Consider the following 57,671-nt stretch of genomic DNA (forward strand, 5'->3'; position numbering starts at 1 on the left):
AAATTGAGAACAGATACGATAGAATGAGTAATGGACATAGTGAGATTTCCTTTCTGTAATTTGTGGTGATTTTATTGTAACGGAAATTCTTACCTATGTCTCTTTTTTTATGCTCAAGAAAAAAAGGCTTTGGTTTCCACCAACACCAAAATTTATAGAACCTTTTTTTCTTTCTTTTCTTGAAATAAAAGTGAAAATTAAATGAAAGGGATTTCAAGAGGAATTGATAAAGTGACAACCTTGTGATAAAATAAAGTTGTCACATAGATGGAGAAAGAAATGAGGAGGGATAAAGATGATTGAGATAAAGAACATCGTAAAACAATATAATGGCGTACCCGTAATCAATAACTTGAATCTGACGGTTAACGATGGAGAATTCGTCGTTTTAATCGGACCTTCTGGCTGCGGAAAGACAACAACTCTGAAAATGATCAACCGATTAATCGAAGCAGATTCCGGGGATATTCTGATCAATGGAAAAAGCATACATGAACTGAACGGTGAAAAGCTGCGGCGGAATATCGGATATGTCATTCAACAAATCGGTTTGTTTCCCAACATGACTGTAGAAGAAAATATTTGCGTTGTTCCTAAACTGCTGAAATGGTCAAAAGAGGAGATGAGCCAGCGGACTCACGAATTGCTTGAGCTGGTGCACATGCCTTATGAAGAAAATGCCAAGAAATATCCCAATGAGCTCAGCGGTGGTCAGCAGCAGCGAATCGGCGTACTTCGGGCTCTTGCGGCAAAACCACCGGTAATCCTGATGGATGAACCGTTTGGAGCCTTGGATCCGATCACCCGCGATACGCTGCAGGATGAAGTTAAAGCGCTGCAGAAAAGTTTGGGCATCACAATTATCTTTGTTACTCACGATATGGATGAAGCGATTAAAATGGGCGACCGGATCATTTTCATGGATAAAGGCGTGATCCAGCAGGATGCCGCTCCTGAAGAAATGCTGCGGCACCCGGCCAATGAAATTGTCCGGAATTTCATGGGCAAACACAGCGCGGCTTACCGCAGCCAGGGAGAAGATATGACCTGCGAAAGCTTGATGAAAAAGCGTGTCTACACGACAACTGAAAACCGCAAGACATTGGAATGTATTGAAATGATGAGCCACCGCGAAGTTGATTCTCTTGTCATTACCGACGAATCCCATCACTTCAAAGGCGTCGTCACGATTGACATGCTGAAAAGCGAAGGCGTCGCCGGCGAATCTGTTGGCAAGGTTATGCGTACGGACTATCCGACGGTTCATCTGCAGGATGAAGCCCGCAAGGCCTTTGACTGGCTGACAAAAACCAATTTGCCGTATGTTCTGGTCGTCGATAATGAAAATGTAGTGAAAGGTATCATCACCAAGACGAGCATGTCAAAAGCGCTGGCGAGTGTAGTTTGGGGTGATCAGGGATGATGGAATGGGCGAACCGGTATGGCGCGGATCTGATTCAAGCCATAATCACACATCTCTATTACGTTTTGATTCCGGTTGCGCTCGGCTTTGTGATCGCCGTAATTCTCGGTGTCCTGCTGAGCCGGGTTCCTAAGATTTCAGGTTATATTCTGCCAGTTCTGTCCGTATTCCAGACGATCCCGGGAATTGTCTTCGTCGGTATTTTGTTCCTTTATGTAGGGATGGTACCGGCGACGGTCTTGATCGCGCTGACAATTTACGCGGTCTTTCCGATTCTGAAGAACACCTATGTCGGTCTGCTGAACGTCGATGAAAAAGTGAAAGAAGCCGCCCGCGGCTGCGGGATGTCGCCGCTGCAGATTTTGATCAAGATTGAATTGCCGCTGGCAATGCCGAATATCTTTGTCGGGCTTCGGCTGTCAACGATTTATACTGTCAGCTGGGCGGTGCTGGCCGCGATGATCGGTTTGGGCGGCCTGGGTGATTTTATCTACCGGGGCGTAGGAACCAATAACAACATGCTGATTTTGACAGGCGCCATTCCGGCGGCAATTCTGGCGCTGAGTCTGGGCGCGTTGGTGGATTGGATTCAAAAACGGCTGACGCCGCGAGGGTTAGGAGGGAAGCGCGGATGAGTATAAATGTCATTGTGGATCATCTCAGCGTCGTTGTGGCGGCCATCTGCCTGACCTTGGTGTTTGGCCTGCCGTGCGGAATTTTGGCTTATTTTAACAAGACCTTCAAAGTCGTGATCTTTAAAATCACGGATGTGCTGCAGACGATTCCGTCGTTGGCGCTGTTAGGCATCATTATGATTTTCTTAGGCGGCAATAAGCTGACGGTCGTCGTCGGGTTGTTCCTCTATTCCCTGCTTCCGGTCGTTCGCAACACGTATACCGGATTGTCCGGCATCGATCCGGCGGTGAAGGAAGCGGCCAAAGGGATGGGGATGGGCAAGCTGTATCAGCTGATTCATGTAGAACTGCCGATCGCCTTCCCGGTCATCTTTACCGGGATCCGCATCGCGGTGATCAATCAGATCAGCGCGGCGGTTTTCGGAACCTTTGTCGGCGGCGGCGGTCTGGGGACAGTGATCTACCGCGGCATGGCCAATATGAATATGAAACTGATTTTGTTCGGAACCGTTTCACTGATGATCATGGCGGTCTTCTTCGACACGCTGATGGGCTTCATTGAGAAACGGCTTTATGCAAGAACCCGATAAGAAAGGAAGGGAAGATGATGAAAAAAGGACTAGCCTTATTGTTGACGCTCTGCCTGCTGCTGATCCCGGGCTGCAGTTCCAAAAAAGAAAATGTAATCAAGATTGTCGACGGCCGCGTTACGGAACAGAAGCTGGTGCATCGAATGATCAAGATGTTGGTGGAGGACCGTACGGATCTGACCGTCAGTATCGGCGAGGAGATGACCGCGGTCAACGCTTACAATGAAATGAAAAAACGGGTCTATGACGTGTATATGAGCTATGACGGCACGGTGCTGACGACATTCCTGCACCGGGATCCGTCGGAAGTGCCGGCCGGTTCCACCTTGTTTGATTATACAAACGAGTTGTTTCAGGAACAGGATAAACTTGTCATGGTGAATAAGCTGGGGCTGGACAATACCTATGCCGTCGCAGTTCCGAAAGAAATTCAATCCAAGTACAATCTAAAAACAATTACCGATCTGGTTGCCGTCGCTCCGGAATTGGTCTTCAGCGCAGAACATGAATTTTTTGACGATGAAGGCACAATGAAATTTGATCCGTTTACTACTTTTTACGGCCTGACGTTTAAAAACACGCGGCCGGTTGATCTGAGCCTTAAATATTCGACAATGGAAAGCGGCAATGCGGATGTTACCGTCGCGTATGCCACCGATGGCCGGAATAAAAAAGTTCAGCTGCAGATTCTGGAAGATGATCAGCATTTCTTCCCGGAATATAACGGCGTCATCGTTGTGCAGGAAGATTTGTTCGAGCGTGTAAAAGCGATTGCACCGGATCTGGAAGCGACACTGCACTTGTTGGATAATATCTTTACGAATGAATCGATGACTGATTTGAGCTATCAGGTTGACATTGAAGAAAAGAATCCCGACGATGTTGCGCGGCAGTTCCTGATCGATCAAGGGTTATTAAAATAACGAGACTTGAGCAGGTCGCAAAGATGGACAGAAAACGACAGATAACTATTCCGGGATCATTAAAAGTTACATGTGCGAATGTATAATCCAATTTAACGGGAAAGAGTCAATTTGCTTCTGATTCAATCAGAAACGATGGATAACCAAGAAAAGCACGGATTTCAAGATGGCCTCCGGGTCACCGCGATTTCCGTGCTTTTTTATGGACTTCATGCGTTTTAATCAGATGAATTGCCGCAGCTGAACAATCAAGGCGTCCCGCTGATCCTGCAATGCTGGATTCTCCGGTTGCTGGCGCAGCGCTTCTTCCAGAGAAATCAGCCGCATCTGCAGGATTGTTTTTTCCAAAGGCGGCTTCGAAGTTCGGGTCGTTGACCAATCCTCCACCGCCAGGGAGATCAGCTTCTGATTTTCAAAGCGCAGCAGCTGTGTGCAGGTTTGACGAATGAGAGCCGGATCATGAGAAATAAGAATCACACATTGTCCCGCCGTCTGAAGCAGCTGAGTCAGTGCCTGAATCGAGGGCAGATCGAGGTAATGCGTCGGTTCGTCCAGAATTAACATGTTGCATGCCGAACAAAACAGGCAGACCAGGGCCAGCCGGACCCGCTCGCCACTGCTGAGAACGGCCGCTTTTTTGTTTAAAGTATCCTGCGGAAATAACATCCGGCTTAAAACGGTGCGGATCACTTCTTCTTTCTGAACACTGAGCCGCAGCGCGTTCTGCAGGATCGTTTCGTCAGGATTTAATAAATCCAGCTGTTGATCATGACTGACCAGAATGAAACTGTCCAGCGTTGCCAGCTGAGCTTCGAACGTCTGCCGGCTGGGCAAATCCAGATGAGTAGTCGGCTCATCCAGAAACGCCAGAGCGGCGGGTTGTGTAAAAAAAGCTTGCAGCCGGGCCGCGGTTTGCTGGTCCTGACTCATTATGGAAAGGGAAGGCGTGATTTCCTCAGGCAGCGGCTGCTGATGAAAGAAACGGATCGGTACAGGATTGATGATCACGCCCTGATCGGGTTCGCATTCCCGGGCCAAGAGTTTGAGCAATGTTGTTTTTCCGCAGCCATTTGCCCCGATCAACCCAATTTTATCGCCGGTATGAATCTCAAACTGATCAAGTTGGAATAGAATTTCGCCGCGAAAACGCTGGACGAGATGAGCGACTGAACAAAGCAACATAAGATTTCCTCCTTATTTTCAAAGGAGCGGACATCGTTGAAAAAACCTTCCCCTGATTCGATTTTTTTTTCTTTCCAAGAATCGCCTGTAACGATGAAATCGGATCCCAATGAATTTTAAAAAGCAGCCTGATGAAAAATGCAGAAATGAAAGGAAGCGCCGTCCGACACACCGCGAATCATGTAAGCTTTGACTTGTATCTTATGATCAGACGGATTAGAAACGCGTCTCAGATTTCTGACCGCACGGGAATTCCCCGGGATCAGAATGAAATGAATAAGAATGAATCGCACCACTCCAAACAACAAAGCGTGGGTTCAGGCAATATGAAAAATAGGAATCAAATTCATCAGAATGATCTGAAATTACAGTGGGAATGACCCGCAAACTGGAACTGGAAGCGCATGAAAAAAGAATTCGATGGTCCGCTCAGGCATGGCAAAACAGCCGGTGCCGAATGATATGGTTTTCAGGGGACTATCGAATTCTCATGATGGTTTTTCCTTTTCTCTTTCGTTAATTTCATTATAGGAAGCAGGGAGATGAAAGTCAACGGACATTCGCTGCGAGATCGGCAGAACGTTATGGTATAATAATTCCAGAAAGAGAAAGAATGGAGGGAGTTTTAATGCAGAGAAAATCAATCGTCCTGACGGGCAAGGCTCAGGCTGAATGCCAATGTGAGGATTTCCAGTTTGACGCTGCCGAGCTTAAAACCAATGAAGCCGTTATTGAAACGTCAATGTCCTTAATCAGCGCGGGAACAGAGCTGTCGCGGGTCTATGCGATCAAACAGGGGTTCAGTTATCCGGTGTATCCGGGATATTCGGCGATCGGAACCGTTTTGGCGAAGGGGAAGGGCCTGACGTCGCTGAATGTCGGCGACCGGGTTTTCTATTCTGGTCCGCATGCTTCGGTCAACCGCTTTTCCCATGTCGGAACGACGCAGGGCGATAAAATTATGAAGATCGACGATCGGCTGAGCGACAAACAGGCTTGTATCATTCCGCTGGGACTGATTGCGATGAATGTGATCACGGCGTGCGAGGGAAAGCTGACCGATACCGCCGCGGTGTACGGATTGGGAACGATCGGCATTTTGACCGCACTGCTTCTGAAGCAGGCGGGACTTCGTGTTTTAGCGCTGGATCCGGTGGCTTCCCGCTGTGAGGAAGCCCGCGCCTTGGGATTAGAGGAAGTGTTCAGCTGTTCCCCGCAGGAACAGGTCGAACAGATCAGGCAGCTGACGCAGGGCCGAGGCAGCGATATCAGCGTGGACGCGAGCGGGATTTCCGGGGCGATCGTCAACGCCGTTCTCGGCTCGGCGAAGCATGGACAGGTGATTCTGTTAGGTTCGCCGCGGGCTTCCTATACCTGCGATATCACGCCGGTGCTCAATGCGATCCACATGAAAATGCTGAATGTCAAGGGAGCGTTCAATGAGCTGAATCCCTTCCCGGTAACCGATGGTTTGCGGCGGAATGTGCTGCGGGATTTTGAGACGGTTCAGCGGTTGATTTTAAACGGTGTTTTTGACGCGGAGAAGCTGATCAGCCATGTGATCAAACCGGATCAGATCATGGAAGCTTACCATGGCTTGATGTTTGAAAAGGAAACGTGGCATTGCGTTGCGATTGATTGGAAAGCGGATTGAATTTTATCGCTGCGTTATAATTCAAACCAGTTAAGAAACGGTATTCAAGGTGAGACTGAGAACAACCAAAGCGGATTGTGATCCTCGCGCAAAGAGGAGAGAAGCGTGAAATTAAGGGGAATGAAGGAATGAAAACAGCGTTTTTAGATCGTGACGGGACGATCAACCGGGACTACCCGGACGTGGAATGGAAAGGCAAAACGGAGCCGGAGCTGATCGACGGGGCAATGGAAGGGCTGCGCTTTTTACAGGATCAGGGATATGCTTTGATCATGATCACCAACCAATATCTGATTGACGAAGGAATCATCACGTTCGCCGATTATCAGAATTTCACCGACCGCTTAGTTTGGCGATTAGCGCAGCAGGGGATTCATCTGCAGGATATTTTCTTCTGCCCGCACCGCCGCGATGCCGGCTGCCGTTGTTGTAAGCCGAAACCGGGGATGATTGAACAGGCGCTGGCAAAATATCCGGAGATTGATTTGAAGCAGTCAATTTTAATCGGGGATTCAGCCGGAGACCGCGAGTTAGCCCGGTCGCTGGCGATTACATTTTATGAAATTGCGGATGAAGGGCGGCATCCAAGGAAGAATTGGAAGGCAGTTTATGCGCTGGGCCGATGAAGCGCTGGATCAGGCGATCCAAGAACGGAGAGCCCGCTGGCTTTCTGCGTTTGCGATTCAGGCGCAGCCGCTGCGGTAGGAGATTTTATTAGCGATCGACGAATGTGATCCGGCAGCCTGGAAGCAGAAACGAATTCTGCGGCTGAGCTGGGCAGAAGGAAAGACCCGAATTATGAAAATCACGCAGGAAGCGCAGGTGACTCCGGATCAGATTGAAGCTCGCTGCGCCTTCTGCGAAGCGCTTCATCAAGGCGGCGTGCGGACAATCCGCTATCTGAAAACAAAATCCGGATATTGTCTTGAGGATGAGGGCTACTTGATTACGCTGGAGGAAGACGCCGGTCCGGCTTTGAAAAAAATCAGTCTTGCTCTCGCTGCGAAAATTGGTGCACTGACAGCGCAGATGCACAAAACAGCGCTGGCGATGGAGCTGCATCTGCCCTATTCGACAATCTTTGAACCGATGGGACGGAATGAAGTCAATGCTCTGCCGCTGTTTTCACAATGGATTCAGCAGGGAAGGCTGGATTGCTGGATTAACCTTGTCCGGCAGAGCGTCCGGGAGAGAATCCGCACGGAAGCGGCGCTGGATTGGGTATGGGATTCGCTGCCTCACGCTGCGTGTCAGGGCGATTTATCCCTTGGCAATCTGGGGTGTACGGCAGAGGGAGATTTAATTATATTTGATTATAATATTGCCGGAGAAGCGGTCATGGTTTCCGATATGATTCTGGAAGGGTTATTGATCTTCCGCGAATATGAAACGGAAGATCAAGCGTCGGCTGAAGCTTGCTTCCAAAACTATGTCCGCGCTTATTGCAAGGTTAGGCCGCTGACGGAAAAGGAGCGCATTGCGGCGGAACTGCTTTATTCGCTGAATTCGGCCTTCTGGTTTACCTGGATCGCCTATCGTGAAACTTTGCTGGAAAAAGCGCTGGCACAGAATGCGGCGGAGGCAGTCGAAAAGCATCTTCATCGAATTCTGGCAGAGCTCACAGCCAGGAACTTTTCAACCTTCTTGGAAGAATCAGAAAGAACTTAAGATAACGGAAGAGAAAAACGGAGATAGGAAAAAAAGATCACAACGGGTCAAGGATCTGGCGGTGCTCTTTTTTATGGCCAAATGGCAAGCACTTGTCATTTGAGATTACTGGTAAAAGCTTTGGGAAAAGAAGTAAATTGGATTTCTGATCAAAACCTGTATATGTTATGAAAGTCTTGGAAAAGTAAGTGAGGAAGAAGGATTTATTTCCTTGATGATGAAGGTCTCTTTGATTTTATCTGACAAGTGATGAAGCCCTGAGGACTGAAACCGGCAGTGGAAAAACTCGACGCCTTGATTGATCATCGCCGCTGAAGGATCAAGAACGGCAGTTCTGCATCTTTCTATCGAGAAATATTGGCTTTATAAAAATCTGTTGAATTTGATCAATCAGGTTAATCAGGTTTTAACTGCGGACAGGGATTAAAAGATTCTCTCTTGCCTTTTTAAGTATGCGCTGAGGTCTGGATGATTTGAGCAGCACAAGATCAAAGTTCAGGAAGAAAAACAAGTGCTTTGGAAGTTGCTTGCCGGATTTTGCTTTCATTGCAGGGACAAGCGCAGTCTGATCATGAACATGAATGCGTAGCGCATCGTTTATCTGTGAAAATTCAGAAATAAAAAATGGAAGATTTTGCGGAGGCTGCCGAAAAAGCAGGATCTTTTTAAGAGTTTGAAAATTATATTTTCTCATACTTCTGCAACGTTTCTATATTCAGGCAAATAAATGGATCTAATCACCGCTTTTTATGCGAATTTAACCAAAAAAATAGGAAGCCGTTTTCGAAACATTCCCATTTTTAACTTTTTGTATTTTTTTATCAGTTTCCAGCAAGGCAGACTGTTTTTATGCGTTTTCGTACTTTTCCTGCAACTGATCCCAGAACGGAAAGGTGAGACCCAGCTCCTGCTCCAACGCATGCAGGCGGGGGATTTCCCGCCGGATCAGCATCTTATAATTGAACACATGATCCAAGACGTCCGCGTCTTTCAGCACTTCGTCAAGGGGCGTCTGGATGTGTTCCTTGTCGCTGTGGCGCTGAACAGCCAATGCGATCTGTTCCTGCTGCTGAGGTGTGCCCAGCTGCAGATCGCTTAAAATCCGTAAGGTGAGCGCCGCGCCTTTGCGGGCGTGATCCTCATGCTCGCCGGTAAGATAGGTTGAAATATCATGAAGCAACCCCGCCAGTTCCGCCGCTTCGCTGTCTACGCTTCGTTTCATCGCTAACATCGCTGCGAAATGAGCGGTTCCCAATAGATGCGTGTAAACCGCGCGGCGCTGCTGAAATAAAAACGGATCGGGAATTGCCGCTTCGATCCATTGTTGAAGAATTTCTGACTTTTCCATGGTGTTCCTCCTGGTTTGATAAATTGTAAAAATCTGGTTTCACTGCGATTCTCGGCGAAGTTCGCAATGCTTGCCGGCTGTTGCAATGAAAATAATAATAGGCGATGTATGTCACGTCAACCCCCGCGTTTGCCTTTTTTGAATTGCCGCGTGAAGTTATCCCGCGCAGTCAAAGCACCTGCGGATTTTCGTCGATAAAGCAATAACCCTTGCCCCACACGCTTTGCAGCAGCTGCGGATCGGCGGGATCCTGCTCGATCTTCTTGCGCAGATTGTGAATGTGAACGACAACGGTCCGGTGATCGCCATAGCTGGATTTGCCCCAGATATGATTGTAAAGCTCACTGGCTTTAAAGCACTGTCCGGCATGCTGCATCAGAAACGCCAGAATCTTAAATTCCATCGGGACTAACGGATAGCACGTTCCGTCCGTTTTCGTCAGCTTATGGGTTTGAGCGTTGAGCGTGAACGAAGCGCAGCGCAGCTCGTTGACGGTCTTCTTTTGTTGGCGGTCATTCCGCCAGCGGCGCAGATTTGCCTGAATCCGGGCGTGGAGAATCTCGTTGTCAAACGGCTTCACGATGTAATCATCCCCGCCCTGCTGCAAAGCTGATATAATAGTGTTATTGTCATCCAGGCAGCTGATAAACAGAATCGGGCAGTCGTGCCATTGCCGCAGCTGCGCGCAGAGGTCGATCCCGCTCTGATCCGGAAGCCCGACGTCCAGCAGAATAATATCGTAGGCGTCGCGCGCTAAAAACAGCGCTTCCTCAGCACTGGCGGCGCTGACGACTTCGTACAGGTTGTCCTGGCTGAGATAATAACGGATGATGCGGGCGATTTCTTTATCGTCCTCTACGATCAATACACGATCCATGATGATCACCTGAACTCATTATAAAGGAGCGATGCCGGATGTTCAAACGATTTAGGGTACTTGTGTTGTTTTTCGCCTTACTGCTGCTGCCGCTGGGGCTTTTTCTGCACATCAACCATAACACCGCGGCTCTGGCGGAACAGGATGAAATTCCGATTTCGATTGAAACCCGGCCAATGCGGCTTGTCAGCGGAATGAGTGCGGATCAGCAGCGCTGTTCGATCACGCTGAAAGTGCCGGCAGCGGTGCAGCCGTTGACCTTGATTCTGGATAATGCGGGACCGGTTCAGGTCTGGGTTAACGATCAGTTAATCTATCTTTCCTCGAGTCAGGATCCTTATCAGCGGATTCAATTTGTCAGACTGCCGCAGGCAGAGGGTACGCTGACCCTTTCGCTGGCTCCCAGCGAGCTGCAGCGCAACGACGCGGTGTCGACATCGCAGCCCTATTCCCCGCCGGGTATGCTGCTGGCAGGGCCGCAGGCGGCGCTTTCCGCTTCGCATGTCGCCTTCGGCATCACGATGTTTTATGCCGGCTTTTATTTGCTGCTGATGATGTCCTCGCTGACGTTGTTCCAAAAGAAAAAGGAAGAAACATATCTGCTGTTGTTGGCTGCGGCTTCGCTGGTTTCGCTGCTGCGGGTGCTCGTTTTGTCTGCTTTCCCCTTGTTTCCATTGAGTTATGCGCAGTGTTCTTTGATCATGCCGGGAATCTTTTTGATGACGACCTTGTGCCAGCTGCTGATCATCATGATGCTGCTGAAGCCGGCGATTCCCGCGCGGCTGCAGGTAGTGTTTACGCCGCGTATTCTGACGGCAGGTTTTGTTATGTTGATGCTGCTTCAATATATCACCCCGGAAGGGGTGGAAACGTTGATTCGGATTCTGGCTGTGATTCCCCTTCTGATTCTGTTTGTCCGCGCTGATCAACGCCATCTTCCGGGAACCTTTCCGCTGGTATGCGGATATGCAGTGTGGGAAAGCATACTTTTCTTTTATTATTTAATCTATAACCGCGGGGCGATGCAGGCGGGCGAGCTGATGATCGTCTACATGCTGCCGCAGTTTGGCTTTTTGTTCTTTATGATGATGGCGGCATTGGTGATCAATCGTAAATTTGCCGCAAAATTTGATGAATCAGAATCGCTGAACCGGGAACTGGAACAGATGAACACGAATCTGGATCGTCTTGTGGATGAAAGGACGCAGCAGCTGCAGAAGGAACAGGCGCAGAAGCAGCGGATGATCATGAAGGTGCTGCATGATGTGCGCTCCCCGATCTTTGTTCTAAAAGGCTGTCTTCAGCAGATGGAGGCGAAGGATGAGGGACAGCAGCGGAACTTGTCGACGATGCGCCAGCGCTTAGAGGTGCTGGAAGGTCTGAGCGACGATTTGTTTTTAAGCGTCAAGCTGGAAAATCATGAGCTGGCATTCGTCTTTGACGAGGTATGTTTGAACGACTTGCTGACACATCTGACGGAAGCCCATCAGGTCAGCGCCCGGCAGAAACAGATCCGGATGAATCTGATTTTGCCGAAGCAAGCTGTTTGGGTGTGGGCGGATGATCTGCGGCTGCAGCGGGTGTTTGATAATCTGCTGCGCAACGCTCTCGCGCATACGCCTGGAGGCGGGCAGATCGACTGTGTCTGCTCGATCAGGGGGGATCAAATAGAAATCCGGATTCAGGATACCGGAGAAGGGATCGATCCGGAAGAACTGCCGCAGTTATTCGATGCTTTTTATACCGGCAACCGATCGCAGGGGAGTGGTCTGGGCTTGGCAATTGCCCGGGAAATTGTCGAAGCGCACCGCGGAATGATTGAAGTCGAAGCGACAAGCAAGGAAGGTACAGTGTTCCTTGTGCGGTTAAAGATGTTAAATTCCACTTCGGATTCTATGATAAAATAATCTCATAAGGAGGGCTTTGACAATGAAAATTGCGGGATTTACCTCGATCAGCGACGATAATAAGCGGACGCTTGGACTTTTCATAAAGATAGAACGGGAAAGCCAGGGATTGTCGCAAAAAGAATTGATCAATGATGCAGATCAGAAACAAATCTGTTCTGTATCAACCCTTCATCGGATCGAAACTGGACAAATTATAAAAGATGATGTCATTTATCACGAGTTGATTCAGCGGCTGGGATATTCGTTCCAAGAAAATGCTAGGTTAGACAAAGTGCTGCCGGACTTAAATCAGCAATGCCTGCATTATTTCGAAACTTTAGATTTATCGGAAGCGGAAATGATTTTAGATCGTGTTCATGCTTTATTTAAAACTTCTTCTTTCTATTATAATCAATTAAAGCAATGTTACTTGGATTTGATTCACATCAGTCTCAATAAAGAAAAGCTTTCAGACAGTAAATATAAATGGTATCAAATGATGAGAAACGTTGTTCCAAGTCCTTTGAATGTTTTATTGCTGCATCTTTGTTTTTGTCATTCGATGAATTATTTGCAGAGCTTAAAAGAAATTATCAGCTACGAAAAAGAACTGGAGTTTTGCGATCATTATTTAATAATAAAATTTGATTTGCTGTATGTCTTGAAATATAAAGGAAATTATGGAAAACTCATTGAATTAATGAATGAAGTTCGTGAAGAATGTGAAATGAAGAATTTGCCAAATCAACAGTTGAAATGTTTATCATTTTTAGTTGGCACAGCCTGTATCATTGACACTTTTGATATTCATTTTAAACTCAATGATACTTTAAGGAGCAATTTATGAATTTTTTTAGCAGAGCTTTGAAATCAATGTGCCGAGTTAAAAGTCGAACATTGTTAATAAGCTTTATATTCTTTGTTATAAGTTTTTTAATTTTGGTTGGCATCAGCGTTTTATATGCCAGTGAAAACGCAGTTGCACTGGCAAAATCAGAGATGAATCCGATCGTGATTGTAAAACCCTCATTGGATAAAAATTCATATCTTGATATTCGAAATAATAATTTAATGATTTCTGAAAAATTAGAAATGATTATTCAGGATGAACATGTTGTGGCTTGGAATCAAAGTGTTGTGATGAACCAGAAAAGTGTTGATTTTGATAGCTATACCGTGATGGAAGATAATATTGGTTCAACTTCTCTCTACTATGAAATGAATGTTTCTTTGTCGGGAAACAGAACGTCGGATTTAATTGAATTTCATAATGGATCTTATGATTTGACCGAGGGGCGGTTTTATAATGAGGAAGAATTAAGATATCATGATTATGTTTGCGTCATTGATGAGAAATTAGCAGAAGCTAATGGAATAAAGGTTGGAGATAAGATCGTTACACAAAGTTTTATAAGTTCGTCAGATGATGAAAAACCTGACTTTGAATATTTTTATAATTCGTGGAAAGTGATTGGAGTTTATCGCCATTGTACAACAACAATCCTCAGTTTAGTGAAACAAGACAAGTCATTTATGATCAAGAGCTTCAAGAAAATACGATTTTAGTCCCAGGGACAACTTTGGCAGAGATTTGTACGGCTTATGCTAACAGAACAGAAATAATTCTCAGTGAACATGAAAATTCTGAGCCTATTTGTTGGGAGGAAGCAGATCAATACAATTCAGAAATCATTTTAATGTTAGATAGCCCAGAACATCTGGAACCCTTTATTAAAGAGTACAGTGAGGCCGGCGATGGAATTTATACATTAGAAAGCAATAACGCTCTATATGAAAAATATGGGAAACCACTAAATGTGATCCGGTATTTTGCGCTTATCATTTTAGCAGTAGTTGTGGGTAACGGAATTCTTCTTATTATGATATTAACCGCACTTCAGATTCAGGATCGAAAAAAAGAGATGGGTATTTTTTTGTCCGTTGGCATTCCACGATATAAAATTATAATCCAATTTTTTGTTGAAATGGTTTTAGAAATGCTCATAGGGGCCTGCATGGCGGGAATAGCGGCGTTATGTATCGTAAAACCATTGAACGATCAGCTTTTAACGTTGACCATTGTTCAGAAACAAACAGGATTTCTCGACGCTGATAAAGATATTTCGTATTCAGAGTCAGAAAAATATTTTAGTGAAGTCAGTTCGGAAAAGATTTTAGATCAATTTCGAGTTCAATTAACAGAGAAAGAAATCGTCACTTGTTTGATCTGCGAATGTGGTATTCTGCTGATGAGCTTATGCTTAATAAGCTCTAAAGTTTTAACAATGAAACCAAAGAAAATTTTAACCTGAGAAGGAGGGAAAAAGATGGGCGTGTTTTCAAGAGCGTTGCGTGCTGTTGTCCGAGTGCCTTCGCGATCTGTATTGATTAGCTTGTTATTCGCTTTAATCAGTTTTCTTATATTCATCGGATTCAGTATGCAAACTGCTGGTTCTCAGGCCATTCAAAATGCAAAAAGCAAAATGAACCCGATCATTGTTTTGGAAATAAATACCGATTATTTGCGAAAATTGCAGAATGAAGATCGATTCCAACAACAAAGAGAAGCTAAAACAAGTTTAGCCTTATTGTTAAAAAATGAGTTGATCCTAGCCAGCAATTATCTTGTTTCATATGTGGGAACAAGTTTGAATTTTAAAAGTGTTCCTTCCGAAGAAAGCGGTATATCTCAGACTAAAAGAAATGTACAGGTAATTGGAAATGGGAAACCTGATATGATTGAATTTCATAAGGATTCCTTTGAAATTAAAGAAGGTCGTTTTTATAATGAAGAAGAAGTGCAAAATTTTGCAAGGGTAGCCGTGATTGAGCAAGGACTGGCGCAAGAAAATCAACTGATGCTGGGAGACACGATAGATATTGAGTGGTGTGATGCCGAGGATTTCAGTGCGACTTACCTGAGACCAGAAGATTGCAGAACGACGTTTGAAATTATTGGAATTTATGAAAATAAAGAAAAGGATACTGTCATAAACGGTGGAAAAAGAGCTGACAATCAAATCTTAGTTCCAGGATCGACTTTGGAGGAAATAGTCAGAACTGTCGACTATGCATCCATTTTAGCCATGGGGGATGATGTGGAAGCCGGGAAAAAAGAAGATTTCATGGTAACTCATGAAAATCCTGTGATTTTATTGAAGAACGTTGATTCCATGAGTGAATTTGAACAGATAGCGGAAAATTTTGTATACCCTGTTTATAAATTGAATACAAATAGCGAAGTCCTTGATCGGATTAAGCAACCTTTCAATGTAATTTCTTTCTTTGCAAAGACACTGCTTTATATAGTCATGGTCAACGCGGTGCTTATTTTAACGACTGTTACCGCGCTATTCGTTAAAAAACGTCAAATTGAAATAGGCTCTTTATTGGCTGTCGGTACTCGCCGCCTTTCAGTAATCATTCAGTTTTATTGTGAATTGTTGATGGAGATGTTGATGGGACTGATGATTGCTTTAAGCTTGTCTTTTGTTATTCTTCCATCCTTGGGGCAAAAGGTTTTGGATTTATCCGTTGTGGATGAACAGGAATTTGTTACAGAATATGAATTCAGTCAAGGAAATCATTATTTTACTCAAATGAATCCGCAGGAGGTCCTTGATGAATTTCAAATGAAAGTCGAGCTTAATGTGATTTTGGGTACAGTGGGCTGTGAATTTGCGATCATTTTCCTGAGTTTGATTTTTACAGCTGGAATGATTATGAAATTCAATCCTAAACAAATTTTGCTGGGAATTGAATAAGTCCCGGAAATGACTTCCATTTCACCGGGATTTTCTTTTGTTTCACGAATCACCAGAAACTGGAAAGGCGGACATATCACTTGCCTTGAACAATGTCAAGAACATTACTTGAATTTTATTCTTGTAAAATTCAAGGCAGAGGTGATGAGAATGGAACGAGCGATCGTTCACTGCGATATTAACCATTGTTACGCGCAGATTGAGGAGATGCTGAATCCCGAGCTGAAGCAACGGCCGATGGCGGTCGGCGGCAGTCAGGAAGAACGGCACGGGATCATCCTCGCCAAGAATCTGCATGCCAAGAAATACAAAATTCAGACCGGGGAAACCTTAGACGAAGCGCGGATCAAGTGTCCCCAGCTGCTGATCCTGCCCCCGGATTACCGCCGTTATCAGTGGATTACGGATCAGGTCAAGGCAATTTATCGGGAATATACCGACCGGGTTGAGGAATACGGGCTGGATGAAGCCTGGCTGGATCTGACGCAGTCGCAGCGGTTGTTCGGCCCCGCTTCACAGATTGCCCGAACAATCCAGCAGCGGGTCTATGCGGAACTGGGATTAACGATTTCAATTGGTCTGTCGTTCAACAAGATCTTCGCTAAAATGGCTTCGGATTTCGTTAAGCCCAGCGGGTTTGTGACAATTACCCGGGCTAATTTCCAAGAGAAAATCTATCCGCTGTCAGTGCGGGAGCTGTTTTATGTCGGCGCAGCAACACAGAAGAAGCTGGAAGCCTGGGGGATTACGACGATCAGCGATCTGGCAGGCCGCGACCGGCTGTTCATGCGCCGCTATTTCGGTAAGGTTGGGGAGATGCTGCATTGGTTCGCGTTAGGCGAGGATATCAGCGAAGTCGCACTGGCCAGCGAGGCGATTCCGGTCAAATCCGTGGGCAACAGCGTCACGGCGGTTCATGATCTGCATACGCATGGGGAAGCGCGGCTGGTGCTGCGGGTGTTGGCGGAGTCCGTCGCTTCCCGGCTGCGCGATCAGGGCTTGAAAGGCAAGGGTATCGCTTTGAGCCTGCGGGATATTCATTTATTCCGCTGGAGCCAGCAGCGCAAGCGTGCCCGTCCGACCCAGCTGGCGGAAGAAATTCTGGAGGACGCGGAAATTCTTTTACGCCAAGCCTGGCAGAATGCGCTGCCGCTGCGCAGCATCGGGATCAGCGTATTTGATTTATGTCTGGATCAGACCGGGGAACAGCTGGATTTGTTCGTCGACGAGCAGCACCGTCAGTCGTTATTGCAGCTGGAAAAGACAGTCGACGGGATCCGCCGCCGGTTTGGCTTTGAAAAGATCCAGCGCTGCAGCCTGCTGCTCGACAAGCCGCTGACCAGTTTTAACCCGAAGCAAGATCAGACAATCCATCCGATCGGTTTCCTCAAGGAACCGATTCAGGCCGGCGGCCGATAGTAAAAATTAAATCGGGCCGTGAATCCGCCAAAGCAAGTTCAGACCGAGGGGAAGAAAGGGATTTCAAGCCGCGGACAACTCGCTGTCCTAAACCTGAAAAACCATGATATAATGAATTTAATAAAAAAGAATGGAAAAGGAGATTAGAAATAAGATGAAAAAACCAGTTTTAGTCATTCTGGCAGCCGGTATGGGCAGCCGCTACGGCGGGCTGAAGCAGATAGACGCTCTCGGCAGCAATGGTGAACCGATCATTGACTTCTCGATTTACGACGCGCATGAAGCCGGATTTGACAAGGTCGTGCTGATCATCCGCAAGGAACATGAGGAAGCCTTCCGTAAGAATCTGACCGATAAAGTATCCAGACATATGGAAGTCGAGTTCGCTTATCAGGATCTCAACGACGTGCCGGAGGGAATCACGGTGCCGGAAGGCCGTGAAAAACCATGGGGAACAACCCATGCGCTGCTGGCCTGCCGCAACCTGGACGCTCCGTTTGCGATCATCAACGCCGATGATTATTATGGCAAGGACGCCTTCCGCGTCATCTACAACTTCTTATCCAACGAAGTCAAAGACGGCGAATACGGCATGGTCGGTTATGTGCTGGAAAATACGCTGACAGACCACGGCACCGTTTCCCGGGCGATCTGCGAACGGGATGAAAACGGCTTCTTGCAGAAGATTGTGGAATGCCCGAAGATCGCGAAGGACGGCGACCGCGCGAAGCTGACCAACGACGATGGCAAGACCTGGGAACCGATTGCGAAGGGTTCTGTCGTTTCGATGAATTTCTGGGGCTTTACGCCGAAAATCTTTGAACAGTGCGAGCCGATTTTTGAGGAATTCATCCGTAAGGGTATCGTTGAAAATCCGATGAAGTGCGAACACGTCATTCCGACGGCAATCGGAACGCTGCTGGAACAAAAGGCCTGCACAGTTAAGGTGCTGACCTCCAACGACCGCTGGTTCGGCGTTACCTATAAAGAGGATAAACCGTATGTCGTCCAGTGCCTGAAAGAATATAAGGATCAGGGACTGTATCCATTCGATTTGTGGAAATAATCCACAGTTACTATAAAATAAAGGAAGGACAGTGCTGAAAAGTTATCAGCGTCTGTCCTTTTTTAGTCTGTAAAATCAGAAAGCCAATCAAGCAAGCAGGAATTTCAAGTCTTTATTTCAAATTGGGATGCAGACTGTTGACGCCTGGATAATGCTGCAGGGAAACGTTGGACGGGGAATAAAGACTGCGTCCGTCCAGCGTGAAGCGCGAACCGTGGCATGGGCAGTCCCAGGTTTGATCGGCGGGGTTGTAGTGCAGCGGACAGCCCATGTGCGGACAGGTCAGATCGACCAGAAATTCCAGACCCTCCTCAGGAATGACGACGCCGTAACGGCGTCCATGCAGACGCACGACGGTTCCGGTGCGGCGCGGCTGGTTTTCCGGGGTGACGGTAAAGCGATCCTTGAAGAACGCTTCCGTCAAGGTCGCGGCGTTGCCCAACGTATACAAACTGAATAAATCACCCTTGCGCCGGGCCCGCAGATACGCCGGAATGACGAAGGCCGGATCCTGCACCTGCGCGCTGATCATTTCCGCGGCGATCATCGCCCAGGTATAACCCCATTTGGAATATCCGGATGCGATCCAGTAATGATCCTGAATCTGCCCGATAAACGGCAGGTGGCGGCGGGGAATCAGATCCTGCGCACTCCAGCAGGCCAGCGGCTGATGCACGCCCAGCGTTTTTGCGGTTTGTAACAGCGGTGCGTAAGGATCCTTGGGATAATGATGGATGCCGATGGCCGGACCCGCCAGAATCAAGGTCGGCTGATCCTCTCTGCGCGCAAACCGCAGTGAAAGCGCCTGACCGGGATCGACGGTGTTGAGCATCAGACCGTCGAGGGCCGGATCGCAGCGAAAGGCCGCCGCCGCTTCGCGCTGGTAGTGAAACCGTGCGGCGTACAGCTGCAGCCGGTCAAAGGCCGGGAACTGCGTGGTGAGAATTAAATCCTTGAACCGCAGGCGGTAGCTGCCGTCGCTGATCAGGCAATGGTCCTGAATCTCAACGACCGGGGATTCTTCGTAGAGCGTCACTTTGTCCTTTAACGCTTCCAATAAACCAGCCTGGAACAACCAGGGATCGAGCAGCGCCTGATCCGCCGCGGCCAGCTGATCGGCCCAGGTCAGCGACAGGGGAAAGCTTGGCGGATCGCTCAGCTGGGCTCCGAGAGCTGACAGAGCAGCTTTTTCCTGATTCAGGATCGCCGCGCCTTCTTCGCTCTGCGCCGCTAAAATCGCGCTAGTCCGCTGCCAGCGGCACGCAATGTCCGCCGTGCGGATCAGCTGTTCGTAGTGATCGACGGCCGTGCGGTTGAGCTGGTATACGGATTGCGCGATGTCCGCGGGCAGCGTGTGATACAACGCACCGTGCAGCGCGCTGACCTTACCGGTGTTGCGGGCGGAGTTATTTTCCAGAAAACGCCGTTTTTCAATCACGGTGACGCGCCGGCCGCTGTCTTTGAGCATCCAGGCGCATAACAATCCGGTTAACCCGCCTCCGACAATCGCGATATCGGTTTCCTGATCCTCGTTGAGCTGTGGACATTCCCATAGCGGACGCTGTTTCTGCCAATATGATTTCTGCATCTTCGCTCACCTCGCACTATTCTTCTATTCGTTCCTTAGTATGGACAGGTGAACTGACCTTCAAACAAAAAAACCGGCTCTTCTCAGAACACGGTTTCCAGAAAAGTTTTGATGATGTCGGTGCCGCCGATGAAGGTGCCCAGCGAGCTGAAGACGTTGGCGAGAATGACGACCAGCAGGATCCGGGTCACGCGGTTTTTCCACATGCCTTTAACGGAATTGACGTCTTCGGTCAGATTTTCAAAATCTTTGACCTTCGGCTTGCGTACCGAGGCTTCGACCAGACCGGCGAACCAGCCGGCGGCCAGCAGCGGATTGAGCGAGGTGATCGGCGCCGCCACAAACGCCGTGAGGATCGACAGCGGATGACCGCCGGCCAGCAGCGTGCCGAGGGCGGATAACGTGCCGTTCCATAAGATCCAGCTTTGGATTTGTTCCCAGCCGGCGCTGTGCGAGCTTAGAAAGGTGGCGCAGACCAGCGCGATGATCGCGATCGGAATGCCCCAGCCGATCACTTTGCCCCAGATCGATTTGGGGGGCAAGGAATCCAATTCGTTCAGATCGGCCAGCTTGCCGCTTTCAATCAAAGCGCTGACGCCCGGAACATGCGCCGCCCCCAGCACGGCGACAACTTTTGGTCCTTTGGCCTGGGCAATTTTTGTGGCGAGATATTGATCACGTTCGTGAATCAGGACATCAGCGACGACCGGGAAGCTGTCGCCGACTTCCTTTAACGCGCTTTCCAGCATATCGCTTTGCTTGAGCTGTTCCAGATCCGCTTCCGTGATGTCTTCGTCGTCAAACAGCGAAAAGAGAATGCTGGTGAGCAGCTTGCATTTCTGCCAGAAGCTGTGCTTGCGCCAGATGCGGGAGAACGTCGTCTGGATCCGCCGGTCTGCCAGCACCAGCTCAGCATTCAGTTCTTTGGCGCTCTGGATGCCCTGCATCATTTCCGCGCCGGCGCTGATGTCCATTTTTTTGGCAATTTTCTTCTGGTACGAGCTTAGAATAATATTAGCGAGCAGAAAACCTGTTTTTTTCTGCTTGATGACCTGTACGATATCAGTTTGTTCCCATTGACCCGGATGCATCAGCGACTGATAGCGATCCTCGTCCAATTCCACGCAGATGCTGTCGGGATGAATTTCCTCAAGCGCCTCCTTGACCTGCTGGGCGCTGACCTTGGAAACGTGCGCCGTGCCGATCAAGGTGATTTCTTTTCCTCCGGTTTGTAGAGTAGTCCATTGTTTTTCCATCAAGCCAACCTCATTTCCCGTCTATTGTACCGCAACCTGTTTGGATTTTCCATCTTTTGAAATTCAAACTGCGGTTTCAGGATAAAAAGTGGATCGCCGAGCATACTTCTGGATAGAAAGGAGCCGCTTTTATGAAACCCCAATCACGGATATTCGACATCCTTTTAGCATTTTGCTGGGTGATGATCGTCGTTACCGGTTCGTTGGCGTTAGGATCCTATTGGAGCCGCCGTCCGGTTTCTTCCCTCCAGCCTCAATCCAGCGCCGCGCCTGCCGCTCCGCTGCTGCCGGAACTATCCCAAGCGCTGCCCGACACCGAGCAGCTGATCAGCCAGCTGACGCAGATTGCCAAAGGTCAGTTTACTGCCAAAGGGACGCAGCTGCTGCAGCTGAACCTGTCGGAACAACAGCTGGGGGAATTATTGAAAACTGCGGTCGGCGATATGCTTTCCGATCCGCAGATCACGCTTGAAAACGGCGATGAAGTAACGATTGAAATGACGGTTAACGATCCCGAAGCGCTCGTGAAGCTGTTTCCCAAGCTGAAAGAGTACAGCGCGCTCTTGACGCTGGCGAAGGGCTGCCGCATTGCGGTGGAAGCCAGGCTGAGTGGTCAGGATGACGTAGTCGCCGTAGAGCTGCAGCGGATCAGTCTGGCCGGGGTGGATCTGCCTTCCACACTGGTGAAATCTACGAATACCGCGGTCAATAAGAACTTAAAAACGATTCTCGATAAAATGGACGGATTGCAGATCAGCGTCCTCGAATTGGAAGATCAGGCCCTTCGTTTTGAGGGCACGGTGCCGCAGACTCTTATATTGCAGGGAAAACAGCCATGATGACACAGACCCTCGACGGATCTGTGTTTTCTTTTTGTGAATTTGCAATTCCTGTTTTCCTTTTAATCAGAAAGATTTCTATCTTCAAATTCAATGGCTGCCCGGCAACCGGCGACGGTTGAAAAAACGCCGATCGGCAACGGCCGTCCTTTTTGCCGGATCGCCTGAAAACGGATGAAACATGCCCGAAGGGTTTCAGGCAATTTCAGTTTTCAAGGCTTTTAGAACTGTGCTATAATAATTCAATGAAAGGAGGATTCACCAATGGTTAATTATTACACTACCATTCAGTCGATCCTGAACTACACGCGGATGTTTTTCGACATCCTGATCATGTGGCTGCTACTCTATTACACAATAAAAATCGTTCGGAATAACTCCCGGACGATTCAGATATTTAAGGGAATTGTCCTGATTCTTGTGATCAAAGCGGTCGCCAACGTCTTCGGCCTGAACACGGTCGGCTGGATTGCCGACATGTTTGTGTCGTGGGGCTTCATCGCCGTCATTATTATTTTCCAGCCGGAAATTCGGTCGCTGTTGGAAAAGCTGGGAAAATCCAATGTTTTTTCACGTATTTCCACCCTTTCAGGAAACGAGAAGGAGCATCTGGTCGACGAGCTGGTCAAAGCCGTCATGATTTTGTCCAAGGATCAGACCGGAGCGCTGATTTCATTGGAACAGTCCCATTCCTTAAACGATTATGTCAAAACCGGAACGCCGATGAATTCGATGGTCACCGCCGAACTGCTGACCTCGATTTTTGTGACATCCACGCCGCTGCATGACGGCGCGGTCATCATCCAGGGCGACCGCCTGGCATGCGCCAGCGCATACTTCCCGCCGACCAATCAGGAGCTGCCATCGCGTTACGGCGCGCGGCACCGCGCGGCGATCGGGATCAGTGAAATCACCGATTCCGTAACGATCGTCGTTTCTGAAGAAACCGGCAACATTTCGATTGCCGAGGGCGGACAGATCACGACGGTATCCAAGAAGGAACTGCGCGATTATCTGCTGCGCGTTGTCTGCAACGAGGAAACCGTTGTGCGGGAAAAAACACCAAAGACGCAGACCCGGAAATCCTATTTCGTGATCGACGAACCGCAGTTAGTCGTTGAGAAAGAAATTGAAACGAAAAAGTCAGAAAAAGGCTTGCTGAACAAGATCGCCGTCAAGAAGCAGGACGGCGGGGAAAGCGGCGAAGCGGAGAAAAAGAATGCCGAGCATAAGGGCAATCTGTTCTCCGGGATCTTTAATAAGAAGAAAGACGCGGAAGTTCCGGCAGACCGGCTGAGCGAACTTGAAAAAGAAGAAGAAAACATCAAGCTGCCGAAAAAGAAAAAGAAGAAAGCCCCGTCTTCGTCCATGTTTGAGGACCCGGAAATTCTTGAGCAGCAGATCGCGGCTCAGGAAGCCGAGAAGAAAGCACAGGCTGATGCTGAGATCAAAACTGAGGCTGCCTCGGAAGAACCGGTTCAGGCGGCGGTGACCGAAGTGCTTGAGATTAAAACCGCACAGAGCGAGGATGAAGCCAGAGCTAAGAAAAAGCCGCGGGCCAAAAAGCCAAAGGACGCGGAAGAATCTGTGGAGAACAAGGCGAAGCGCACCCGGAAGAAGGCTGAGGAGAAAGCATCCGAAGATAAAGAAGCCGCGGCCAGAGAAATTGCAGAAATGGAAAACGCCGGGAAAGAAAATCCGGAGGTTAAGGTGAATACCACAACCACCGCCGACATCACTGCCGAAAATCAAAATCATTCCCCGATTGATGATGTCAAGCTGGAATTCAGCGCTTCCGAGGAAGTGAACGAACACTCTCTGGAAGAAGCGGTGAACTCCGCCGATCAGGAAGGAAGTGACAAGCATGAAGAATAACGATCCAAGACAGAATCCGCAGATGAAGGATTCTGAATCCAAGCTGGAGCTGGCGAATAAGATTGCCCGTCAAAGCAAGAAAGTAGTCAAGACCTACGCGACGATCGAAGACGGACTGTTTAAAGGCGTGCGCTGGTTAAGCTCCTGGATCGACCGGATCCTGTTTAATCCGCGGTATGGGAAAATTGTTTCGCTGGCGCTGGCCGTACTGTTGTATCTGACGGTCAATTTTACGAACACCAGTTTGTCCAACAACATCCAGAGTGTATTTGAATTGCCTTCCGTGCCGGTCACGATCAACTACAATTCCGATATGTTTGAAATTTCCGGTTTGCCGGGGGAGGTCGCCGCTTACGTCATGGGTGAGATGTCCGACGTCCAGCTGGTCCGCACGCAGAAAAGCTACAGCGTGGTCGCCGATCTTTCCGGTCTGACCGAAGGCACTTATCAGGTGAAGCTGCAGCCGAAGGATTTCTCCGAGCGGGTCAACGTCAAGCTGGAACCGTCGACCGCGATGGTGACGATCAAAAAGAAAGTCACGACGCAATTTGATTTGAGCTATGACTTTATCAATACCGATAAGCTTGATAACATCTATATTCTGGGTGAACCTCAGTTTGAAGCGACAAAGGTGAACGTCCGGGCCGCTTCCGATACGCTTGACAGCATCGCGTTTGTCAAGGCGCTGATCGACGTTTCCGGCAAGACCGCCGACTTTGAACAGGACGCGGTGCTGGTTGCTTATGATCAAACCGGAACTCCGGTCAAAGCGGATATCATCCCAAGCACGGTGAAGGTCAACGTCAAAGTGACATCGCCAAGCAAGGATGTGCCGGTCGCCGTGGAATTGCAGGGCGAAATGCCGCAGGGCAAAGCGATTGAAGAAATTATCTTCGATCATTCATCCGTCAAGATCTACGCGCAGCAGTCCGTATTGGACAAGCTGGACAAGGTTTCCGTTCAGCTGGACGCGACCAAGCTGACCTCCGATACCAAGATGTATCAGACGATCACCTTGCCGACCGGCGTCCGCCAGATCAATCCGGCTCGTGTGAACATGGATATCAAGCTGGGCGACGCCGTATCCAAGACGATCGACAACGTCGCGATCAATGCCATCAACAATACAAACCGCTACAACGTGCAGACTAAAGATGATCAGATCGCGGTCAGCGTTACGGTCTATGGAACGCAGGCGAATGTGGATAAAATCACCGCCGGCGACATTTATGTATACTTTGATATGAAGGACCTGCAGCCGGGCGAGCAGGAAGTCACCTTGCAGGTAAATCAGGATGCAGGGACTTATGTGAAGTACACGCTGCAGCAGGCATCCTTAACCGTCAACGTCACGGATCCAGGCAATTCCGCGGCAGCTGATGACAATGACAGCGATGGAGGAACAAATTAATGGGACGTTATTTTGGAACTGACGGCATCCGAGGCAAGGCCAATGAAACGCTGGACGTACAGCGGGCCTTCCAGGTCGGACGGTATTTGGGCTACTACTTTTCCAGGCAGGGAAAAGGCCGGATTCTGGTAGGCAAGGACACGCGCCTGTCTTCCGGTATGTTTGAAAACGCGATCGCAGCCGGTGCCTCGGCCAGCGGCGCCGATGTGTATTTGTTAGGCTACTGCCCGACGCCAAGCGTGGCGTATCTGGTCAAGCGCGAACAGTTCAGCTGCGGCGTGATGATTTCCGCCAGCCACAATCCGTACTATGACAATGGAATCAAGGTGTTCTCCCAGGCCGGAATTAAGCTGTCCGCTGAAATTGAAGCTCTGGTAGAAGACTATATCGACAATCTGACGGAAATCCCGCTTGTCAGCGGCGAGAAGATCGGCCAGGTCATCCGCTATGACGAAGGTGTGGAGCATTATCTGGACTGGCTGGAATCATTGTTTGATTTCCGGCTTGAACAGTTCCATCTGGCGCTGGATCTGGCCAACGGTTCGGCGACGACGACCGCGGAGAAGCTGCTGCGGCGGATGGGCGCGCACTGCACGGTGATTCACAGCGAGCCCAACGGCGTTAACATCAATACCCAATGCGGTTCCACGCATCCGGAGTCGCTGCAGGAACTGATGAAAAGCGGGATCTTCGATCTGGGACTGGCGTTTGACGGCGATGCAGATCGTTTGATCGCCGTGGATCCGCAAGGCAACCTGATCAATGGAGATTACGTTCTGTATATCTGCGGGAAATATCTGAAAGAAAACGGACATCTGCGCGGGAATACGGTTGTCAGCACAGTCATGGCGAACCTGGGTTTCTTCAAGGCGATGGATCAGCTGGGCATTGCGACGGAATCGACGCAGGTCGGCGATAAATACGTTTATGATTGCATGGTGAAAAACGATTACATGCTTGGCGGTGAACAGTCGGGTCATATCATTTTCAAAGAACATGCGACAACCGGCGACGGCCTGCTGACGGCGCTGAAGCTGTTGGAAGTGATGCACAAAACCGGCAAGAATATCCGGGAGCTGGAGGAAGGACTGAAGATTTATCCGCAGCTTCTGGTCAATGTGCCGGTGAAGGACAAAGAGGCGGCGATGCAGGCGGAACCGATCGTAAACGAAGTTGCGGCGATCAATGAGGAACTGCACGGCAATGGCCGGATTCTCGTTCGTCCTTCAGGCACGGAACCGTTAGTGCGGGTCATGGTCGAAGCGGAAAGCGATGAGCTGTGTCATCATTATGTCTACCGCGTCGTCGATTTGATTGAAAAATCGGGACTGTAAGAGAAATTACGGCAAAGCCGGGAAATGAAAGGGAAGGTGGATTCAGCGGCCTTCCCTTTTTACAAGCTTCCAGCGCTCTCTTTGATTTGATGATGCCATGGCTGCGGGCTTCAGAAAAATATAGCTTTCCGAAGCTGGAAACGATACAATAAAGAAAGATAAGACAGCGGGAGAGTCCGGCTTGTTAATAAAAGAAAGAAGGTATTCCAATGAAAGAGAATCGTTATGATGATCCGGATTTTTTTGAAAAATACAGCCGTATGAGCCGTTCGGAAAAAGGATTGGCGGGCGCCGGGGAATGGCCGGTGCTGCAGGCGATGCTGCCGGATTTCACTTTGAAGCAGGTATTGGATCTGGGCTGCGGTTATGGCTGGCATTGCCGGTACGCGATGGAAAACGGCGCGTCTTCCGTGCTGGGTATTGATCTGTCGGAAAAAATGCTGAATCAGGCGCGAAAAGTGAATCAGCTGGAGGGGATCGAATATCAACAATGTGCACTGGAGGATTATGCTTATCCTGCGGAAATGTTTGACGTCGTCATCAGCTCGCTGACGCTGCATTACATTGAGAATCTGACAGCTTTGTTCCAAAAAGTCGCCCAGACGCTGCGGCGGGGTGGGGAATTCATCTTTTCGATGGAGCATCCGGTCTTTACCGCGGAAGGCAGCCAGCAGTGGCTGGATCAGACTTCTGCCGGCAATCCAGTGTGGCCGGTTACCCGCTACTTTCTGGACGGTCGCCGGGATTCGATCTTTTTAGGTGCAGCGGTTGTGAAATACCATCATTCGCTGACGACGATCGTGCAGGCGCTGCTCGTGAATGACTTTGAACTGGAGGATATCCGTGAGCCTCAGCCGACACCGCCGCGGCCGCCGCCTTCGTTTTCTTTTTTTATCCTGATTCCTGTTCGGGGTTTCGTGGATTTCCCAGCTTAAATTTGATACAATGGAAACGTGGGGTGAGATGCAGTGAAGAAAGTAATAGCGATTGTAGAAGATGAAAAAGATCTCAATGAACTGGTCAAGCGGTATCTGGAAAAGGAAGGCTATGAAGTCCGATCTTATTTGACTTACGAGGAAGCTTCCGCCCATACCTCGGACGACGACGTACATTGCTGGATTCTGGATATTATGCTCGACGATAAAAGCGGTTTTGATCTGATTGAAGAAATCCGGATGCAGTCTCCGGAGGTGCCGGTCGTATTCATGTCGGCGCGCGATAAAGAATTTGACCGGATTATCGGTCTGGAAAAAGGCAGCGACGATTACATCACCAAGCCATTCTCGCCGAAGGAACTTGTGCTGCGCATTAACAACATCATGAAGCGGACATATAAGGAAGATGCCAACCGGATTGTGATTGATGGGTATGAAATTGACGAAGCGCAGCGGCTGGTATTTGAGAAGGGCCGGGAGCTGGATTTGACGACCAAGGAATTCGACCTGTTGATGCTGTTTGTAAAAAACAAAGGCACCGCCTTTCTGCGGGAACAGATTCTTGAACAGGTGTGGGATGTAAACTATTTCGGTTCCGATCGGGTTGTGGACGACACGCTGCGGCGGCTGCGCAAGAAGATGCCGAATCTGAGTATCCATACGATCTACGGCTTCGGCTACCGGCTCGGATAAATGAAGCGCCTGCGCATTTGGCTCAAGGAGCTGTCGCTGTCTCAGCAGCTGCTGACGCTGATCTTTCTGGTCGTTACCGTCTTCACCGTATTCTTCTTCGTCTATCTGTCGGAGAGCGTGAATGAATTTGTTGAAAAACAGATGTACAGCATGCTGCACCGCGCCCAGAACAATATCGCCTTCAACTATTCGATGGATATGGACATCGAAGAAATCGCTGAAAATACCGATCCCAGCATCATCCATTTATTTTATGATAAGGAAACCCGCCAATTTTCCAAAATTGGGACAATGACGTTGGATCCGCAGCTGACCTCTCATCTGCTGGAAGAAGCTGACGGTTTAGCTCAGGAGGTGGCGGACCGCGCCTATGTGCAGGACCGCAAGACGTATTTCTATTCGTTGGTGAGACTGGATTCTCATACAATTTTAATCTCACTGATGAGCGACAGCTACCGCAGCGATTTTAAAAACATGCTGCTCAACAGCGTGATCAATCTCAACGTACTCGTTGTGTCGCTGTTGTTTGTCTGCCTGATGTTGTGGATCAGTTCCTTGATCCATCCGCTGAATCAGATCCGCAATTATATCGAAAAGGTCAGCCGCGGCGAAGACGCCGAGCTGCATATCGAGCGCCGTGATGAGATCGGCCAGGTGGCCCAGGCGTTAGTTGCGATGAAGGATGAACTGGATAAACAGGAGAAAATCAAGGAAGAAATGATCCAGAATATATCGCATGATCTGAAAACGCCGATCGCGACGATCAAGTCGTACGGCGAAAGCATCAAAGACGGAATTTATCCATATGAGACGCTGGAAAAGAGCGTCGACGTTATCATCGAGCACGCCGATCGTCTGGAAAAAAAGGTTTACAGCCTGATCATGCTGAACAAGCTGGGTTACCTGACTGACGATGGCATGGCCGGGGATACGCTGGACATGAGTTCGGTGATCAACAAAGCGATTTTGTCTTTAAAAGTCATCCGGCCGGAGCTGGCGATCACAACCCATCTGGAAAAGATTTATTTCCATGGCGAGGAGGATCCGTGGCGGGTTGTCGTCGAGAATCTGCTGGATAACTCTATCCGTTATGCTACCCATGAGATTGTCATTACCTTAAATGAAAAAGAACTGACAGTCGCTAACGACGGACCGTTAATGAGCGAGGAACGGCTGAACAAGCTGTTTAAACCGTATGAAAAAGGAACGGATGGTAAATTCGGCCTTGGCTTGTCGATCGTCTACCGCGTCTGCACGACCTACGGATATCGGGCAGAGGCAGAGAATCTCAACAATGGCGTTATCTTTAGAATCTCCCGACCGGGCGGACTGAAACGTGAAAAGCCGCGGAAGCTGGAAGGGAAATTCAAGGGAAAAAAGGAGAAAATCCGGGAGGAAAAGAATGAAAATTCAAACAGTTAAACTCAACATCAATCCCCGCGAGCCGATCCGGGCGGCGGGCTTTGCGCAGCAGGTCGCACCTTTGGATACCGTGCGCGATCCATTGTTTGCGCGCGTCCTTGTGCTGGAACAAAACGGTTGCCGCTATGTGCATGCCGCATTGGACTCGCTGCAGGCGCCGATTGCGTTAGTCAATGAGGTCCGCGAACGTCTCGAACAAGCCTGGGGATTACCGACCCATGTGATCATCAGCGGAACACATACCCATTTTGCACCGGATATGCGCGTGGAAAGCTATCGCAATCAGGTTCGCGATCAGTTGTGCGAAGCCTTGATTCCCTTGACGCTGCGGGAAGCGGAGCTGACGTGCAGCTATGTGAGGGAGCCGTTTACCCAAGTCGGCCAGAGCCGGATCAGTCACTGGACAACTGATCAGATTTTCGCGCATGCGCTGTGCTTCTATGAAAATGACAAACGGATTGCTTCCTTGCTGATCTATAACTGCCATCCTACTTCATTAAATGGGGACACGCCGTTTTTCACCTCGGAATATCCCGGTTATGCGATGCGTCAGCTGGACGCGAAGTATCCGGGCGAGTTCTTCTCCTTCTTACAATCTGCGGCCGGCGACGTCAGCACCCGCTTTACCCGGAAGGAACAGACCCCGGCCCAGATGGAACACTTCGGCGCGGTTATGGCGGAAGAGTTTGAGCGGCTGTTAGCCCGGCCCGCTGAGAAATACCCGGTAGAACTGGATTATGCCGAACGTGTCGTTGAGCTGAAGCATGAGCTGAAAGATCCGGCAGATCTGGTGATTCCGGATTATTACAGCGAGCGGGAGCGGATTACGCTGCAGTATGGCATTGAGCGAAGCCGTGAGAACCTGGCCCATCCCGAGAAACTGCGTCATCAGACGACATTCACAGCGTTGAAAATCGGTCCTTTCCGGTTGATCTTCAGTGAATTTGAGCTGTTCAGCGAGTACAATACCGCGACCCTTCCTGGCCGCAGTGCCCTGATCTGTTATTCCCAGGGGTACAGTCACTATGTCGCGGGTCCATCGTTTGACGGCATGACCTATGAATCACTGCAGGATACGCTGAGCGCAGATACCCGCCGCGCGTTTTTGGACGTAATCCGTCAGCTTTCAGAAAATTAATCAATTCAAAACTTGGATCCGGGTATGACATTGGGAGCGCACCGCAAAAATCAGGATTCAGAAAACAGTCATCCAGGAGTGAGGGGCTTCAAGATGAACGATATGATTTCCGATTTGATCACAGTGCTCAATTAAGCCGAGAACGTCAGTTTTTAAACAAACTGGCGTTTTTGTTTTTATTTCGATCCAATCGAAACTTGATGCCCCACTTCTATATTAACTTTGTCCTGTCGCATCAAGGAAGCTGCCGATTGCAAATTTCAGGTAAACAGGAAAGGGGTGGGAAATTTCGTGGTATAATAAAACGGTTTAAAGGAGAATATGACCATGCGTAAGAAGGGAAAATGGTTGGGAAAACTCGTGCAATTTGAACTTTTGTATCGGGTTTGTTTATATTTGTTCGTCAACCCGCTGCTCAGTCAGCTGCTGCGGTTATATTTAAGCCGGGCGCGGTCGGGAATGACGTTTAATTCAGATATTATCTTGCGTTTTTTATCCTTGCCAGGGATTTTATTAGCTTTATTTTACATGCTTGTGGGTACCGGGCTGATTGTTTTTGAATTCAGCGTGATCCTGCATTTAATCGATAAAGGCCAGCGGAATGAAGAACTGTCGATCCGCGAAGCCTGCCGTCAGTCGCTGTTTTCATTGAAAGGAATCCGCAGCTTTCAATTACCGTTGTGCACACTGTATTACGCTTTATTTTTGCCAGCCGTGCACCTGGTATATATCAATGCGCTGATTCCGCGGCTGCGGGTGCCGGAATTTGTGATTGGTGAATTGCGAATGACAGCTTCCGGCCGCCTGTTGATCGGCGCTTTCTGGCTCTGTCTGTACGGCCTCGGGATTTTCTTCCTGTTTGTCCCAATCTTGATGATCTATCGCCGCTTAAAGCTGAGTCAGGCTGTGCAGGAGAACATCAGATTGTGGAAACATCTGACGATCAGAGAACGGGGACAACTGGCAGTGGGGTGTGGTCTGTGGTTTCTGGCAGAGTACCTTGTCGTTGATTTCCTGCCGAAAGCGTTGCTGATCAACTCTGATTTTAACCGGTACTTTTTAAAAAATCTGATTTTATCGCCGACATTCCGGCATTATCTGCTGCAATCGGTTCTGATTCAGCTGGCGTTCTTTTTGATGAGCTTAAGTTTTTTCTATTCTTTAGTCCGCATGGTGCGCAGGCTTGGCGTGGAGATGATCGAAGAAGAGCCGGAAAGCGAGAATGTGGAAAAACTGAATGAGGCGGTATCCCGGGTGCGCGGGGTCACTGCGGCAGGCATACGGAAAGTGAAGTCCCATGCCGGTCTGCCACGTTGGCTGCGCCGGCATCCGTGGATCTGCGGGCTGCCGCTGATTCTTGTTTTCTGCTTTGGTCTCTTCGAAATCTTCCCTGATTTTATAACGTTCCTGCTGCCGATCATTCTGGTTGTCAGCGCGCTGTATCTTTTGGGAGCGCTGGCGACGAAGCTGCGCCCGCAGTCGGCGGGGAAACTGAATTGGGTTTATGTCAGAGTCCATAGTTGGCTGAGCCGGCGGCGGGTCTATCAGCGACATCCCTGGATGGTGCGGGTTCTGCTGCTCTTGATGGTCATGTACAGTGCCGATCTCTATCTGCGGCCGCTGTCGCGTGAACATCAGCCGTGGGCGATCGGACATCGCGGATCAGCTTATGCGATTGAAAATACGATTGAAGCTGTGCGGCAGGCAGCGATCGCGCATGCCGATTATGCTGAAATTGACGTTCAGCTCAGTGCCGACGGCATCCCTGTCGTTTATCACGATCCCACTTTGACGCGGTTGAGCGGTGTGAATAAAAAAGTAGAAGAGCTGACGGCGGAGCAGCTGCAGTCGCTGACGCTTCATTCAGAAGGTCAGTATATCAAAGGAAAAATTCCAACACTGCGGCAGATGATTCAGACGATGAAGACCTGGGAAGGGGAAACCGGTCTGTTGATCGAACTGAAACCGGTTAACGGCAATCAGGCGGAACTAGTTGAAAAAGTGATTGAAGTGGTAGAAAGCGAGAATTTTGCGGCACGTTCCATCTTCATGTCGCTGGATTATGAAGCCGTACAAAGCTTACAGCGCCAGCGACCGCAGTGGTGGATTGGGTATTGCGTTTATGGAACAGCCGGAGAGATGGATTATCGAATCTGGAATTGGAATATCGACTTTCTGGCGGTTGAGGAAAGTCAGATTTCCGTCAGCTTTCTGGAACAGGCCGGCCGCGCCTGGATGCCGATCTATGTCTGGACGGTAGACGATTACAATAAGATGAGCAATTATCTCGATATGGGCGTCAGCGGCCTGATCACAAATTACCCGGATCTGGCACGGGAGGAAGCGGACGCTTACATGGATCGCTATCCGCAATATTACCAATACCAGGGCAGGGGATACCCGATCTACGAATGGGAAACGGAATAAGCGGCAGGACTGCGCAGGGGAAGACGCGATCGGAGAAGGAGGATCATTTGATTAACGTGCCAGACGGCCATCTGAAGAGCAGTGAAGGCAAGAGACGGCAGGAAAAGAGCGTTTATTTGAATTCTTATTGGAAAAATAGAAAACAGGCATAAAAGACAGCGCAATCAGAGAGTGAACCGGACTCAAATCAAATTGAGCATTCCGGGATCTCGGGAGCAGCTGTCTTTATTTTCTGGGATTGGACAGGGGGAAAATCAGGTTTTATGCGGCATACAGTCTGCGTCAGCTTACTCAAAAAGCCAATCAGGCGCCGAAGGTGATAAAGCGGATCAGGTCAGCCAGAGTACGCGCGCCGACTGCGGAAGTCAGATCGACAATCCATTGCAGCAAGGCAAACGGTAGACCGAAGGCAACGGTCATGACGAGCAGACTGCCGATTTCAGCCATGCCGGGGAAATGAATCAGAACCTGCGGCAGGATCATGATCAAAAGGCAAAAAAACGTCTGGATGTGATTGAATTTTTTCTTTCCAGCGACTTCGACGCAAAATGCGTAAAGGAAGGTACAGAACAAAATCTCCTCAAACAAGCCGGCCCGCAGCGCATCAAACAGGAAGATCAGACAAAAGCCGGCAGCATCGTTAACTGACCCAGACCCAAGGCCCAGATTCAAACGTCCCAGAACGATCCCCGCGCCTGAAATCCACCCCATCGTCCGCTGAAATTCTTTTTTCCGTTGGTCAGAATATAAAACGAGGGGATGCGGCGCCTTTTGCAACCTGGCTGCGGAAGCGATATAACCGGACAGGACAAAGAACCCCATTAAAGGATGGGAAACCATGGCGATGGCCCCAAAAACCATCACAAAACAAGATCAGACCGGCGGATGTTGTTTTAATAACGGATCAGAAAATCCATGCCCAGAGCCGCAAATAAGACAAACCACAAAACCATCATGTTTAGAATTACAGTAAGAATGCCCAATCCAATGAATCCGGCACGAAGAAGTCCCGGACGAAATGTTGACGACCTGTTTTTTGTCGTTGATAATCCTCTTTTTAACGTTTTTTCACCAAGGGGGGAAGGACGAAAAAAGCTCTGAATTGCGGATCGTAAACGGGAAAGTAAAATCAGGCTGGACAGACTTGAACAGGCTGGAAAGAACGTGGGAAAATCCTGTCAGGATCAAAGCCGGGAATCCGGGAAGCTGATGTTCTTTCGGCAGATTTAAAAAAAGGCGCCCAACGGACGCCTTGTGGTCTTATTCTTTATTTTCGACAGGTTTGACGACTTCCGCCAGCGAAGCCAGCGTGCCGGTGATATCCTGCAGGTTGCTTGGGACGATCAGCTTGGTCGCCTTGCCGTCCGCCATCTTCTGCAGCGTTTCATAACCCTTCAAGGTTAAGAATTCCAGGCTAGGATCCGAATTCTTGATCATTTCAATACCTTTAGCCTGTGCAGCGTACATCCGTTCAGTTGCCTGAGCCTGGCCTTCCGCTTCCGCGATCATGGCTTCCTTCTTCGCCGTAGCGCGCAGAATCATGGATTCCTTTTCGCCTTCCGCGGTCAGGATTGCCGATTTCTTTTCACCTTCGGCACGCAGGATCGCTTCACGACGTTCCCGTTCCGCCCGCATCTGCTTCTCCATTGATTCCTGGATGTCGCGCGGCGGGATGATGTTCTTGACTTCAACGCGGCCGACCTTGACGCCCCATGGATCCGTTGCTTCGTCCAAAATTGCGCGCATCTTCGTATTGATGATATCGCGGGAAGTCAGCGTCTCATCCAGCTCCAGCTCACCGATGATGTTTCGCAGCGTTGTCGCCGTCAGATTTTCCAAAGCGCTGATCGGCCGTTCGACGCCGTAAGTATACAGCTTCGGATCGGTAATCTGAAAGTAGACGACCGTATCGATCTGCATCGTAACGTTATCCTTGGTGATGACTGGCTGCGGATCAAAATCCTTGACGATCTCTTTTAACGAAACCTTGTTGGCGACGCGGTCGATAAACGGTACCATGAAATGCGGACCGGTATGCCACGTGCTGTGGTAAGCGCCCAGGCGCTCAACGACATAAGCTTTGGCCTGCGGCACGATTCGGACGCAGTAGCAAATCACTGCAATGGCAATCAGGAAGATGACCAGGAAGACTAATATTTGTAAGAACCCATTCATAATTTATTTCCTTTCTCGACTGAAACCTCAGTCCTCTATTTTTTTCACGAGGAGTTTTGCGCCCTCGATCGCAACGATTTCCACTAACGATCCCTCATTGATCGGATGCCCGTCGACGCTGATCGCGTTCCAGACCACACCGTTCACCTTGAGTTCGCCCCAGGCTTCCCCGGTAATGTCTTTCAGAAGCTGGACATGTCGGCCGATCACCCGGTCGGCGTTCGTCGCGACAATATTGCCTCGTAAATACTGGGAAGCCATCGGCCGGATCGCTGCCAGACAAACTAACGACGCCGCAAAGAAGATGACGACCTGCCAGATAAAGGCCAGATTCAACGCCAGCGCGCCCAGGGCAAACAACGCTCCGACGCAGAACCAGATACTGACAAGACTGGTCGCCGTCGCCAGTTCAACGACCAGCGCCCCCAAGAATACCAGAATCCATAAACCGAAATACATTTTTCCTCACCTCCTTATACGGGATTGTTCAGATCAATAATCAGCATTTTTTCGCGTTCATCAAACTGCGCGGGAACTTTAATCCCGTTGCATTCGATGCCTGTCAGCTGGGCGATTTCCTCAATCAGCGCTTTGTTGCTGATGCGGGCATATCCCTTTCCCATGGATACTTTATGCAGCTGCTCCAGCGGGATGAGCTTTAAATCTACCTCTCGCTTGGTCACGGGGCGGATCGCAACTTTCCGTTCTTCCCGGTCGAGTCCGATACAGCACCATCGAATATCTTCAAAATAGGCAGCCGCTACGTTGTTTAACGTGAAATTGTTCGGATACAAGGTCACTAACATCGTGTAGGCGTTGCCCTTAACCCACTCAAACATGACTTCGATCTCCTTTCTATACCATGCTCTTATTATACGCTGAATCCTCAAAATCTTCAATATCTTATTTTGCTTATTCTGAATATTATTTTTGTACTTTCCAAGCTTGTGAAGATTGCATATAATAAAGTAGAAACAATGGAGGATTTTTATGCCGCAAATTAAAATTAACGGACTGAATATTGAAGTTGCGACGGAAGGTCAGGGCCGCGATGTAGTGCTGTTGCACGGCTGGCGGCAGCGGATGATCATGATGGAACCCATCTACAATCATCTTAAAGCCCATTTTCGGGTTTTTAATTTCGATTTTCCCGGTTTCGGTAAAAGCGACGAACCGCCGGTTGCCTGGGGCGTCCCGGAATATCGGGAGTTTCTCGAAGCGTTTTGCCGGACCTTTGATATCCATGATCCAATTCTGATCGGTCATTCCTTCGGCTGTCGGGTGGCCGTTCACTACGCGGTAAAGAATCCCGTGCATAAGATGGTGCTGACCGGCGCGGCGGGAATCCGGCCGAAGCAAACCTGGCAGGCCAAGCTCAAAATTGCAGGCTACAAAGCGGCGAAAAAAGCGATCACGCTGGTCGGCAGCGAAGCGATGCTGGAAGACTTCAAACGTAAATCCGGTTCCGACGATTACCGCAGCGCAACCGGCATTATGCGCGAAACCTTTGTTAAAGTTGTCAACGACGATGTCAGCGGGATGCTGGAAGACGTTACGGTTCCAGTCTTGCTGGTCTGGGGCGAAAACGACGAAGCAGCGCCTTTATGGATGGGAAAACAGATGGAAGCGAAAATGAAGAATGCCGGACTGGCAATTTTTGAAGGGGACGATCATTTCGCGTATTTCAACCAGAGCGCCCGATTTAACCGGTGTCTGGATGTCTTTTTAAAGGAAGACTGGGAGGAATGACATGGAGTTTTTACGACAGATTCAGGATTTATTAGAGAAAGTGCTGTTTTCAGCACTGCTTTTGTGTATGATGGTGATTCCCTGGAAGCATGCTTTGCACATGTTCCAGCAGAACCGGTATGAGCCGGGGCGGTATATCCAGTGGGGAAAAGATCAGCTGAAAGTGTGGAAGCACTGGCTGTTTCCTGTGCTGATTCTCATTCTGGCACTTGGCTGCATCATGATTCCGGATTACCGGCTGGGGAAGATCGCGACGGTGTGGCTGGCGGTGTTTGTCGGCGGGGTTACTTTATATCGGGAAAAGAAAAAAAGCTATATCAAACCGCTGGCAGTGACCGCGCGGGTTAAACGGCAGATCGCCGTCATGCTTGTGCTGAACTGCCTGTGGCTGATCCCGGCGGTCATGCTGACGGATTATCCGTTATGGGCGTTGTGGGTTGTCGTGGCGTGCTGGATCAACTGGCTTTTGATCTTTCCCATGGCCTGGATTACCAGTCCGTTTGAAAAGTTGATCAAAAAACACTATATGAAGCTGGCAAAGGAAATTCTGAAGAACCATGACCGGTTGATTAAGATCGGGATTACCGGCAGTTATGGCAAGACTTCCTCAAAAAATATTCTTCAGCAGATTCTTTCTGAGAAGTTCTATTCACTGCCGACGCCGGCGTCGTTTAATACGCCGATGGGAATCACGATCACCATTCGTGAACAGCTGAAACCGACGCATGAGGTGTTCATCTGCGAGATGGGGGCGGATCATGTCGGCGATATCGAGCAGCTGATGGATTTTGTGCAGCCGCAGATCGGCTTAGTAACCTCAATCGGTCCGCAGCATCTGAATACGTTTGGTTCTCAGGAAAATATCGTCACGGAAAAAATGAAGATGATCGAGAAGCTGCCGGTCACGGGCTTTGGTGTATTAAATAAGGATAACGAGCTGATCCGGAATTACTATATCAAAAATAAGTGTCCGATCGCCTGGTATGGCATCGAACAGGAAGACGTGGATTACCGGGCTGTGAATATCAGCTTTGGTCCGCAGGGATCCTCGTTTGATATCCATACGCGCGAGGGTGCGGATATTCCGTTTAAAACTCGTTTATTGGGTGAACACAACATCGCGAATATTCTGGCGGCTGTGGCAGTTGGCCGGCATCTGGGTGTCAGTTGGGAACAGCTGCAGAGCGCAGTGGCGCAGGTGCGGTATGTCGAGCATCGGCTGGAAGTGAAGAAGATTAATGGTTATACGTTTATTGACGACGCGTTTAATTCGAATCCGGTGGGCTCTGCGATGTCTTTGCAGGTGTTGAAGACAATGCCGGGCACCCGGTTTATCGTCACGCCGGGGATGATCGATCTGGGTCCGCGTCAGCATGAGATCAATAAGCAGTTCGGCATGAAGATGAAGGATTGCGCGGATGAGGTCATTCTGGTGGGCAAACGGCAGACGGAGCCGATTGTCGAGGGATTACAGGCTTGCGGATTTGATATGGCGCATGTGCATATCGTCGCGACAGTGAAGGAAGCGTTTGGTCTTGTTTATCAAAAGGCAGCCTACACGGATACCATTTTATTGGAAAATGATTTGCCGGATGCGTTTAATCAATAAGGAGCCAAAATCAATGAAGTGGACTTTAATCGCAACGTGGAAAATGGCGGCGGAAGGCATGCGGCTGGCGGAAGCGAATTTGCGAAAATCAGGCTCGGCCGATCAGGCGCTGGAGACGGTGATCACCGCAGTCGAAAGGGATCCGCGGTTTCATTCCGTCGGTTATTCGGGACTGCCGAATCAGGCGGGCGTCGTGCAGTTGGACGGTGGTTATATGAACGGTGATACGTTATCCATCGGAGCGGTCGGCTGTGTTGAAAAGGTAGCGTCGGCGTTTAAACTGGCGCGGCATTGTGCGGATCAGCAGTTTAATAATTTTCTGGTTGGCGAGGGTGCATCGCAGTTTGCGGTTCAGTCAGGCATGGAAACGATGGAATTATTAACTCCGGAAGCGCAGGTGATTTATGAGCAGCGCCGGGCGGAGCCGGAACCGTTATCCAGTTATAAAGGACATGATACGGTTGGGGTTTGTTGTCTGGATGGACAGGGAACGTTGGCGGCTGGAACATCGACTTCGGGACTGTTCATGAAGAAGCCGGGGCGCGTGGGCGATTCGCCGGTCTGCGGGAGTGGTTTCTATGCGGATAGTGAAATCGGGGCTGCGGCCGCTACGGGCGTGGGTGAAGAAATCATGAAAGGGTGTCTGAGCTATGAGGCGGTACGCCGACTGCAGCAGGGACAGGATCCCCAGAGAGCGGCTTCATCGCTCGTTGCAGAATTCACGCGGAAGTTAATTCGGAAACGGGGCAGGGCTGAAGCGATTTCCTTAATTTGCGTCGATAAGGAAGGGCGCTGGGGTGTTGGTACGAATATCAAGTTTGCTTTCGTGGTCAGTGATCAGGATCATCCAGCCCAGGTTTATGTTGCGGAGCCGGATCAGGATGGTTGTACGATCCGAGCTTGGAACGATACAGATCAGGATGTAGATTAGAGTGAAATGAAAAAGGCCTGTTTTCTCAGCTTAAGGTGGCAGAAAACAGGTTTTTTAGTGTGTGAGTACAAGGATAGGTATGAACGGGTGGATCAGCAGGTATACAGGTCTTAGATTTCAATCAACGTACCGATTGCACGATATGACGTGAACCTATAGCGTAGACCTATATAGGTAATAAACTTCAATCCACATACCGCTCGCACGGTATGACCCAGGTGTTTTTTCAATGATTAGGAATTTGTCAATTTCAATCCACATACCGCTCGCGCGGTATGACATGATCGAATTCATGCTTTATCGAGCATGGTGTATTTCAATCCACATACCGCTCGCGCGGTATGACCACAGAAATCCGGCGTGTGAAAGAGCGGATCAAATTTCAATCCACATACCGCTCGCGCGGTATGACAGCAGATTTTATCCGAATAATTGAATTACAAGTAATTTCAATCCACATATCGCTCGCGCGGTATGACAGATGAGTTGGCAGATGGCGGTTGTCCTGATGGATTTCAATCCACATACCGCTCGCGCGGTATGACAGAAGCCGAAGCGAACAGAGAACGGGTTCTAAAAATTTCAATCCACATACCGCTCGCGCGGTATGACGGAATATGGTTCATTGTCGCCGGTGTCCGCGGTATTTCAATCCACATACCGCTCGCGCGGTATGACCGCAGATAAGAAACTGAATTAAGATCATATGTTTCCTATCTCACTCTTATCATAAACATTCTTGAGTGTACTTGCAACATTTTCCTTAATATTCACATTTTTACGGTGCGAACCTCCCTGGGCTTTTATGTTCACTTCATGTTCGCACTCAAATTGACAAAAAACGCAAGGCCTTTGAAGACCTTGCGCTTAAGCTTATTGATTCTCGTTCGAAGATGAAGAGTCCTGCTTAGGACTTGAAATTGAATCCAGACTGAGCAATCCGGATTCATCCAAAATCTGTCCCTTTTTCCGCATCCGGCCATTGACGAATTCACCTAACAAGGTGTAGAGAACTGCCGTTGCCGGAACTGCGATCAACATTCCGAACAACCCTAACAGACCACCGAATACTACGATGGATAACAAGACCCAGATCCCCGGAAGACCTACGGAATTCCCCACAACCCGCGGATAAATCAAATTGTTTTCAAACTGCTGCACGATCTGGAAATAAACCATGAAAAACAAGGACATCCACGGGTTGATCGCGAAGATCAGAACGCAACCAAACGCCATTCCCAACATCGCTCCGAACATCGGAACGATACTGGTAACGCCGATGACCGTGCTGATTAACATGGCATACGGCATCTTGAACAAAGTCATGGAAACATAATACAACATCGCCAGAATACACGCTTCTAACAGCTGCCCTGAAATGAAACTGGAGAATGTCTGGTTCGTTTTTCGTCCCAATGCCAAGACGCGGTTTGCCGCCGATAAGGGAAGCAGGGCGCCGATCAATTTCTTCAGCTGACGGATGAATTTCTCTTTGCTGGAAAGCAGATACAGACTTAACATGAAGCCCATTACCCAGTTGCTTACACCGACGGTGATCGCGGAAATGTTGTTGATCACCGTCATGCCGGTACCGCCGACCCAGTTGGTTGCGGTCTGGAAAATTTTATCAGCGCTTAAGCCCAGCTGATCCAGCGCAGCCTGCAGCTTCGTCGTATCCAGATCCCATTCAATGTTTTCCAGATGCAGACTGGCTAACAAATTGTTGATGTTTTCCACAATATTGCCGGCATAGACAACACAGTTATTGAACAGCTGTACGATCGACGTGATTAGCTGAGGGAAAATAATACTCGACAAGACAAACAAGACAGCCAGCGCCAGAAGCAGCGTCAGGAAGATCGAAATACCGCGGACCTTCGGTTCTTTCTGCGGTGGGTTCTTTTTGCTTCGCGGCAGCGCCTGGATCAGTCTGATCAATCCCTTTTCAATAGCCTTCATCGGCTGATTCAGCACAAAGGCGATGCCGATCGCGTAAAATAATGGGGTTAACAGATGCATTACTTTCCCCAGTACACCCATTAAATCCTGAAAATGAACGAGAGCGAAAAGCAGTAAAACAATATACGTCGACAGCCACATCCAGGGCTTGATCTTTTTTAAGATATCTTTAGGAATCATAATCCTGTCCTTTCCTTCAACAGTTATCGGTTGGTTAGTTATAGATTATAATGATTAAGCTTAAAATACAAGGTCAACCTGACGAAAATCTGCTATAATAGACGAGGATTTCCTGCAAATAAAGGAAATGACAAGCTATCTCCGGCATACAGTAGGGAGAGGCCAGATTAGGAGAGTGAAGTATGAAAATTCGTGTTGGAGTTGTTTTCGGCGGTGAATCTGTCGAGCATGAAGTCAGCGTGATTTCAGCTCTGCAGGGTATTGAAGCCCTGGATAAAGAACGTTATGAAGTGATTCCCTTATATATTTCAAAGCAGCGTGATTTCTATTCGTCGCCTGCGCTGCTGAATGTTGAAAATTATAAAAATCTCGATGAGCTGATTCAGAAAGCGACGCCGGTTGTGCTGGTGAAAAAAGGCAAGGAAGTCGTTGTGGAACCGATTAAAAAAGGTCTGTTTACCAAACCGATCGGCACGGTCGATGTCATCGTTCCGATCATGCATGGTACCAACGGCGAAGATGGAACGATTCAGGGGTATCTGGAAATGCTGAAAATTCCGTATGCCGGCTGCGATGTGATCGGCGCGGCTGTCGGTCAGGATAAAGCCGTGATGAAGCATATTCTGCAGAACAGCGGGTTGCCGGTCTGCCCTTGGTTCTGGCTGTATGGCCATGAATTCGCGCACAAGCAGGAAGCGGTTTTAGCTCAGGTGCATGAATTAGGCTATCCGGTGGTCATGAAGCCAGCTTGCCTGGGTTCTTCGGTCGGCATCACGATCGCGCATAATGACGAAGAATTTATCGCCGGGGTCGAAGACGCACGGCAATATGATAACAAGATCGTTGTCGAACAGATGGTAAAGAACCTGCGGGAGATCAACTGTTCAGTTCTGGGCAGCTGCTTTGATTGTCAGGCCAGCGTCCTGGAGGAAGTCGGCAAGCAGGATGAAATCATGAGTTTTAAAGATAAATATTTAGGTCAGGGCGCAACGAAAAGCGGTTCCAAAGGCGGAGCTAAGTGCGGGACCAAGAGCGGCGATGGCGGAATGGCCAGTGCGGCGCGGATCGTGCCGGCGCCGGTCGATGAAGCGACGACGGAAAAAATCCGGAATCTGGCGATTGAAACCTTCAAGGTGCTGAGCGCCAGCGGCGTATGCCGGATTGATTTTATGATGGATGGCGATAACGGGATGATATACGTCAATGAAATCAATACAATTCCAGGCTCGCTGGCCTATTATCTGTGGCAGCCGGTCGGCGTCAGCTTTACTCAATTAATGGATACGCTGGTATCTCAGGCGATTGACCGCCAGCGTCGGCGGGAGAAAATGATTTTCTCCTATGAAACCAATCTGTTGGCCAGTTACAGCGCAAACAAGAACAACGGCGGAACGAAAGGTACCAAAGGAACGAAATAACCTTTGAACCCCGGTCAGTTAGACGGGTCCTTCCTTAGTTTAGAAAAGTCTGGCAGAAGCCATCTTCGATCCGTTTCTGAAGAAGGGGTTGAAGTAAGGAACAGCCTGAAATCCCGATGAATGTTATTCAAGACGAAACAGCCAAATTGAAAAATAAGAAAAACCAGTTTGATCAACCGGCGTCTTCCATGGAAGCGCAGGAGTTCAAGCTGGTTTCTTTTTATCACTTTTCTGCCATCCCTGATTCACAGGGAAATCCGTTGACCTTGCGGTGACGGCAAGAGGGTATTAGTTATGAATCGTATAATTGACGCCGTCGCTTTCGATCAGAATCGTTCCCAGCTGATCGGTGCGGTAAATGGAAAATCCCATCTTTTCATAGCGTTTCAGCACATCTTCCGAAGGCAGACCATAATCGTTGTTCAAGCCGACGGAGAGGATCACATCTCGGGGATTGACAGCTTCCAAGAATGCTTGAGTAGAAGATGTCTCTGAACCATGATGGGGAGCTTTCAGGATATCGGCCTGGACGTTGGCATAGCTGGCCAGCACATCCTTCTCAGACTGCGCCTGCATGTCGCCGGTGAACAGAATGGAAGTTTGTCCATGGACATAACGCAGGACAATCGAGGAATTGTTGACTTCGGAATACTCCTCGCTTAGCGGTCCCAAGATCGTAAACTGATCTTCACCCAAGGTGAAGGTATCGCCCGGCTGCGGATGGATCAACGACGTCTGCGTCGTTTCGATCGCCTGAATGACGTCTTTGTACGTTTTCGAATCCAGCGTGCGCTGAGGAAGCATGACCGTTTCCACGTCGAAGGAATACAGGACGGCGTCCAGCGAGCCTACATGATCTTCATGGGCATGCGTGCCGATCGCATATTTTAAATGAGTGATTCCCTGCTGCTGCAGATAATCGGTGACCAGTTTCGCGTCGGCATTGTTGCCGGCGTCGATGATCATCGCTTCTGCGCCGGACTGAATCAGAATCGCATCCGCCTGACCGACGTCGATAAAATGAACGGTCAGCGCCGAATTCACCTGCGTGTGAACGGGCGTCGCCGCCGTGTTGTTTCTTAAAGCATCAGATTCAGGCAGCCATTGGGGGCTGAAATAACTCAGACCCGCCAAGATCAAAGCGCCCAGTAACGAACCCAGCGTGACTTTAGCCGTTTTTTTCGATCGGCGGACAGAACGTCTGCGCGTTGTTTTTCTCATAATTCTCCTTTCTTCCGTGACGGCTTTGCCGCTTCTTTCGGGAATCTTTTTTCCTTTGAGCGAACCGGCACAGATCTTTGAATTGAATACCGAAAAAGAATTCGTTTTTATTATGCCGAAAAACTTACCGGACGACAAGTCTTGTCTTTTTTGAAAAGCGAAATGTCAGCTTTTATCCTGTTAAAAACAGCTTTCCTGCTCAGACTGTGAAAGCTGTCAGAATCTTGATCGCCGCCCACCATCGCGGCTTAAAAAAGTTTAGCGGATGATCAAGGTAGAAAATCATTCCAACGGTTGTGATGCCGGATTGCAGCCCTTTGGCGTGCAGACCAGACCCGCCATGGTTTTCTCTGCCTGATCCAGAATGATCGCCCGCCATTCCTTGGGGGTGTGATAGCCTTGGATCTTTTCGCCATTCATTTGATAGGCCGGGATGCCTTCGAGGTTCAGCGCCGGCTTCGCTTCCCAATCCCGATCGACCTCCGCAAGGAAGGTTCCGTTCGTTAAAGCCTGCGCAAACGCCGCGCCGTCCAGTCCCAACTCATCCATGACCATTCGCAGCACCGCCGGATCGCCGATATCTTTCTGCTGCCGGTAGAAAACGTCAAACGTCAGCCGCACATAATCCAGCTCCCGGCCTGCCTGTCTGGCAAAATAAAACCCTTGAAACGCATCGGTCGTGTAGGGATGCGGACTGATCCAGGGCAGATTCATCTCGATTCCCAATGCCTGCGCCATCGGCTTCAACACTTCGTCAAACCGCTTCAGCCGCTTTTCATCATGCATCGGATCGACCTTCGGCGTTGGAAAGCGCCGCAGCTCATAAGGGTGAAAATCCAATTCAACATCCAGACCTTCGATCGCCCGGGATAGCGAATGAAGCCCGACATAACAAAATGGACAGACAAAATCAAAGAAAATCGAAATTTTCATAACAGGCCTTCTTTCTGAACCGATCATAGCCGGCCAGTGCCCCGTTGTCAATGCTTGTGCTTTTTCTGCGGAATTTCCTGCACAATCCCGGCCGCTTATCCATCGCTTCCAGCCGTTAAACATGCTATAATACATCTGGAAAATAAGGAGGAACTCAACTATGTCAACACCGCACAACAGTGCCGAAAAAGGGCAGATCGCCAAAACCGTCCTGATGCCGGGGGATCCCCTGCGCGCCAAATTCATCGCTGAAACATTCCTGGAAAATCCTGTCCAGTTCAACGCCGTCCGCAATATGTTCGGCTACACCGGAACCTATAAGGGTAAAACGATTTCCGTCATGGGCAGTGGCATGGGGATGCCGAGCATCGGCATTTATTCCTATGAGCTGTTCAGCCAGTATGGTGTCGAAAACATTATCCGAATCGGCTCAGCCGGCGCGTATTCGCCGGATTTGAAAGTCTTTGATGTCGTGCTGGCCGACAGCGCCTACAGCGAATCCAGCTATGCGAAAGTCCAGAGCGGTTATGATCAGGATAAAACCTATCCGTCGGAAACGCTCAACCAGCGGATTAAAGACGCGGCAGAAAAACTGGGCATGCCGCTGCATGTCGGCTGCATTCACTCCAGCGACGTCTTCTACCGCGAAGGCGGCAACGATTACATCAAGGAGCTGACAGACGTTCATCATTGCCTGGCTGTAGAAATGGAAAGCTTCGCGCTGTTCCACAACGCCCATGTCTTAGGCAAAAACGCTGCATGCCTGATCACGGTCTCCGATTCCTTTGTCACTTCGGAAGTGACAACCCATGAACAGCGCCAGACATCCTTCACCAAAATGATGGAGATCGCGCTGGAAGCGGCGGAATAAGCACATCTCACGTTTTTCCAATTATCACAAAGCAGAAAGAACCGGCAGCCGCCGGTTTTTTTCTGACTTCAGTTTGGGCAAGCTCCCGGTTGTCTTCCGCTCTCCCTCATAGTCTAGGTTGAAGACGAAAGGGGCTGGATTATGGAAATCTGTGTTATCAAATTCGGGGGGACATCGTTAAAAGAGGAAGCTGCCCGCAATCGCGCTGTCCGCCTGATCCGCCGCCTGATTCCGGAAATGAAAGTGATTGCCGTGGTCTCCGCCATGGGCCGGTATCCTGATCCCTATGCGACGGATACGCTGATGTCCCTTGCCAAATATCTGACCCCTCAGCAGCGCGACCGGCTGGTTTCAGCCGGCGAGATGATCAGTACGCTGGTCATCAATTCCCTGTGCCGTCAGAATGGAGTCCTCAGCGATACCCTCAGCACGCAGGAGCTGGGGATCATCACCAACGATCATTATGGCGAGGCCGAGGTTCTAACGGTGACAACCGGAAAATTGCTTGAAAAACTCGATCATTGCGACTGTTTGATCGTCCCTGGTTATCAGGGAATCACGCTCGATCATGAGATTACGACGCTGGGCCGGGGCGGCAGCGATTATACGGCGATGCTGCTGGCCCAGGCACTGGGGCTGGAAGACGTCTATATTCTGACGGATGTGAGCGGTATTTACGATCGTGATCCGAAAGTTTATCCTGATGCCCGTCATTGGGATGAGATTGATTATGATCAGATGCTGCGGATGATCGACGCCGGCGCGCGGGTGATGCAGCGGCAGAGTATTTTATTTGCGCGCGAACATCAGCTGCGGGTGTGGGTAGGCTCCTCGCTGCAGATTGGGAAAGGAACGTGGATTCAACCATGCGCAGACTCCGAACGTTAATCGTGACTGACAAACCGGCGCAGGTCCGCCGGCTGATCGGCGAATGTGAAATCCTGGGCTGTCCATGCAGCCTGAATTGGGCAAGCAGTCAGAAAGGACTGTCGCCTTTAAGCTTGACAGGCGGACAAATTCGTCCCCAGCCGCTGACCCGAATGCTTCTGGAACGCGCAGAACTCATTGTGATTCTGCCGCCCAGCCGTGATGGCGAGGGAATAGGTCAGCTCAGCCACCGTTTGAAAGCAGGGGTGATCAGCGGGCAATCCATCGACAGTTTGCCTTGCCAGCTGGGGTTGGAAACCGGCCCTGCCTGTCAGTTCCGATTCCCGGCGCCGGAAGCCTGGATGATCGCCACCGCGCTGCAGCCTTTGATGCAATGTCAGGCTGTTCGCCGCATCGGGGTACAGACCACGCGTCAGGAAGAAAATTTGAAAATCAATTCGGGGCTGACTGCGCAGATGCTGCAAAGTCAGCTGAAAACGCTGCTGCCAGGAATCGGCATCGACGTCCGAAATCCCCGCCTGCTGGAAGGAACTCCCTATGTCGAAGCACGCCTGGATCTCTTGCTCAGCCGTTCGCTGAAAGATGGTCAATTCCGCGCTCTTTTACAACATCCGGACCATTCGCTGCTGCTGCCGGTGGAAAAACCGCTGGATAACAGGCAGACTGCCAGCCAGGAAACACGGATTTTGATTGATCAGATCCAAAAGGGGCAGAATGAGAATCAGTGGCGTCTGCGGCTGATTTCCGATCCGCTGCAGGCGTGCCAGATCGCGGCAATCGCCCGTCAAATTGCTGCTGCGGCCGGGCTGACTTTGAAGAATTCCTGAAACTTGAATCCTTTTTCTTGGCAAGCGTCAGGAAACTCGCTATAATGAACACGCAGAACAGGAGGCCAGGAAATGAAGACGATCATTTTTGTCCGGGAGTTGAAAACCGAGGATCAGGCTGCCCGCATTCGTGCGGCGCTGGACGATACCCGGGTTGAATATAAGGTAGCGCTGCAGAGCGGCGCGGTGGTGATCGAAGGTTCCAACGATTTGGTATACGCCGCCAAGACTGCAATCCGCGAAGCGGGATTCACAGTTCAATAAGAAGCAGAGCGCAGAAAACGCTCTTTTCTTTTGGTTAGATCGCAGCTCTGCTTCTCCGCTTTTTTCACAGAAGTCCGCTCATCTGGCCGTAAAAAAATGAATTCTCACAAAGCGGAAGTTCAAGTTTTAGATTCTATCCGGCAACCGAGAACTCCGGGATTGTGCATGGATGGTTTTTATAATCAAGGATAGACAGACTTAATCGGAATCGGCGGAAAACCATAAGATATTGATCATCCCGCAGGCGGCGAAGATCACTTTCAAAATCACGGCGATGCCGGGGGCGTAAAGCGACAGACTGGCGATCAGATCCAGCTGAAAGATACCTTCAATCCCATAAAGCAAACAAGCGAGGATTGACAGGAAAAGACTGATATTAAGAATTCGCTTCATGAACAGTTCCTCCTATTACAGGATAGCGGACGTGCATGGATTTATGCATGAACCGACACAAAAGCGCATACCTTGTGTTGAAAAGGAAAGGTGGAATTATGAAGAAGAAAGTCGCAGTGATCGTTGGGGTCCTTTTGTTGGCCGTCGCCTTGTTTCTTGTGCTGAAGCCCAGCTCGTTTGAAAAGAAGGCAGACAAAACCATGCAGAAGCTGACCAGCTACAAGCTGGAAGGAAATATGGAAATTTCCAGCGGCGAAGAATTCAAGAACTACGCGATTACATCCTCATGGATGAAGGAGGGCGAAGACGAGTATTTCAAGGTCAGCATGATTGATAAGTCGCTGAACCAGGAACAGATCATTCTGAAGAATAAAGAAGGCGTCTTCGTTGTCACCCCTTCGCTCAACCAGGTGTTTAAGTTCCAAGGCGAATGGCCGATGAACTCGCCGAAGCCGTATTTATTGCAGACGATGATGGAAGTGCTGAAAAACGACCATCAGACGAAAAAAGAAAAGGACGGCATTCTGATCAGCGCGGACGCGAAATATCCAAGCGCTGCGCAGCTTGTCCGACAGGAGATCAAGTTTAACAAGGATACAAAACCGTTGTATCTGATTGCCTACGACGCAAATAACGCTCCGGCATTGACCATGGAATTTACAGCGGTCAGCTATAATGAAGGTTTTGAAGCGGGGTATTTTGAGACGCCGAAAAGTTCGATTGAGACACCGACGAGCGGCTATACTGGTCTGATTGAATTGCCGTTGTATCCGATGACCGTTTTTGATTCCAAATTAATCGCTTCCACAGTCTCTTCTGTCAATGGGCAGCCGCAGCATATTCTGGAATTCAGCGGCGAGCGGGATTTCACAGTTGTGCAGACGGAAAGAGCGCCGAGTCAGGAGCTGACAGTGACGGAAGTCAGCGGTGATCTGATCGAAGGGTTGGGACTTGTCGGTTATTATGATGGAAACCGGCTGACGATCACGAACAGTCAGGTCGAGTATTCCGTATATTCCAATGATCTGACGCCGCAGGAGATGATGCAGGTTGTAGAAAGCATGCAAGTATCGGTCATGAAATAATGATGGTGCGCCGAGGGGATGTGTATTATGCTGACCTGGCGGGGAGCGTCGGAAGTGAACAGGGGGGATTGCGGCCGGTCGTGGTCATCCAGAATGATAAAGGGAATCGGTTTTCGCCGACATTGATCGTGGCGCCGATTTCCAGCCGGCTGACAAAACCGCCGATTCCCACGCATGTGATTCTGCCGGCGGATTCTTTGGAGAAGGCGTCGATCGTCCTGCTGGAACAGATCCGGACGATTGATAAACAGCGATTGGGGCAGTGGGTTTGCACCCTGGATCGAAAAACCTTGCAGGCAATCGACGAGGCCTTGTGCGTGAGCCTGGGGTTGGAGTGGGGATAACCGAGGTATTGTCTTGAAAGCTATGACTGATTTTGGGCGGTGTTCTAATTTCTATTTATTAAAAACTGACGGCGTAAAGGTAAATGACACCTTGAGCCGTCAGTCTTTTTCGTTGGAAAGGGAAGGGAAAGTGGTTTCTGTTCCAGGCTGAGTTAGATTGATGAAATGGACAGATTATGAAAATTTATCATTTTCCTTGATGAAGTTAAGGAAATTCGGTTCAGAAGTCGGTTAGGATGGGGCTGCCCGACGGAGGTCGGGTAATGGCGGCATGGGGAGCGAAAGTCGGAATGGATGGGCTGGTGGGAAAGCGGAGGTGAGCACGGGTTCAAGTTCTGGATTCGGGAAAAATCGCAGGGGTGATTGAGTTAGGGACAAGCTTGCCTGAACGAAATGGCTGGAGATTCCCGGCGACTTCTGAAACGGGGATTGCGAAACGGAGTGCGGATGACATAAAAAAATGACCTTGATTCATTCAATCAAAGTCATTGTTATCGCAATGGAGCAGGTGAAGGGAATCGAACCCTCGTGTCAACCATGGCAAGGTTGCGTTCTACCATTGAACTACACCTGCGATAATGGCGGTCCGGACGGGACTTGAACCCGCGATCTCCTCCGTGACAGGGAGGCATGTTAACCACTACACCACCAGACCAATATCGTTGTTTCGGCGCGCGCACTGTAATGTGGCGAAGAAGGCGGGATTTGAACCCGCGCGCCGCTTTCGCGACCTATGCCCTTAGCAGGGGCACCTCTTCAGCCTCTTGAGTACTTCTTCACTTGGTAACTCACAGCGCTTTTATATACTACCATGAAGAAGTACATTTGACAAGTCTTTTTTTAAAATTTTTTTGAAAAAAATAAAAAAATTGAGATTGTCCAAATCGGACGCTTTTATTCCAAATAAGGATGACCTTAAATTATGCCTGTATTCTAAGGCTTAGAAAAAATTTTAAAAGTTTTTTGACTTTTTTAGGGGACTTTTTCAAAAAACGCGCAATATTATAAGTGTAGGGATCATCACTCAAGGAGGGGATATCCTATATCTTACCAGCCGCATTTTATTAAAAACGGATGAAAACACGTCGCGGATACTCACATTCATGGTGAAAGCCTACCAAAATGAAGTAAACAACTTACTTCAGCTCTACATCCAGAACAAACACCCGGTTTACGTCTCATACGGTGATTTCTGTACCTTCATCCCGTTTTGGAGCCGGGCTATGGTCGTTCAGGATGCGAAGGACATTTTTAAACATGTTCAGAAGTTTAACAATCCGAAGCTTAAACTAAAAGCTCCGCAATGCTGCTGGCATCAACCTAACTTCCGAATTACGAACAACGAACTCGAAATTCAAGTCGGCGGCCGTTTTGGCATCGGCGACACGCTGAAACTGCCGATCATGGCCGAACCCTATCAGCAGCGCTATCTGAAAATGGAACTCGGGAAGCTGACCATCCATCCCTGCAAACAAGGATGGGCCGCCGAATTTAATGTGAAGGTTCCGGAAAAACCACGGAGCCTATCGACAAAACGAATGGGAATCGATCTGGGAATTAAAGTTCCGGCGGTCGCGTATACCGACGATGGCAAAATTCGTTTCTTCGGTAATGGCCGTGAGGCCCGCTTCCGCCGCAATGCGTTTTATGCCAAGCTTACGGAGCTGCAGAAAAAAGAAGACTACAAGCGAATCAAAGAATTAAATCATGGACTTTATCGCTGGGAGATTACGCAATGTCATATTCTCAGCTCGCAGTTGATTCAGTTTGCGCTGGAACAGAATGTCGGCGTCCTTTGCGTGGAACAACTTCATGGAATTGGAAAACGCGAAGTCAAGCATTCCCGGGATAAGCGGGATTTAAATCAATGGTCCTACTATCGGCTGATCGACAACCTTCGTTACAAAGCCCGGCGCGAGGGACTTCGCGTAGTTTTCGTTAACCCCCGCAATACATCAAAACGATGTCCGCAATGCGGCAGACTCAACACCCCTGACAAACGTTTTTATCACTGTGTCTGCGGTTTTCGCTGTCATCGGGATCTTGTCGGCGCGATGAATATTGTTCATGCGCCTGAATCCGGTCCTGTGGCCGGATAGCCTGGTAAACTATACGTTCTGTGCCAGGACGGGTCTTTGCGTGCCCTTATCTCAATCACGCTGTGAGGTTTGAACCCAAAAATAATCTTTGAGATAAGGGGATCTCAAAGTGCATAAGGATCGGTCTGTGCCGCTGTTGACAAAAGCCGATCCTTTTCTTTACAATGAAGGCGATCTTTGAAACAGAATCGAATCCCAAAGGAAAGGAACAAATTCCATGCAGAAAATCGCGAAATTTCAAAAAGTAAGTGAAACACAATTCATTCAGGACTGGCTTGATACATTTCCTGGCTCAACGGCGGCGGAAGCGGCCCAGATTTATGATCAGATTCAACTGCCGAAGCGGGCGACCCTCGGTTCCGCCGGCTATGACTTCTTTGCGCCGCAAAGCTTCAGTCTCAACCCCGGCGAGTCGCTTAAAATTCCAACCGGCATCCGCGTCCAAATCGCAGCCGGCTGGGTGCTGAAATGCTATCCGCGCAGCGGCCTGGGATTTAAGTACCGGCTGCAGTTCAACAATACCGTCGGCATTATCGACTCGGATTATTATGGTTCCGATAACGAAGGCCATATTTTCTGCAAGCTGATCAACGACTCCCGTGAAGGAAAGACGCTTTCTCTGGCGCAGGGGGAGGGCTTCATGCAGGGAATTTTTGTTGAATACGGCATTACGGTCGACGATGACGCGGATCAGCTGCGCAACGGCGGCTTCGGCAGCACGACCCAGAAATAAATTGAATAGCATAGAATCAAAATCATAAAGAAAAAACGCAGGTTTTCTCTCCCCTTTGTAACAGTGGGGCAGGGCAATTCTGCGTTTTTCTGATGTTTAAAAACTTTATTAAAAACGGGCACGCCGGGTTATCCTGCGATCTGATTTTTCTGAACGAATATCAAGCGTTCGTTCCGCGGATTAACATCCATTGTCCTTAGTTAAAATCAACGTTTGCTTCTACAACACTTCACTTTCCGCCCGTGCCTTCAGCCGGATCCATCGCTTGTCAATTTCCTTCTGGATGTGATCGACAACCTCGGCGTACTCCGGCTTTCCCAGATGCCGCGTGCGGCCCATCATTTTCAGCCAGTCGAGCGCCGGAATCTGTTTTCCCGTTTTCTCCGGATTGTAATTGATCGTCGTGACACCTTCCTCAATTTCGTACAGCGGGAAATAACCACAGTCCACCGCGGCCTGGATCACCTTGCGTTCCTGGCTCGGCACATCCGCCCAGTTCAGCGGACAGGCAGACAGTGCTTTTAAATACACAAAGCCTTTATTCTTCGCGTAATACTGTGCTTTAGCCGCCTTTTTCAAGAAATCCACCGGCTGCGATTCGGCAACGGTAGCCACATACTGCGCGCCCGCGGCCGCCATGATCTGCGGTGTATCTTTATTGACGAACGTTTTTCCATACTGCGTCTTGCCGATATGCGAAGTAGAACTCCGTGCTCCCATCGGTGTCGAGTAGGAGAGCTGGTAGCCGGTGTTCATGTATCCTCCGTTGTCATATTCCATTAAAATAAACGCATCGTTGCGCAGAGCCGCGCCGATGGCGGAACCCAGACCGATGTCCATACCGCCGTCGCCGCTGATCATGATGAAGGTGATCTCTCCTTTCGGTAATTCTCCGCGCTTCTGACGTTGATGAAACATTTCAGCCAGTCCGGCGACTGTCGCCGCGCCGTTTTGGAATAAATTATGCAAATAAGGAACTTTAAAGGAAGTCTTCGGATAGGAGGTCGTGACGACCATGCCGCAGCCGGTCTGAAACAACAAAACGACCAGGCCTTCGATACCTCGCAGCAACAGGTTCACATTGACGGGAATGCCGCATCCCGGACACGCTCCATGACCGGGCGCCAGCCGTTTCGGCATCGCGGTCGTCGCCGCGATCTGTCCGCCCTGCACCTGCGGCCGGCCTTGTTCATTGAGCACACAGCGGGTGAATCCCAGCTCGGTATCGCCGGCGGACAACGGTTTAAAATACTCAGGCTCCTGAACTGGCTGACCTTCGCTGATCTGCAGATAATCGAACTTCGGCAAATCCTGTCCAACGCATTCCTTGACCAGCTTTACCGCTTCTTCATAGTAAAAATCCTTGCCGCCCAAACCGTAGATCCGCGTATAAACCTCGCAATCCAGCTTTGCCTCCTGCAGTGCCGCCCGGATTTCCAGCGACATATTGCCGCCCTGCGCCCCATAGCTGTCCTGCCGGTCCAGGATGATTAACGTCTGAGCGTGCGCGATCTTCTCGATCAGCTTTGCTTTGGGAAATGGCCGGATCATCGTGAGGGTCGCCGCTCCCGCTTCGATGCCCTCTTTGCGCAGTTGATCGACGGCTTCTTTTAAGGTGTGGAACGTTGAGCCGAGCGCGAAAATCACGACGGCGGCGTCCTCGGCCCGATAGGTTTCGACCAGATGCTGCGGCCGTCCGCTCAGTTCCTCAAATTCCTCAAACAACGGTTCGATTTCATTCAGCGCCTGTTCCATCGCTTCGTGCAGCTGATATTTGTTATTGATCAGATCCGGCTCATTCATATAGGATCCGATCGTCACCGGATGTTCTGTGTCCAAGATGTTAGTGCGTTTTCTGACCGGCCCGACGTAATCCTGAACGTCCTGATCGTCTGCGAAAATCATGCAGCGGCGTTTCTGATGACTGGTGAAGAAACCGTCGAAAGCGACCGCGACCGGCAGATTGACGGCTTCAGCCAGCTTCAGTCCGATCAGGTTGTAATCGTAGACCATCTGCACGCTGTTGGCGAACAGAATAATCCAGCCGCAGTTCAGCATCATCATGATGTCGCTGTGATCGCCCTTGATCGACAGCGGTCCGGACACCGTGCGGCAGGCAACGTTCATAACCATCGGAAACCGGGTGCCTGACTGAACTGGCAGCTGCTCTAGCGCATAAAGCAGACCGTTGGCGCTGGTGGCGTTGAACACACGCCCGCCGCCGGTGCTGGCGCCGTAACAAATGCCGGCGGCGCTGTGCTCGCCTTCAGCCGCGATCAGGGAAATATCATGCAGTCCCTGGGCTTTCATGAGATCGAGGTTTTCGGCGATCTGCGTCGACGGGGTGATCGGATAATAGCCCATCACATGATAGTTGATCTGTTTGGCGGCCATCGCGGCCAGCTCGTTGCCGCTTTCGTACAGACTGATCTGTTTTTTCATCGCGCGGTTCCTCCTTTTTCCAGTATTTCTTCATTCGGCGATTCACTGGTAACCCAGCTGTTGGCACCGGTATGCGTCTGCCGCAGGTCTGGCGTTAACAGATCGCGCACCGGGGTAAAATAATCCGGATGCGGATGTTCTTTTTCCTCACCGCGGGTCAGCGCGTGGGTCGGGCAGATGTCGACGCAGCGCAGGCAGCCTTTGCAGAACCGATAGTCCAGACCGCGGTTAAGCATCGTTTTCCGGCCTTTCAGCTCACCGGGGAAGAACTGAAACACCATATCCGGGCAGGTAGAATCGCACAGACCGCAGTGAATGCATTTTTCCGGCTCAAACAAAGGCAGATAGCCTTCGCGGCTGGCGGACAGGTCGTTGCGGACGGAACTGCCGGGAATCGGGTTAACGCCGCCGATCGGCGCGGTTTTCCAGCCCCAGCCGCCGCTTTCGTTGTCAAAGGGAATCTCGGGATAGCGGTCGTCATCGAAATGATAGGCCCGGACTTCATCGTAGCCGCGCTGCACGCCTTCCAAGTTGGCGCCTAAAAGATCCGGCGCTTTTGTGCCCAGCGTGGCGATCACGGCCTGTTTTACAGCGTCTAACGGGATAAAGCCGCTGACCTTCGCAATCGCGCCAAGCATGACCATGTTCACGCGGGATTTGGACTGCAAGGCCAGTGCGAGGGCGTCGACGCAGTAGATATCCCGGGCGGCCAGCTGCATCCGCTCGCGGATGGCCGCGCCCTCGAGCGCGGTGTTGACGACAACCTGACAATGCCGCTGCACGCCGGCGTTCACCGGCAGCTTGCCGGCCATCGCTTCGTGGAACAATGCCAGGCAGTCGGGATGGCGGACCGGTGAATTGATGCGGATCTCCTGTGTCGGAGCGCTGTAACGGATAAAGGCCTTGACGGGCGAGCCGCGTTTCTCCGAGCCGTAGCTGGAAAAGCTGGCGGCGTTTAAGCCCAGCTGCACCGCGCCCAGCTCGCCCAGCAGCTTGCCGCACAGATTTGCGCCCAGACCGCCGATGCTTTCCAGCCGCATTTCATAATACCCCAGCTCATTGACCCGGGGCAGAGTGGTTTGGATGGTCATGTCGTTTCCTCCTTGAATTCGTTCTTCATGATTCTGCTAGTCATTCTGTCCGTTTTGCGTTGTTTTAACAGTCAAATCCGCCGGGAATTGATGTTTTTTATGTGTCGCTGACGGGGAAAATGAGTATAATTGAGATGACGCAGTTTTCTGCGGCTAAGTTTTAGGAATGAAAATTTCGGGAATTTCCGAAAAATCGAACGAGGTGAAGAAAATGGAATACACAGAAATTCAAGACATGCTTGATTTTATTGCGGCCAGTCCAACCAGCTTTCAGGCGGTGGAGCAGCTGAAAGCGCGGTTAGCGGAAGCCGGGTATGAAGAACAAGTGGAGAGCGCAGCCTGGACATTGACGCCGGGCGGCCGTTATTTTACGATCCGCAATCATTCGAGTCTGCTGGCATGGCAGATGCCGGAAACGCTGGACCAGCTGAGCTTCAACATCGTCGCTTCCCACAGCGATGCTCCGACCTTTAAGCTGAAGCCGAATGCCGTTATTTGTGAAAACGGATATCTCAAGCTGAACACGGAGGGCTACGGCGGCATGCTTTGCAGCACCTGGATGGACCGTCCGCTGGGGCTGGCCGGCCGGGTAATCGTGCGCGAGGGCGAACAGATTGTCAGCCGGTATCTCAATATAGAACGGCCGTTGCTGACGATTCCTTCTTTAGCGATCCACATGAACCGGGAAGCCAATACCAACGCCAGCTACAACGCTCAGAAGGATATGCTTCCGCTGATCGGCCTGGGCAGCGAGCCGTTTGACATGAAAGCGCTGCTGGCGGAAGAACTGGGGATCGCTCAGGCGGATGTGCTCAGCTTTGATCTGTACTTAACTTGTCTGCAGAAAGGCTATGTCTGGGGCCGGCATCACGAGTTTATTTCGAGTCCGCATCTCGATGATCTGCAATGCGCCTATACGACGCTGCAGGGATTTCTGCAGGGACACAGCCGCCGGTCGCTGAACGTGTACTGCTGCTTCGATAACGAGGAAGTTGGCAGCCGCACGCGTCAGGGCGCGGCCTCGGCCTTTTTGATCGACACGCTGCGGCGGATTTTGTCCGCGGTGCAGCTGAAAGAAGAGGAGCTGCAGCGGGCATTGGCCT

Annotated in this window: 52 protein-coding genes, 3 tRNA genes and 1 CRISPR repeat array (1 of these 56 running past the window's edge); of the genes, 36 read left to right on the forward strand and 19 right to left on the reverse strand. The window is 49.7% G+C overall.

The genetic code is table 11. From position 1 onward, the window contains the following. The first annotated feature begins 295 nt into the window (after positions 1–295). The 4 genes from I2G61_RS10090 to I2G61_RS10105 are packed head-to-tail and all read left to right on the forward strand — an operon-like array spanning position 296 to position 3,571. Complete coding sequence (locus I2G61_RS10090) at positions 296–1,423, forward strand: ABC transporter ATP-binding protein (protein WP_072684727.1); 1,128 nt, start codon at positions 296–298, stop codon at positions 1,421–1,423. Continuing rightward, positions 1,420–2,058, forward strand: coding sequence for an ABC transporter permease (locus tag I2G61_RS10095; RefSeq protein WP_006060979.1), 639 nt, complete (start codon positions 1,420–1,422; stop codon positions 2,056–2,058). The genes I2G61_RS10090 and I2G61_RS10095 overlap by 4 nt, the downstream gene beginning before the upstream one ends. Then, positions 2,055–2,648, forward strand: coding sequence for an ABC transporter permease (locus tag I2G61_RS10100; protein ID WP_006060978.1), 594 nt, complete (start codon positions 2,055–2,057; stop codon positions 2,646–2,648). The genes I2G61_RS10095 and I2G61_RS10100 overlap by 4 nt, the downstream gene beginning before the upstream one ends. Before the next feature lie 17 nt (positions 2,649–2,665). After that, a complete protein-coding gene (locus I2G61_RS10105) occupies positions 2,666–3,571 on the forward strand; it encodes a glycine betaine ABC transporter substrate-binding protein (RefSeq protein WP_229100737.1) in 906 nt (301 codons plus the stop codon). A gap of 222 nt (positions 3,572–3,793) precedes the next feature. Here I2G61_RS10105 and I2G61_RS10110 read toward each other — a convergent pair whose 3' ends face one another. Continuing rightward, positions 3,794–4,753, reverse strand: coding sequence for an ATP-binding cassette domain-containing protein (locus tag I2G61_RS10110; RefSeq protein WP_195548239.1), 960 nt, complete (start codon positions 4,751–4,753; stop codon positions 3,794–3,796). 628 nt (positions 4,754–5,381) lie between these two features. Here I2G61_RS10110 and I2G61_RS10115 point away from each other — a divergent pair. The 3 genes from I2G61_RS10115 to I2G61_RS10125 all read left to right on the forward strand — a co-directional run bounded on the left by I2G61_RS10115 (position 5,382) and on the right by I2G61_RS10125 (position 8,075). After that, entirely contained in the window at positions 5,382–6,407 is a 1,026-nt protein-coding gene (locus tag I2G61_RS10115; RefSeq protein ID WP_195396029.1) for a zinc-binding alcohol dehydrogenase, read from the forward strand. A 128-nt stretch (positions 6,408–6,535) separates the two neighbouring features. Continuing rightward, on the forward strand, positions 6,536–7,033 hold the full coding sequence (locus tag I2G61_RS10120) for an HAD-IIIA family hydrolase (RefSeq protein ID WP_195396030.1): 498 nt from the start codon (positions 6,536–6,538) through the stop codon (positions 7,031–7,033). Positions 7,034–7,205: 172 nt separating this feature from the next. Continuing rightward, complete coding sequence (locus I2G61_RS10125) at positions 7,206–8,075, forward strand: hypothetical protein (protein WP_195396031.1); 870 nt, start codon at positions 7,206–7,208, stop codon at positions 8,073–8,075. 406 nt (positions 8,076–8,481) lie between these two features. On the opposite strand, the gene I2G61_RS10130 is transcribed toward I2G61_RS10125, so the two are convergent. The 3 genes from I2G61_RS10130 to I2G61_RS10140 all read right to left on the reverse strand — a co-directional run bounded on the left by I2G61_RS10130 (position 8,482) and on the right by I2G61_RS10140 (position 10,300). Further along, complete coding sequence (locus I2G61_RS10130; RefSeq protein ID WP_195396032.1) at positions 8,482–8,769, reverse strand: hypothetical protein; 288 nt, start codon at positions 8,767–8,769, stop codon at positions 8,482–8,484. 153 nt (positions 8,770–8,922) lie between these two features. Further along, positions 8,923–9,423 (reverse strand): HD domain-containing protein, encoded by a 501-nt coding sequence (locus tag I2G61_RS10135; RefSeq protein WP_195548240.1) that lies wholly within the window; start codon positions 9,421–9,423, stop codon positions 8,923–8,925. A 169-nt stretch (positions 9,424–9,592) separates the two neighbouring features. Next, the gene (locus I2G61_RS10140; protein ID WP_195548241.1) at positions 9,593–10,300 is read right to left on the reverse strand and encodes a response regulator transcription factor; all 708 of its coding nucleotides are present in this window, start codon (positions 10,298–10,300) and stop codon (positions 9,593–9,595) included. Positions 10,301–10,338: 38 nt separating this feature from the next. Here I2G61_RS10140 and I2G61_RS10145 point away from each other — a divergent pair, with 38 nt between their 5' ends. The 7 genes from I2G61_RS10145 to I2G61_RS10175 all read left to right on the forward strand — a co-directional run bounded on the left by I2G61_RS10145 (position 10,339) and on the right by I2G61_RS10175 (position 18,438). After that, positions 10,339–12,207, forward strand: coding sequence for a cell wall metabolism sensor histidine kinase WalK (locus I2G61_RS10145; protein ID WP_195548242.1), 1,869 nt, complete (start codon positions 10,339–10,341; stop codon positions 12,205–12,207). 22 nt (positions 12,208–12,229) lie between these two features. Continuing rightward, positions 12,230–13,036, forward strand: coding sequence for a helix-turn-helix domain-containing protein (locus tag I2G61_RS10150; protein WP_195548243.1), 807 nt, complete (start codon positions 12,230–12,232; stop codon positions 13,034–13,036). Continuing rightward, entirely contained in the window at positions 13,033–13,755 is a 723-nt protein-coding gene (locus I2G61_RS10155; protein WP_195548244.1) for an ABC transporter permease, read from the forward strand. Before I2G61_RS10150 ends, I2G61_RS10155 begins: the two co-directional genes overlap by 4 nt. Beyond that, positions 13,677–14,501: an FtsX-like permease family protein gene (locus tag I2G61_RS10160; RefSeq protein ID WP_195548245.1), complete on the forward strand. Its 825-nt coding sequence runs from the start codon at positions 13,677–13,679 to the stop codon at positions 14,499–14,501. Before I2G61_RS10155 ends, I2G61_RS10160 begins: the two co-directional genes overlap by 79 nt. Positions 14,502–14,516: 15 nt before the next feature. Further along, positions 14,517–15,953 (forward strand): ABC transporter permease, encoded by a 1,437-nt coding sequence (locus I2G61_RS10165; protein WP_195548246.1) that lies wholly within the window; start codon positions 14,517–14,519, stop codon positions 15,951–15,953. Between the two features lie 141 nt (positions 15,954–16,094). Next, the gene (dinB, locus tag I2G61_RS10170) at positions 16,095–17,372 is read left to right on the forward strand and encodes a DNA polymerase IV (protein ID WP_195548247.1); all 1,278 of its coding nucleotides are present in this window, start codon (positions 16,095–16,097) and stop codon (positions 17,370–17,372) included. Between the two features lie 154 nt (positions 17,373–17,526). Next, entirely contained in the window at positions 17,527–18,438 is a 912-nt protein-coding gene (locus tag I2G61_RS10175; protein WP_072684743.1) for a sugar phosphate nucleotidyltransferase, read from the forward strand. Positions 18,439–18,550: 112 nt separating this feature from the next. Here I2G61_RS10175 and I2G61_RS10180 read toward each other — a convergent pair whose 3' ends face one another. Together I2G61_RS10180 and I2G61_RS10185 are read right to left on the reverse strand one after the other, a co-directional pair. Continuing rightward, positions 18,551–20,026: an FAD-dependent oxidoreductase gene (locus I2G61_RS10180; RefSeq protein WP_195396043.1), complete on the reverse strand. Its 1,476-nt coding sequence runs from the start codon at positions 20,024–20,026 to the stop codon at positions 18,551–18,553. A gap of 83 nt (positions 20,027–20,109) precedes the next feature. Further along, complete coding sequence (locus I2G61_RS10185; RefSeq protein WP_195396044.1) at positions 20,110–21,282, reverse strand: TraB/GumN family protein; 1,173 nt, start codon at positions 21,280–21,282, stop codon at positions 20,110–20,112. 131 nt (positions 21,283–21,413) lie between these two features. Between I2G61_RS10185 and I2G61_RS10190 the strand changes: the two genes are divergently transcribed. The 9 genes from I2G61_RS10190 (at position 21,414) to I2G61_RS10230 (ending at position 33,356) form a co-directional block, all read left to right on the forward strand. Next, entirely contained in the window at positions 21,414–22,121 is a 708-nt protein-coding gene (locus I2G61_RS10190) for a hypothetical protein (protein WP_072684746.1), read from the forward strand. Positions 22,122–22,385: 264 nt separating this feature from the next. Beyond that, positions 22,386–23,996 (forward strand): diadenylate cyclase CdaA, encoded by a 1,611-nt coding sequence (gene cdaA, locus I2G61_RS10195; protein WP_072684747.1) that lies wholly within the window; start codon positions 22,386–22,388, stop codon positions 23,994–23,996. Continuing rightward, a complete protein-coding gene (locus tag I2G61_RS10200) occupies positions 23,986–25,407 on the forward strand; it encodes a YbbR-like domain-containing protein (RefSeq protein ID WP_072684748.1) in 1,422 nt (473 codons plus the stop codon). The genes cdaA and I2G61_RS10200 overlap by 11 nt, the downstream gene beginning before the upstream one ends. Then, positions 25,407–26,741 (forward strand): phosphoglucosamine mutase, encoded by a 1,335-nt coding sequence (glmM, locus tag I2G61_RS10205; protein ID WP_195396046.1) that lies wholly within the window; start codon positions 25,407–25,409, stop codon positions 26,739–26,741. Before I2G61_RS10200 ends, glmM begins: the two co-directional genes overlap by 1 nt. Before the next feature lie 209 nt (positions 26,742–26,950). Continuing rightward, entirely contained in the window at positions 26,951–27,676 is a 726-nt protein-coding gene (locus I2G61_RS10210; protein ID WP_195548248.1) for a bifunctional 2-polyprenyl-6-hydroxyphenol methylase/3-demethylubiquinol 3-O-methyltransferase UbiG, read from the forward strand. A gap of 33 nt (positions 27,677–27,709) precedes the next feature. After that, a complete protein-coding gene (locus I2G61_RS10215; RefSeq protein ID WP_072684751.1) occupies positions 27,710–28,369 on the forward strand; it encodes a response regulator transcription factor in 660 nt (219 codons plus the stop codon). After that, positions 28,370–29,791 carry a HAMP domain-containing sensor histidine kinase gene (locus tag I2G61_RS10220; RefSeq protein ID WP_195548249.1) on the forward strand — a complete coding sequence of 474 codons (1,422 nt, stop codon included), beginning with the start codon at positions 28,370–28,372 and terminating at the stop codon, positions 29,789–29,791. It begins immediately after the preceding gene. After that, the gene (locus I2G61_RS10225) at positions 29,772–30,929 is read left to right on the forward strand and encodes a hypothetical protein (protein WP_195548250.1); all 1,158 of its coding nucleotides are present in this window, start codon (positions 29,772–29,774) and stop codon (positions 30,927–30,929) included. The genes I2G61_RS10220 and I2G61_RS10225 overlap by 20 nt, the downstream gene beginning before the upstream one ends. A gap of 327 nt (positions 30,930–31,256) precedes the next feature. Next, on the forward strand, positions 31,257–33,356 hold the full coding sequence (locus tag I2G61_RS10230; RefSeq protein ID WP_195548251.1) for a glycerophosphodiester phosphodiesterase: 2,100 nt from the start codon (positions 31,257–31,259) through the stop codon (positions 33,354–33,356). 303 nt (positions 33,357–33,659) lie between these two features. On the opposite strand, the gene I2G61_RS10235 is transcribed toward I2G61_RS10230, so the two are convergent. The 4 genes from I2G61_RS10235 to I2G61_RS10250 all read right to left on the reverse strand — a co-directional run bounded on the left by I2G61_RS10235 (position 33,660) and on the right by I2G61_RS10250 (position 36,370). Beyond that, on the reverse strand, positions 33,660–34,067 hold the full coding sequence (locus tag I2G61_RS10235; protein ID WP_195548252.1) for a hypothetical protein: 408 nt from the start codon (positions 34,065–34,067) through the stop codon (positions 33,660–33,662). A 549-nt stretch (positions 34,068–34,616) separates the two neighbouring features. Further along, positions 34,617–35,531 (reverse strand): SPFH domain-containing protein, encoded by a 915-nt coding sequence (locus tag I2G61_RS10240; protein ID WP_195548253.1) that lies wholly within the window; start codon positions 35,529–35,531, stop codon positions 34,617–34,619. Between the two features lie 27 nt (positions 35,532–35,558). Further along, complete coding sequence (locus tag I2G61_RS10245) at positions 35,559–35,990, reverse strand: NfeD family protein (protein ID WP_072684757.1); 432 nt, start codon at positions 35,988–35,990, stop codon at positions 35,559–35,561. A gap of 14 nt (positions 35,991–36,004) precedes the next feature. After that, a complete protein-coding gene (locus I2G61_RS10250; protein ID WP_020224318.1) occupies positions 36,005–36,370 on the reverse strand; it encodes a hypothetical protein in 366 nt (121 codons plus the stop codon). A gap of 151 nt (positions 36,371–36,521) precedes the next feature. Here I2G61_RS10250 and I2G61_RS10255 point away from each other — a divergent pair, with 151 nt between their 5' ends. Genes I2G61_RS10255 through I2G61_RS10265 form a run of 3 tightly spaced genes read left to right on the forward strand, consistent with a single transcriptional unit; the run spans position 36,522 to position 39,820 of the window. Next, a complete protein-coding gene (locus I2G61_RS10255; protein WP_072684758.1) occupies positions 36,522–37,280 on the forward strand; it encodes an alpha/beta fold hydrolase in 759 nt (252 codons plus the stop codon). 1 nt (position 37,281) lies between these two features. Then, positions 37,282–38,889 (forward strand): Mur ligase family protein, encoded by a 1,608-nt coding sequence (locus I2G61_RS10260; protein WP_195548254.1) that lies wholly within the window; start codon positions 37,282–37,284, stop codon positions 38,887–38,889. Between the two features lie 13 nt (positions 38,890–38,902). Then, positions 38,903–39,820: an isoaspartyl peptidase/L-asparaginase gene (locus tag I2G61_RS10265; RefSeq protein ID WP_229100739.1), complete on the forward strand. Its 918-nt coding sequence runs from the start codon at positions 38,903–38,905 to the stop codon at positions 39,818–39,820. 114 nt (positions 39,821–39,934) lie between these two features. After that, a CRISPR array of direct repeats spans positions 39,935–40,498; the repeat unit is 33 nt; unit sequence ATTTCAATCCACATACCGCTCGCGCGGTATGAC. 195 nt (positions 40,499–40,693) lie between these two features. Here I2G61_RS10265 and I2G61_RS10270 read toward each other — a convergent pair. Continuing rightward, positions 40,694–41,959 (reverse strand): AI-2E family transporter, encoded by a 1,266-nt coding sequence (locus I2G61_RS10270; protein WP_195548255.1) that lies wholly within the window; start codon positions 41,957–41,959, stop codon positions 40,694–40,696. 182 nt (positions 41,960–42,141) lie between these two features. Here I2G61_RS10270 and I2G61_RS10275 point away from each other — a divergent pair, with 182 nt between their 5' ends. After that, positions 42,142–43,377, forward strand: coding sequence for a D-alanine--D-alanine ligase family protein (locus I2G61_RS10275; RefSeq protein WP_195548256.1), 1,236 nt, complete (start codon positions 42,142–42,144; stop codon positions 43,375–43,377). 288 nt (positions 43,378–43,665) lie between these two features. On the opposite strand, the gene I2G61_RS10280 is transcribed toward I2G61_RS10275, so the two are convergent. Together I2G61_RS10280 and I2G61_RS10285 are read right to left on the reverse strand one after the other, a co-directional pair. Continuing rightward, positions 43,666–44,598, reverse strand: coding sequence for a ComEC/Rec2 family competence protein (locus tag I2G61_RS10280; protein ID WP_072684762.1), 933 nt, complete (start codon positions 44,596–44,598; stop codon positions 43,666–43,668). Between the two features lie 282 nt (positions 44,599–44,880). Continuing rightward, a complete protein-coding gene (locus I2G61_RS10285) occupies positions 44,881–45,531 on the reverse strand; it encodes a DsbA family protein (protein ID WP_072684763.1) in 651 nt (216 codons plus the stop codon). Positions 45,532–45,691: 160 nt separating this feature from the next. Here I2G61_RS10285 and deoD point away from each other — a divergent pair, with 160 nt between their 5' ends. The 4 genes from deoD (at position 45,692) to I2G61_RS10305 (ending at position 48,381) form a co-directional block, all read left to right on the forward strand. Beyond that, positions 45,692–46,402, forward strand: coding sequence for a purine-nucleoside phosphorylase (gene deoD, locus I2G61_RS10290; RefSeq protein WP_072684764.1), 711 nt, complete (start codon positions 45,692–45,694; stop codon positions 46,400–46,402). A gap of 141 nt (positions 46,403–46,543) precedes the next feature. Beyond that, the gene (locus I2G61_RS10295; RefSeq protein WP_072684765.1) at positions 46,544–47,290 is read left to right on the forward strand and encodes a hypothetical protein; all 747 of its coding nucleotides are present in this window, start codon (positions 46,544–46,546) and stop codon (positions 47,288–47,290) included. Beyond that, a complete protein-coding gene (locus I2G61_RS10300; protein WP_072684766.1) occupies positions 47,269–48,117 on the forward strand; it encodes a hypothetical protein in 849 nt (282 codons plus the stop codon). Before I2G61_RS10295 ends, I2G61_RS10300 begins: the two co-directional genes overlap by 22 nt. A gap of 72 nt (positions 48,118–48,189) precedes the next feature. Further along, entirely contained in the window at positions 48,190–48,381 is a 192-nt protein-coding gene (locus I2G61_RS10305; RefSeq protein ID WP_072684767.1) for a hypothetical protein, read from the forward strand. Positions 48,382–48,579: 198 nt separating this feature from the next. On the opposite strand, the gene I2G61_RS10310 is transcribed toward I2G61_RS10305, so the two are convergent. Beyond that, positions 48,580–48,774 (reverse strand): hypothetical protein, encoded by a 195-nt coding sequence (locus tag I2G61_RS10310; protein WP_072684768.1) that lies wholly within the window; start codon positions 48,772–48,774, stop codon positions 48,580–48,582. Positions 48,775–48,872: 98 nt separating this feature from the next. On the opposite strand from I2G61_RS10310, the gene I2G61_RS10315 reads away from it, so the two are divergent. Next, on the forward strand, positions 48,873–49,859 hold the full coding sequence (locus tag I2G61_RS10315; RefSeq protein WP_072684769.1) for a hypothetical protein: 987 nt from the start codon (positions 48,873–48,875) through the stop codon (positions 49,857–49,859). Next, positions 49,859–50,203 (forward strand): type II toxin-antitoxin system PemK/MazF family toxin, encoded by a 345-nt coding sequence (locus I2G61_RS10320; RefSeq protein ID WP_195396059.1) that lies wholly within the window; start codon positions 49,859–49,861, stop codon positions 50,201–50,203. Before I2G61_RS10315 ends, I2G61_RS10320 begins: the two co-directional genes overlap by 1 nt. A gap of 500 nt (positions 50,204–50,703) precedes the next feature. On the opposite strand, the gene I2G61_RS10325 is transcribed toward I2G61_RS10320, so the two are convergent. The 3 genes from I2G61_RS10325 to I2G61_RS10335 all read right to left on the reverse strand — a co-directional run bounded on the left by I2G61_RS10325 (position 50,704) and on the right by I2G61_RS10335 (position 50,981). Further along, positions 50,704–50,777: transfer RNA gene (locus tag I2G61_RS10325), tRNA-Gly, on the reverse strand. A 5-nt stretch (positions 50,778–50,782) separates the two neighbouring features. Continuing rightward, a tRNA-Asp gene (locus I2G61_RS10330) sits at positions 50,783–50,858 on the reverse strand. Between the two features lie 32 nt (positions 50,859–50,890). Next, positions 50,891–50,981: transfer RNA gene (locus tag I2G61_RS10335), tRNA-Ser, on the reverse strand. Positions 50,982–51,426: 445 nt separating this feature from the next. Between I2G61_RS10335 and I2G61_RS10340 the strand changes: the two genes are divergently transcribed. Continuing rightward, a complete protein-coding gene (locus tag I2G61_RS10340; RefSeq protein WP_072684771.1) occupies positions 51,427–52,302 on the forward strand; it encodes an RNA-guided endonuclease TnpB family protein in 876 nt (291 codons plus the stop codon). A 217-nt stretch (positions 52,303–52,519) separates the two neighbouring features. Then, a complete protein-coding gene (locus tag I2G61_RS10345) occupies positions 52,520–53,035 on the forward strand; it encodes a deoxyuridine 5'-triphosphate nucleotidohydrolase (protein WP_072684772.1) in 516 nt (171 codons plus the stop codon). A 219-nt stretch (positions 53,036–53,254) separates the two neighbouring features. On the opposite strand, the gene I2G61_RS10350 is transcribed toward I2G61_RS10345, so the two are convergent. Together I2G61_RS10350 and I2G61_RS10355 are read right to left on the reverse strand one after the other, a co-directional pair. Beyond that, the gene (locus I2G61_RS10350) at positions 53,255–55,477 is read right to left on the reverse strand and encodes a thiamine pyrophosphate-dependent enzyme (protein ID WP_072684773.1); all 2,223 of its coding nucleotides are present in this window, start codon (positions 55,475–55,477) and stop codon (positions 53,255–53,257) included. Continuing rightward, positions 55,474–56,568, reverse strand: a complete 1,095-nt coding sequence (locus tag I2G61_RS10355; protein WP_072684774.1) for a 2-oxoacid:acceptor oxidoreductase family protein — start codon at positions 56,566–56,568, stop codon at positions 55,474–55,476. The genes I2G61_RS10350 and I2G61_RS10355 overlap by 4 nt, the downstream gene beginning before the upstream one ends. A gap of 211 nt (positions 56,569–56,779) precedes the next feature. Here I2G61_RS10355 and I2G61_RS10360 point away from each other — a divergent pair, with 211 nt between their 5' ends. Continuing rightward, positions 56,780–57,671 carry the 5' portion of a M18 family aminopeptidase gene (locus I2G61_RS10360; protein WP_072685055.1) on the forward strand. 425 nt of this gene lie beyond the right edge of the window, so only the first 892 of its 1,317 coding nucleotides appear in the window; it begins with the start codon at positions 56,780–56,782; its stop codon lies beyond the right edge, outside the window.

The sequence above is a fragment of the Holdemania sp. 1001095H_141210_F2 genome (assembly GCF_015558105.1).
Classification (GTDB): Bacteria; Bacillota_I; Bacilli_A; order Erysipelotrichales; family Erysipelotrichaceae; genus Holdemania.

Bases quoted from the DNA above. Each gene is read 5' to 3' on its own strand.
- I2G61_RS10285 (WP_072684763.1), bottom strand. From the start codon at position 45,531: ATGAAAATTTCGATTTTCTTTGATTTTGTCTGTCCATTTTGTTATGTC.
- I2G61_RS10090 (WP_072684727.1), top strand. From the start codon at position 296: ATGATTGAGATAAAGAACATCGTAAAACAATATAATGGCGTACCCGTA.
- I2G61_RS10175 (WP_072684743.1), top strand. From the start codon at position 17,527: ATGAAAAAACCAGTTTTAGTCATTCTGGCAGCCGGTATGGGCAGCCGC.
- I2G61_RS10350 (WP_072684773.1), bottom strand. From the start codon at position 55,477: ATGAAAAAACAGATCAGTCTGTACGAAAGCGGCAACGAGCTGGCCGCG.
- I2G61_RS10115 (WP_195396029.1), top strand. From the start codon at position 5,382: ATGCAGAGAAAATCAATCGTCCTGACGGGCAAGGCTCAGGCTGAATGC.
- I2G61_RS10255 (WP_072684758.1), top strand. From the start codon at position 36,522: ATGCCGCAAATTAAAATTAACGGACTGAATATTGAAGTTGCGACGGAA.
- I2G61_RS10180 (WP_195396043.1), bottom strand. From the start codon at position 20,026: ATGCAGAAATCATATTGGCAGAAACAGCGTCCGCTATGGGAATGTCCA.
- I2G61_RS10155 (WP_195548244.1), top strand. From the start codon at position 13,033: ATGAATTTTTTTAGCAGAGCTTTGAAATCAATGTGCCGAGTTAAAAGT.
- I2G61_RS10125 (WP_195396031.1), top strand. From the start codon at position 7,206: ATGAAAATCACGCAGGAAGCGCAGGTGACTCCGGATCAGATTGAAGCT.
- I2G61_RS10190 (WP_072684746.1), top strand. From the start codon at position 21,414: ATGAAACCCCAATCACGGATATTCGACATCCTTTTAGCATTTTGCTGG.
- I2G61_RS10270 (WP_195548255.1), bottom strand. From the start codon at position 41,959: ATGATTCCTAAAGATATCTTAAAAAAGATCAAGCCCTGGATGTGGCTG.
- I2G61_RS10305 (WP_072684767.1), top strand. From the start codon at position 48,190: ATGAAGACGATCATTTTTGTCCGGGAGTTGAAAACCGAGGATCAGGCT.
- I2G61_RS10250 (WP_020224318.1), bottom strand. From the start codon at position 36,370: ATGTTTGAGTGGGTTAAGGGCAACGCCTACACGATGTTAGTGACCTTG.
- I2G61_RS10110 (WP_195548239.1), bottom strand. From the start codon at position 4,753: ATGTTGCTTTGTTCAGTCGCTCATCTCGTCCAGCGTTTTCGCGGCGAA.
- I2G61_RS10345 (WP_072684772.1), top strand. From the start codon at position 52,520: ATGCAGAAAATCGCGAAATTTCAAAAAGTAAGTGAAACACAATTCATT.
- I2G61_RS10225 (WP_195548250.1), top strand. From the start codon at position 29,772: ATGAAAATTCAAACAGTTAAACTCAACATCAATCCCCGCGAGCCGATC.
- I2G61_RS10265 (WP_229100739.1), top strand. From the start codon at position 38,903: ATGAAGTGGACTTTAATCGCAACGTGGAAAATGGCGGCGGAAGGCATG.
- I2G61_RS10185 (WP_195396044.1), bottom strand. From the start codon at position 21,282: ATGGAAAAACAATGGACTACTCTACAAACCGGAGGAAAAGAAATCACC.
- I2G61_RS10310 (WP_072684768.1), bottom strand. From the start codon at position 48,774: ATGAAGCGAATTCTTAATATCAGTCTTTTCCTGTCAATCCTCGCTTGT.
- I2G61_RS10220 (WP_195548249.1), top strand. From the start codon at position 28,370: ATGAAGCGCCTGCGCATTTGGCTCAAGGAGCTGTCGCTGTCTCAGCAG.
- I2G61_RS10300 (WP_072684766.1), top strand. From the start codon at position 47,269: ATGCGCAGACTCCGAACGTTAATCGTGACTGACAAACCGGCGCAGGTC.
- deoD (WP_072684764.1), top strand. From the start codon at position 45,692: ATGTCAACACCGCACAACAGTGCCGAAAAAGGGCAGATCGCCAAAACC.
- I2G61_RS10315 (WP_072684769.1), top strand. From the start codon at position 48,873: ATGAAGAAGAAAGTCGCAGTGATCGTTGGGGTCCTTTTGTTGGCCGTC.
- cdaA (WP_072684747.1), top strand. From the start codon at position 22,386: ATGGTTAATTATTACACTACCATTCAGTCGATCCTGAACTACACGCGG.
- I2G61_RS10340 (WP_072684771.1), top strand. From the start codon at position 51,427: ATGGTCGTTCAGGATGCGAAGGACATTTTTAAACATGTTCAGAAGTTT.
- I2G61_RS10135 (WP_195548240.1), bottom strand. From the start codon at position 9,423: ATGGAAAAGTCAGAAATTCTTCAACAATGGATCGAAGCGGCAATTCCC.
- I2G61_RS10150 (WP_195548243.1), top strand. From the start codon at position 12,230: ATGAAAATTGCGGGATTTACCTCGATCAGCGACGATAATAAGCGGACG.
- I2G61_RS10320 (WP_195396059.1), top strand. From the start codon at position 49,859: ATGATGGTGCGCCGAGGGGATGTGTATTATGCTGACCTGGCGGGGAGC.
- I2G61_RS10235 (WP_195548252.1), bottom strand. From the start codon at position 34,067: ATGGGGTGGATTTCAGGCGCGGGGATCGTTCTGGGACGTTTGAATCTG.
- I2G61_RS10130 (WP_195396032.1), bottom strand. From the start codon at position 8,769: ATGAGAAAATATAATTTTCAAACTCTTAAAAAGATCCTGCTTTTTCGG.
- I2G61_RS10120 (WP_195396030.1), top strand. From the start codon at position 6,536: ATGAAAACAGCGTTTTTAGATCGTGACGGGACGATCAACCGGGACTAC.
- I2G61_RS10295 (WP_072684765.1), top strand. From the start codon at position 46,544: ATGGAAATCTGTGTTATCAAATTCGGGGGGACATCGTTAAAAGAGGAA.
- I2G61_RS10145 (WP_195548242.1), top strand. From the start codon at position 10,339: ATGTTCAAACGATTTAGGGTACTTGTGTTGTTTTTCGCCTTACTGCTG.
- I2G61_RS10245 (WP_072684757.1), bottom strand. From the start codon at position 35,990: ATGTATTTCGGTTTATGGATTCTGGTATTCTTGGGGGCGCTGGTCGTT.
- glmM (WP_195396046.1), top strand. From the start codon at position 25,407: ATGGGACGTTATTTTGGAACTGACGGCATCCGAGGCAAGGCCAATGAA.
- I2G61_RS10240 (WP_195548253.1), bottom strand. From the start codon at position 35,531: ATGAATGGGTTCTTACAAATATTAGTCTTCCTGGTCATCTTCCTGATT.
- I2G61_RS10260 (WP_195548254.1), top strand. From the start codon at position 37,282: ATGGAGTTTTTACGACAGATTCAGGATTTATTAGAGAAAGTGCTGTTT.
- I2G61_RS10200 (WP_072684748.1), top strand. From the start codon at position 23,986: ATGAAGAATAACGATCCAAGACAGAATCCGCAGATGAAGGATTCTGAA.
- I2G61_RS10100 (WP_006060978.1), top strand. From the start codon at position 2,055: ATGAGTATAAATGTCATTGTGGATCATCTCAGCGTCGTTGTGGCGGCC.
- I2G61_RS10165 (WP_195548246.1), top strand. From the start codon at position 14,517: ATGGGCGTGTTTTCAAGAGCGTTGCGTGCTGTTGTCCGAGTGCCTTCG.
- I2G61_RS10230 (WP_195548251.1), top strand. From the start codon at position 31,257: ATGCGTAAGAAGGGAAAATGGTTGGGAAAACTCGTGCAATTTGAACTT.
- I2G61_RS10280 (WP_072684762.1), bottom strand. From the start codon at position 44,598: ATGAGAAAAACAACGCGCAGACGTTCTGTCCGCCGATCGAAAAAAACG.
- I2G61_RS10210 (WP_195548248.1), top strand. From the start codon at position 26,951: ATGAAAGAGAATCGTTATGATGATCCGGATTTTTTTGAAAAATACAGC.
- I2G61_RS10355 (WP_072684774.1), bottom strand. From the start codon at position 56,568: ATGACCATCCAAACCACTCTGCCCCGGGTCAATGAGCTGGGGTATTAT.
- I2G61_RS10140 (WP_195548241.1), bottom strand. From the start codon at position 10,300: ATGGATCGTGTATTGATCGTAGAGGACGATAAAGAAATCGCCCGCATC.
- I2G61_RS10275 (WP_195548256.1), top strand. From the start codon at position 42,142: ATGAAAATTCGTGTTGGAGTTGTTTTCGGCGGTGAATCTGTCGAGCAT.
- I2G61_RS10095 (WP_006060979.1), top strand. From the start codon at position 1,420: ATGATGGAATGGGCGAACCGGTATGGCGCGGATCTGATTCAAGCCATA.
- I2G61_RS10105 (WP_229100737.1), top strand. From the start codon at position 2,666: ATGAAAAAAGGACTAGCCTTATTGTTGACGCTCTGCCTGCTGCTGATC.